Here is a 57,671-nt window from a genome sequence, read left to right on the forward strand (position 1 = left end):
GATGATGTCTTGTTAATGAAAAAAGGCCAGGTTCTGTTGACGTTTTGTTGCTGCCATAGTTGAAGAATTATTTCAACAATAACAAAGACAATTGCAGAAAAACAGCAAAGTTGAAGTTAAGAAAGTGATAGAAGAGCTGGCCATAAATTATGAAGCCAAGATCACGAGTTACATGCAAAGACAGGCATCAAAACTGCTGAAATCACAGGCTGGTCAGGACGCTTCACCACCTCTGCCTGCTCATGGTCGCAGGAAAATCAAAAGGCCAGCTGAAGACCTCATATCTTCTCATAAGCGAAGAGTTGAGATGGTCGTGGCCTTTGAAAAAGCCCGTTATCGGTTGAAAGAGGGTGACCCCGGCTACAAGGAGTTCATGTCGCTCAAACAAATAGTCGATAAAGTGCTTAAAAATGAGCAGCTAAAAAGAGTGTGTCACACAGCTGTGTGGCATAACACAAATTAGAGAGGCAGCTACCTTATCTAAACTGTACACAATGAAAAAAACCGAGAAAACAGGACGACAGCCCGAAAACGTTTAACCGGTATTACGATGAGCGGCAAGCTGTCTGTGTCGTTAATCGTTATCATCCATGCCTGATCATCCAGATCGAAGGTTGTGGTAGCAAGGAGGAAGCCCGATGCAGCAAACCTTTAGATTTTTACGCAGGCAAAAATAGCGTTGCCTGCGTTTGCTGAGAGCGGGATTATTTTTTCATAGTCATGCTCAAACGTGTAAACCTCAAAGAAAGGGCTCAATAAACTTTCAAGCTCGTTAAAGCGGATGGCGACCATAGGGTGCTCATCCTGCCAGAACTGCCGCTTTTCTACCGTATTCTTTTCAATACTCAATCTCAGTGACTGTTTATCTCCGGTGCCACAATAATTCCAGCCGGAACTGAAGACGAAATGGCTGTTGTCAGAATAAGCCGTGTGGCTCACCACTGAGCTGTTACTGATCATGGTCTTGTCAACGGCATTAAAGCAAAACAGGCCGCCCTTATTCAGTGCTGCATGGGCACTGGCAATACACGACCTTAGTCTTTCAATACCATCACTGTAATGAATGGAATAGAGAAAGCAGGTAATCAGATCCACAGGCTGCGGGGCCACAAAGTGACACATATCCTGCAAGACAAAATCGGCTTCCGGGCAACGAAGTTCGGCAATATCCAGCATGGGCTGATTGATATCCAGCCCGCAGCTCTGATAACCCATATCAATAAAGTGACGGACATGTGGGCCTGTGCCACAGGCAAGGTCCAGATGCTTTGTGCCTTTATTACCAAATAGCTGATGTAGCCGATGCAGATAGTCACTCTGGACCTGGTAGTTAATGTCGGCGCACATTAAGTCGTAATAGCAGGAAAGGTCTGTATACAAGGCATTTGAGGAGGCAGTAATCAAGCGCTGTTACCCGGAAAAAACTGGTGGCGCATACTACAACAAATCATTTTCCGATTACCACTCCTCCATCGGCTTCTGTTTCATCGGTAATCCGGTTTCCAGCGGTGATAAAGGACAACACATTACCGCTATTTGTGCAGTAAACTGTTTCAGTCATGGTCAAGATGGGGTGTTGCCAATGAAAGTAAAAATGATCTGTGCGCTGTATGCAGCAATCATGCTTATGGGATGTGAAGCACCGTATGACAAGCCGGTGGTCGATAATAAAACTGCTGAAGCCATCTGTCAGGCGAAAGGCAATCTGCCCGGTGGCTGGACAAAATCTGAAGTTACTCCAGAGGTTCTGAAGGCGGTAAAGCTGGTGGTCAAGGGAATGGAGAAGTCGGCTAAACTGAAAAAAATGCTGGCGGTGCACTCTCAGATTGTTAATGGGGTTAATTACGCCCTGGAGTTCCAGTTGGAAAATGGCACGATCTGGAGTGCCATTGTCTATCGTGATCTTGAAGGAAAATACAACATTACCCAGGCACCCATTCCCGGACTGTTCTGTGACCACTGACCGGTTTCATGTCTGATCGGCGGATCATGGGCTTTTGCGGCAGCAGCAGTTTTATGGAATGATTCACTCCGATAATAATAATTACCGGCTGCTGTTGAGGTTCCCATGTCTGATCAATCCCGTGTGCTCTTTGCAGTGAAAGATCACATTGCCTACGTCACCATGAACCGTCCTGAGAAGCATAACGGCCTGGATATGGCCATGTTTCGTGACATGATTGCTACCGCAAAAAAAATCCGGAAGGATCGCTCGATTCGCTGTGTGATTCTCTCCGGGAATGGCTCCTCTTTTTGCTCAGGACTGGATTTTCAGGCCGTCAACAAAGACCCGGGCATAGTGGCAAAAGTCTTTCTTAAATTGCCGTGGACCAAACAGAATATTGCCCAGGAGATAGCCCATTGCTGGCGAGACCTGCCGGTCCCGGTTATCTCCGTTATTCACGGTAACTGCTTTGGTGGTGGGATGCAGATTATCCTGGCCACGGATTATCGCATTGCCAGGGCGGATGCCAGCCTTGCCATTATGGAGATGAAGTGGGGCCTGATTCCCGATATGAGTGGTATGGTGACACTCTCCCGGCTGACCCGTATTGATATTGCCCAGGAGCTGACCATGACCGGGCGTAAATTCACTGCCCGGGAGGGGCACGAGTTCGGTTTGATCAGCCGGTTGGCTGATGACCCGATGGCGGCAGCGGAACAGCTTGCCCAAACGATTTGCAGGCAATCGCCGGATGCCGTTGCCGCAGCCAAATACCTGTTCAGAAAAACCTGGAAAGCCGACACCTGGAAAGCCCTGCGCTGGGAGCGTTGGGTTCAGGCACGCCTGCTGGGGCGTAAAAATCAGCGCATTGCCATGAAAAATGGTCTGAGTAAATCAGACGATCCTCTGCCGTTTATTGACCGGCGCTCATTTTGACAGGCAACCGGCCTATATAATCTTTGCTACAAATCCCCATGACCAGCTTTGCCGGTCATGGGGATTTTATTGCTAAAGCCTGCATCTGATAAAGAGGTCGTCGTCTACCAGGCATTCGTCCATCATCTTTTTCTGGCTTATAGAAATACAATTGACAAAAGTCTCTGGATTATCTTCCGGCTTCGGATGCTTGATGACGTTTTCAGCAATAAAAATGACATCACTGTGTATCACCCCACCCCTCCTGCCAAGGATTTCAAATAAAATAGATCCGGAGAATTGCTGAGTCTGAATCGGATCATAAAGCGATGGCATAAGCCCTATGGACAGACCGATATCCCGATCCTGATCTGCGCTATCACCAGTAAGATAAATTCGTGCATACAATGCATGTCCTTTAATTGAATGAAACAAGGGACTGATGAGTTGTTGACTATCACCACTCCTGATCTTATCCAGCTCATTTTTGAAACCGGGTATCTTCCAGAGTAAAAGGCCGTTGCCGGTGGTTGCTTTGTGGATTTGTAGTTCCAGCTCAAGCTTTTGTATTTGTGATTGCTGGCTAACAATGGCTCTGCACAGTTCATCGATGCTATCGGCCTGGTTTTGACAGGCACGCCTTAGCCCGGCAAAGCCATTGAGTACCTCCCCAAACTGTTTAACCATGGCTTCGTACTGGGCATAGGCTATGGTCGGAGTTGCCAGTACCCCTGCTGATGCTCCTACAGTCTCGCTGGTTGCAGTGGTTGGCTCAGGCAGTATCAGCGGGTTGACCCCGGGCTTATTGAAAACAGATGCCAACCTCCGGGCGGGATGTTCATCATCATTATGGTAATGGGCAGGCAGTTCATGCAGAGACAGCCATTGTCCGCATTCGATGCTCGGAGGAGAATCTTCAGCGCCCTGCAAATTATTCAGCATTACGCCTTTGGCACAAGCAACCTCCAGGCTTTTCGACAACTCAGTCAACACCTGGCACTGTGCAAACTGATTAATGTCAGGACAAAATTTTCTGGCACATCGAATGTCAGCGGGCAGGGGCAAGACATCACTGTCGTCTTGGTGAGGTGCCGTAGATGGCGACTGCCTGGCCAGGTCTATGACCCCGCAATGCTGATCACCCTGAGCGCTCTCCGGCGGGAAGGGTGCGCTTTCAATAACATGGGAAGGATCATAAATTTTAGTTGAGTCACGCGTCTTGAGTGACTTACTGGTTAAATTTGAACACGGGAAGCAATACAGCTGTGGCAACAGATCAGCGTCAGCTGGCCTGCACCTGAAGCAGGCACCACTGGTGGTTCGGAATAATATTGAAGTTTTTTCTTCGGATGACCGGTGAGCAGGGGCTTTATCTTTGCCCTCAGTATTGAGCGGCGGTGGCTCAACCTTGCCAGAGTCAACGGGAGTGGAATGGGCAGGATAAAAAAACATATACACCAACTCCTCTGGTCAGGCATTAAAAAAACCTTGAAAAGAATAAATCTGTAAAATGACCGTCAGGGCATACGCCCTCCGTCATTGGGACTTATTGACAACAAATCAGATATTTGGTTCACCGGGCAAAATGACCGGATGCTGCTGCGATCCTGATGCCTGACCAATTACAGTACTCTGGCATTATATTTTGGTGATTTGATGTACGTTATGTTATAACGATTTGCATTTTGAGATTGGGTGCTGATCCCTCCGGAACAGGGTGAGGGCAATACCGAAAGGAATCGCAGAAGATGACCATCAGCCTTTGCCGGACAGCCCGTGGAAAAGACAGCAAACAATTGCTGTCTGCTCTTATGGTGGTTGTCTATCTGCTGGTGGTGCACTACACACTGAGTCACGTTCATACGGCTTTGGAGGAAAATCAGCAATCTGAAATATTCTGGCAGCATCCAGTTATTTCGATGGTCGATGAGGCCAGTGATCTCCAGCACAATGAGCACCCACATTCATCGGCCTGTATGCTGTTGTCTCAAGCCGCTTCACCCGTTCATTGGTGCAAAGTAAAGGTGCGGTTTGGTGCGGTACTTAACGACCGTCCCTATCGCTTATCAATCCATTCTTCCACGCCAACCAAAAGACATACGCGCGCACCGCCTGCTTACCAGGTCTGAAGTTTAATGGTTCATCACTTATTTTTTCTTTCTTTCAGGAATTGTGTATGCGTTGTGTTGCAAAAGTGGCCGCTGTTGCCTGTGCCTTGATATCAGCAGGTGTTTCCGCTGATGGGCATCGTCATGCCGGTGCCCATGTACATGGAGCCGGTCATTTGAACTTTGCCATTGAAGGTCGTCAGGTTCATATTGAACTGGAAACGCCGGGGTTTGATATTCTTGGCTTTGAATCCATCCATTCGGACGCTCAGCGCAGGCAACTTAAAGATGCCCTGCAAGAACTGGAAAAAGACGATTTATGGTCTTTTACACCAGCGGCGTCCTGCAGGTTGAAAACGGCATCGGCTTCGGCCAATGGTGAGCATGGAGAAGACCATCATGGGGATGCAGATGGACACTATGATTCCCACCATGACAAGCATGGATATGATGACCACCATGCAGATGACCACCATCACAGTCATGGGCACGATGACCACCATGGCGATGGTCACCATGAGTCAGCGCATATGGATATTGCCGCTACTTATGTTTATGAGTGTGCCAATATCACCGGGCTCAACAGCATCTCTACCCGATTGTTTCAGCGGTTTGCAAACAGTGAACAGTTGAAGGTTCAGGGCTTTACCGATTCTGGCCAGATAGCCGGTCAGATGAGCCGTGAGCGACCAGAGGTGCGCTTCTGATATGAGTAGTCTCGGTCAACCGGTGATTCAGGTGATTTATCTAAAGGATGTCCAGTTTGGCTGGCAGCCGGGGACAATGGTTCTGGATATACCGGAGCTGTTGATCAATCAGGGTGAGAAGGTGTTTATCCGCGGGCCTTCAGGGTCGGGTAAAACGACGCTGTTGGGGCTTCTGGGTGGCGTGCTCACACCGGTTGCCGGTTCTGTCGCTGTGCTGAGAAACGACATTGGTCGTTTCTCCCCGGCACGCCGGGATCATTTCCGGGCAAATCATATCGGTTTTATCTTTCAGATGTTTAACCTGATCCCTTACCTTTCTGTAGTTGACAATGTCACACTGCCGCTGGGGTTTGCCAGCAAGCGCCGTGAAAACGTGCAATCCATGGGCGTTGATGCCAGACAGGAAGCGATTCGACTGCTAAACCATCTGGAGCTGACCGATACGCAGTTGCTGCAAAGGCCAGTGACGGAACTCAGTATTGGCCAGCAGCAGAGAGTGGCGGCAGCCAGAGCGTTGATTGGTCGTCCTGATCTGGTGATCGCAGATGAGCCCACCTCGGCGTTGGACAGCGATACCCGTGAGGCATTTATTCGCCTGTTGTTTGCAGAGTGTGAGGTTGCTGGCAGTACACTGGTTTTTGTCAGCCATGACTCTGCCCTGGAAGCCTTGTTTGATCGCTCTGTGGCCTTGAATGAAATTAACCGGGCCAGTCAACATCGGCCTTTAGACCCGCCGGAGGTGGTGTAATGTCAATACTTCATCTGGCGGTGAAAAGCCTGAGTAATCGCAAAACCACGGCATTGCTGACCATTTTCTCCATTGCCATCAGCGTGGCTTTGTTGCTGGGTGTGGAAAGAGTGCGGGTTGAGGCCCGGAACAGTTTTACCAGTACCGTGTCCGGTACCGATCTTGTGGTCGGTGCCCGCAGCAGTTCGCTTAATCTGCTGCTCTATTCGGTGTTTCATCTGGGTAATGCGACCAATAACATTACCTGGGAAACCTACCAGGAACTCTCCTCCAATAAGGCCGTCGCCTGGACTATTCCTATTGCCCTGGGGGACTCTCATCAAGGCTATCGTGTGGTGGGTACTGCTCAAACCCTGTTTGAACACTTCCGTTTTGGTGGTGATCAGCCCATCAGTTTCAAAAATGGTAAGCCATTTGATGATCTCTATGATGCGGTGATTGGTTCTGAAGTGGCAGCGGTTCTTGGCTATCAGGTTGATCAGGAAATAGTGCTCAGTCACGGTGTTGAAAGCCGGAGCCTGCAGACGCATCAGGATAAACCCTTCAGGATTTCTGGTGTGTTAAAGCCCACCGGCACCCCTATGGATAGAGTGGTAATGATCTCTCTGGAGGGGATTGAGGCGTTGCACATTGACTGGGTCAATGGGGCCGCACCTAATGCACTGTTCTCGGTTTCTGCCGACAGGGCACGGGCCATGGATTTGCAACCGTCCAGCATTACCGCCTATTTTGTTGGTTTGAAGTCCCGGGTGGCAGCTTTTCGGTATCAGCGGGCAGTGAATGAGTATCGCCAGGAAGCGCTGACGGCTATTTTACCGGGTGTTGCCCTCGGCGAGCTCTGGCAGTTGGTGGGTTCAGCGGAAAAGGCATTGCTGGCGGTTTCTGTGATGGTGGTGATTGCGGGATTGGTTGGCATGCTGACCACCATTCTGACGTCGCTTAATGAGCGGCGCAGAGAGATGGCCATTCTCCGTTCAGTAGGGGCCCGGCCCTGGCATATCTTTACCCTGATGATGACCGAGTCCCTGATCTATGCCATCACTGGTACACTGTTGGGCTTCCTGCTGATGTATGGAATGCTGTTCGCCATTCAACCGGTATTGCAAATGCAGCTGGGTTTGCACATTACCATTGCGTTACCGGGGATGTTTGAGTGGATTCTGGCGGTCGCCATTGTTATCTCGGCGACCATACTGGGTGTAGTGCCTGCCTGGCGGGCCTATAAAAATTCATTGGCGGATGGTCTGACGGTCAGGCTGTAGGAGACAAATAATGATAGCTGGAAGACAACACCCTGGCTGGATGGCCGTGGTGCTTATGCTGGCTTTTATGCCGGTGGATTTTGCCATGGCTGCAAGCCCTGAAAAGCCTGCGATCAAAGAGATCAACTGGGATGACCTGATGCCGCCGGTGGATGAGGAAATTGTCCGTAAATATGAGGCGGGTGAAATCAGTCAGGAAGAGGCTATTGAGTATATTGATGAGCTGGGCAAGATTCCGGTAGAAAGCATGAATCAGCAACGGGTTAAAATTCCCGGTTACCTGGTGCCGCTGAATATTGGCAAGGATCAATCAGCCACAGAGCTGTTGCTGGTGCCAACCCTGGGAGCCTGTATTCATGTACCGCCACCGCCACCCAACCAGACCATTTTTGTCCGCTATGACCAGGGCATAAAAGTCACAGAAGCGGGCTACACCCCTTACTGGCTGGAAGGAGTGATCAGGGTTGAAAACAATACCTCCGAGTACACTGACGTTGTCTATGCCATAACGGTGGAGAGTTTGAAGGAGTTTGAATAGAGAGAGAATGCTTTGCCCTGATGCTCCGGGGCAAAGCATGTTTCCCCGACAACAGTGCCGTGTAATGGGGCATTTAATGATAACTTGTGAAGACTTCCCCCAATCGTGTTATAACATCCTATCTCGATTGGCTCCTCTGATAACCGTACTGGCGAGTGACCATGGAACCCACACTGCATTCTGCTACGTCCCCCATTGTCAGTGAAATTGCTGAACTTCTGATGTCCAGGGGCTGGACCCTGTCTACCGCTGAATCGTGTACCGGTGGTGGTATAGGTCATGCCCTGACTGTGTTGCCGGGAAGCTCGGCCTGGTTTGAAGGTGGTGTCATCTGCTATGCCAATGGCGTAAAGGCCAATCTCCTGCATGTGCCGACATTATTGCTGAATAAATACGGTGCGGTCAGTGAGCAGGTGGCTATCGCCATGGCCCGGGGGGTCCGCAAGCTGTTGGCAACGGATATCTCCATAGCCGTGACCGGCGTTGCCGGACCGGGTGGCGCAACACCGGAAAAACCTGTGGGAACCGTCTGGATTGCCTGGAGTACCGGCCAGGAAACCGCTGCAAGGCACTTCCATCTTGAGGGTGATCGTGATCAGATCAGGGCGCAAACGGTTGTTCAGGCGTTGCTGGGTGTTCTGACCCTGTTGACCTGAGAAACGTTAGCCTGAAAAAAGATTCCTTCCTGTTGAAGCGATAAATATACTGGACAAATATCCAGTATCTGTTTAAATATACAGTACTACTTATTGAGCTGTTCCTGATGAAATCAGAATCGAACTGAGGGCGTGAAAAAATGGATGATAACAGAAAAAAAGCGTTGGCAGCAGCACTTGGCCAGATTGACCGACAGTTTGGTAAAGGTGCCATCATGCGGATGGGGGATCAGAAGCAGGAAGCAATTCCCGCAATTTCTACCGGTTCTCTGCAACTGGATATTGCCCTGGGCATTGGTGGCCTGCCGAAAGGCCGTGTTATTGAAATCTTCGGTCCTGAATCTTCCGGTAAAACCACGCTGACCCTGAGCGTTATTGCCCAGGCCCAGAAGCACGGTGCCACCTGTGCCTTTGTTGATGCAGAACATGCCCTGGACCCACAGTACGCCGGCAAGCTGGGTGTAAATGTGGATGACCTGTACGTCTCTCAGCCGGATACCGGTGAGCAGGCGCTGGAAATCACCGATATGCTGGTCCGTTCCGGTGCTGTCGATGTCATCGTTGTTGACTCCGTCGCAGCCCTGGTACCCAAGGCTGAAATTGAAGGTGATATGGGGGACTCCCATGTTGGTCTGCAGGCCCGTCTGATGTCCCAGGCACTGCGTAAGCTGACCGGTTCCATCAAACAGACCAACTGCATGGTCATCTTCATTAACCAGATTCGTATGAAGATCGGTGTTATGTTCGGCAACCCGGAAACCACTACCGGCGGTAACGCACTGAAATTCTACTCTTCTGTACGTCTTGATATTCGTCGTACCGGTTCGGTGAAGCAGGGCGACGAGGTGATCGGTAACGAAACTCGCGTTAAAGTGGTGAAGAACAAGGTATCGCCACCATTCCGTCAGGCTGAATTCCAGATTCTCTATGGCCAGGGCATCTACCATATGGGCGAAGTGATTGATCTGGGTGTCAAGCTGAAACTGGTGGACAAATCCGGTGCCTGGTATGCCTATAAGGGAACCAAGATTGGTCAGGGTAAAGCCAATGCTGCCCAGTATCTTTCTGATAACCCCGAAGTGGCGGCTGAAATCGAATCCCAGATCCGTGCTGAGTTAATGAGCACCCCGGAGAAGGACGCAGCAAAAAAAGCCGAAGCTGACGCCGGAAAAGGTGCTGACAAAAAAGGTGCTGACAAAAAAGGCGACGACGATGCAGCGGCAAGTGTACAGCAGGACGAGCTGCTGGCTGAGTAATTGAATGTCTGCTGATGTCATTCAATCGGTAAACGATGTCCGCCGGGCTGCCATGGATCTACTGGCCCGGCGGGAACATGGTTTTACCGAACTGGCCCGAAAACTCTCGGGCCGTTTTCCCCGGGAACTGGTATTTGATGCGCTTACCCGCTTGCGGGAAGAACGGTTGCAAAGTGATGACCGCTTTGTTGAAAGTTTTGTCTACAGTCGTCAACAGCGGGGCTACGGTCCGGTTCGTATTAAATCGGAACTGTTTCAGAAAGGGGTTGATAGCGAGTTGATCGGTCAATACCTGCTGGAGCAGGACGATCACTGGGATGAACTGGCAAAAACGGTAAAAGAGCGAAAGTTTGGTGCCTCTGCACCCCGGGACCATAAAGAAAAAGCCCGGCAGACCCGATTTCTGGCCCAGCGTGGCTTTTCCATGAGCCAGATATACTCCGCTTTCTCTTCTTCATAACCACCAATCTCACAAATGCCCATGGCGCGTGAAAATAGTTTGCGCCACCCCCAGGAATGAAAATGGTTACGCAAAATATTTTTCACGGCAAAGAAGGTGTCTTAACCTAATGCCTGCTGCGAAGGGTGATTGTCATCAGTGCCGTTTGCCGGAGTATGCCTGTATCTGCCAGTTAATCCCAAAGGCTGAGTCTGCTGCCTGCTTCTGGCTGATTACCCACGATAAAGAGTTTGATAAGCCAACCAATACGGGCAAATTGATTCAGGCGGCGATACCCGGAACCCGCATATTTAACTGGAGCCGGACCTCCCCGGATAAGGTGTTGTTGGAACTGCTGGACGATGCGGACTGGTTGCCAGTGCTGTTGTTTCCGAAGGAATATGCAGCCCAGAGTAATACAAGGCAATGGCATGATAATTCCGGGGGTGAACGTAAGGTTGCCTTCATTATAATTGATGCAACCTGGCAACAGGCCAGGAAAATGTATCGTCAAAGCCCCTGGCTGCATGGTTTGAATTTGCTGAGCTTGCAGCCTGAAGAGCCATCCATCTACCGTCTCCGACGTAATCGTCAGGAGCAGCACTTGTGTACCGCTGAAGTGGCAGCAAGAGCGCTTGGCGAGCTGGGCGAAAACACCAATCGCCAGCTGATGGAAGCCCTGGTTCAAGTCTATTGCGACCGCTATCTATGGGCACGCAAAGGCCAGCGAAGGGATGAGGATTCGCGCTCTCTGCGCATACTTGAACAGTACCGCTCTGGCGCTCAATAGACCGTCAGTGAAAAAAGCCCGGTAAAAAGCCTGTTAATGATGGGGCGAGGTGATCATTTTTTCCCGCCATTCCTATATAATCCCCGGTTTGCGTAAATTTACTATGAAAAGGCTGCTCATTGTGATTGTGCTGCCATTTTTGTGTTTGGGAGTGAGCGGCCTTTTCCGCTCATGGCTGTCAAGAGATAACTCCCCCGGTGGGAACTGTATATGAAGACTAACGAAATACGTTCTGCTTTTCTGGAATACTTCAGGGAAAACGGCCATGAAGTGGTTGCCAGTAGCTCTCTGGTACCCCATGACGACCCAACCCTGCTGTTTACCAATGCCGGGATGAACCAGTTCAAAGACACTTTCCTGGGTCGTGAGCAGCGTGACTACAACCGTGCCACCACTTCCCAGAAGTGTGTACGTGCCGGGGGCAAGCACAATGACCTGGATAACGTCGGTTATACCGCCCGTCACCACACCTTCTTTGAAATGCTGGGTAATTTCAGCTTTGGCGATTACTTCAAGAAAGAAGCGATCCACTTTGCCTGGAACTTTCTGACCGGCACGCTGAAACTGCCTAAAGAGCGTCTTTGCGTCACCATCTATGCCTCTGACGATGAAGCCTGCAATATCTGGTTAAACGACATTGGTATCGCAGCGAAGGATATTATCCGCATCGGTGACAACAAGGGAGCGCCTTACGCTTCCGATAACTTCTGGCAGATGGGCGATACGGGCCCCTGTGGTCCCTGCACTGAAATTTTCTATGATCACGGTGACCATATCTGGGGTGGCCGTCCGGGTACGCCAGAAGAAGACGGTGATCGCTTTATTGAAATCTGGAATATCGTATTTATGCAGTACAATCGTCAGGCCGACGGTGACATGCAACCACTGCCCAGGCCATCGGTTGATACCGGCATGGGCCTGGAGCGTATTGCCGCAGTGATGCAGCATGTCAACAGCAACTACGAGATTGATCTGTTCCAGTCTCTGCTGAACGATGCTTCCGGGATTATCGGTGGCGTTGCCACCACGGAAGCCTCCCTGCGGGTAATTGCTGACCATATCCGCTCCTGCAGTTTCCTGATCAGTGATGGCGTTATGCCCTCCAATGAAGGTCGGGGCTACACGCTGCGCCGGATTATCCGTCGTGCCTGCCGTCATGGCCACAAGCTGGGGGCCAAAGAATCCTTCTTTTATAAGCTGGTGGGTTCACTGGTGCAGTTGATGGGTGGCGCTTATCCGGATCTGGCGAAGAACCAGGCGCACATCGAGCGGGTTCTGCTGCAGGAAGAGGAACAGTTTACCCGTACCCTGGATAAAGGGATGAAACTGCTGGAAGAGAGCATTGCTGCTCTGAAGGCCAGTGGGCAGGGAGATGTGATCTCCGGTGAAACACTGTTCACGTTGTATGATACCTACGGTTTTCCGGTGGATCTGACGGAAGACATTGCCCGTGAGCGTAAGCTGAAAGTGGATATTGAGGGTTTTGAACAAGCGCTGGAGGCTCAGCGTGAGCGCGCTCGCGCGTCCAGCAAGTTTGGTGTTGATTACAACGACCAGCTGGTGATCGAAGGCTCAACCGCTTTTACCGGCTACGAGAACACGGCGGGTCAGGCTCGGGTTCACTCCCTGTTTGTTGGTGGTGAGCAGGTAGAGCAGATTGCTGAAGGCCTGCAGGCAACGGTTATTCTGGAACAGACGCCATTCTATGCAGAGTCTGGCGGCCAGGTGGGTGATACCGGCCTGCTGAATTTTGCCACCGGCTCTGTCCGTGTAGTGGATACCCGGAAGCAGGGTGATCACCACCTCCATATTGTCGAAGTGGTATCCGGTGAACTTAAGCCTGGCGATGAAGTATCCGCCGATGTTGATGCAGACAAGCGCCATGCTACCTCGCTGAATCACTCGGCAACGCATCTGCTGCACGCGGCCCTGAGACAGGTGCTGGGTGATCATGTAACCCAGAAAGGCTCCCTGGTTGATCCGGAGCGTCTGCGCTTTGACTTCTCTCACCTTGAAGCGGTGAAGCCGGAAGAGTTAAAAACCATTGAAACGCTGGTGAATGAACAGATTCGCGCCAATACTCCGGTGCAGACTGAACTGATGGATATGGACGCAGCCAGGGCAAAGGGAGCCATGGCATTGTTTGGTGAAAAGTACGCTGACGAAGTGCGAGTGCTGACCATGGGCACCGACAACTTCTCCATCGAACTGTGTGGCGGCATTCACGCCAGTCGCACTGGTGATATTGGTGCGTTCCGAATTGTTGCGGAAAGTGGTATTGCCGCCGGTGTGCGTCGTATCGAAGCGGTGACCGGTGCGGGTGCTGAAGCTTTTGTGCAGGCACGCTTTGCCGAGCTGAACAACGCTTGTCGTGTGCTAAAAGCTAAACCGGAAAGTCTCGACGCCAAATTGCAGGCGCTGGTTACCCAGAGCAAGAATCTGGAAAAAGAGCTGCAGCAGCTGAAGCAGAAGCTGGCCAGCGCTGGCAGTTCTGACCTGGTTTCTCAGGCGGTTGAGGTAAATGGCGTTAAGCTGCTGGCGACGGAGCTTGAGGGTGTTGACCCCAAATCATTGCGCGACATGGTTGACCAGCTGAAGAACAAGCTGGGCTCAGGTATCGTTTTCCTGGCCACCAAAGCGGATGGCAAGGTGCCTCTGGCTGCCGGTGTGACCAAAGATCTGACCGGACGTGTCAAGGCGGGTGATCTGCTGAAGATGGTGGCTGAGCAGCTGGGTGGCAAAGGCGGTGGTCGTCCTGATTTTGCCCAGGGTGGCGGTTCTCAGCCTGAGAATCTTGAAAAAGCGCTGTCGTCTATTAAAGGGTGGCTGGAAGCGCAGTGGTAAGCGGTGTTGTCAGGATGGTTAGCTATTCTGACATGTAAGCGTAAAAACGGGCTGTTCCCTATGGGCCAGCCCGTTTTTTATTGCTTTGAGGCATACACCCCGGGGGGGATTCATGGTACATTCTGCCATCCACTGAATGATAGAGATGGCAGCTTTTGCTGTCCGGCTTCTGAATGTCTGTATTCTGTAAATTGTGTTGGGCCGTTGCAGCAGGAAGCTGGTACAGGGAAGCTTGATCATCAGGAGGCTGTCCGGGAATAGTGTTCGCAGTAAGGCGCTCTATTCCCGGTCAGCCTCCGGGTCATGGCTGATTGAAGTAGAACGAATAAAATGGCGCTAATAGTACAGAAATTTGGCGGCACCTCAGTAGGCACCACTGAACGCATTCAGGGTGTTGCTGATAAGGTCAAAGGGTTCCGCGAACAGGGGCACGACGTGGTCGTTGTGGTTTCCGCCATGAGTGGTGAAACCAACCGACTGGTGGAGCTTGCCCGATCCATGCAGTCACAGCCGACGCCACGGGAGATGGATGTTATCCTCTCGACGGGCGAGCAGGTGACCATCGGTCTTTTGAGTATGGCCCTGAATGAGCGGGGCTGCCCTGCGACGTCCTATACCGGTAGTCAGGTAGCTATTGTTACTGACAGTGTCCATACCAAGGCCCGCATCCAGCGCATTGATACCGAGCGTATCGTCAGGGACCTGGAGTTGGGGCGTGTGGTTGTGGTGGCCGGTTTCCAGGGGCGTGACGAAGAAAATAATATCACCACCCTGGGGCGGGGAGGTTCGGATACCACGGCAGTAGCGCTGGCAGCGGCCCTGAAGGCTGATGAATGTCAGATATACACGGATGTCGATGGTGTTTATACCACTGACCCGCGAGTGGTTGAGGGAGCCCGTCGGCTGGACAAGATCACCTTTGAAGAAATGCTGGAAATGGCCAGTCTGGGTTCCAAGGTCCTGCAGATCAGGGCTGTCGAGTTTGCTGGCAAATACAATGTTAACCTGAGAGTTCTGCACACCTTCCAGGATGGCCCTGGAACACTGATTACACTGGATGAGGGTATCGCCATGGAATCACCGGTAGTTTCCGGCATCGCATTCAATCGAGATGAAGCCAAGCTGACCATTAAGGGCGTGCCCGATATTCCCGGTGTGGCATCCCGGATTCTGGGGCCGGTCAGCCGGGCCAATATTGAAGTGGATATGATTGTCCAGAATACGGCTGAGGACAAAACCACCGATTTCACCTTTACCGTTCATCGTAATGATTATGAGCGGGCAAAAGTGGTGGTTGAGCAGATTGTTAAAGAGCTCGAAGCCCGTGAATACCACGGTGATATGAAAATCGCCAAGGTTTCCATTGTCGGCGTTGGCATGCGCTCCCATGCGGGGGTAGCCACCAAGATGTTTGAAGCGCTGGCGGCTGAAGGGATTAACATCCAGATCATATCAACGTCCGAAATCAAGGTTTCCGTTATCATTGCAGAGAAATACCTGGAGCTCGCTGTTCGGGCGCTCCACTCGGCTTTTCAGCTGGACAGGGAACCAATGGAAGATAATGGGGTCTAAAACGTCAATATAAATAAAATCGTGAGCCTCGTAAGGGGGCTCTTCTGCTCCAAACCCACCTGAAATAGCAAGGGTGGAAAGAGCAACAGGTATTCAAAAGCAGTCAAAAGTAAAGAGCGTAGAGTTATCAAGCCCAAAAACCATTTCCGGCAGGTAGAAATACGAATGGAAATCTTGAACTTGGTGACTAGACTGGGTTTGCTGAATAATTCTTAAGCATGAACGGTTGAGCTGGCATATACTTCATTACTTTGAACTGAGTACTAAAGCAGTTTAAAGGTCAGGCAATTTTAAGGTGAAATAATGTCTGTACTGGGGTTGGTGTCGTGTAATCTCACGCGATCATTTTGGGTGATTTCATCAGCTTCTAACCAATGCACCAGCGTGCTCAGAATTGACGGTTGTTGACTTAACAGAGATGTAAATAAGGAGATTGAAATGCTGATTCTGACTCGCCGCGTAGGAGAGACACTGATGGTAGGGGACGAGGTCACTGTCACTGTTCTGGGTGTTAAAGGTAACCAGGTTCGTATCGGTGTTAACGCACCAAAAGAGGTTGCAGTTCACCGGGAAGAAATTTATCAGAGAATTCAAAAAGAAAAAGAGCACAAGAAAGGCGGAACTGGTCGCTCTTATGAAGAAGATGAAGGTTATGAGTCCGGATACGAGTCTGAATCTTACGAGTCTTACTGATAATTATTAAACTGTCGTTTATATCTCTGATTTGATTAAGGGTTCCCCTTTAATCCCCGCAGACAGTTTCAAAAAGCCTGACAGGTTGTCAGGCTTTTTTGTATCTGTATTTGTCCAAATGGTATCGACTGATTGTTCGCACCGCCATGTCTTAAGGAGCTATTCTGCTCAATCAAGGGGGTTAGACAGCATGATTATGACCCTGAACTAAAAAATCTCTTAAGGCAGGAACTTTTGTCAAATGCGCTGATCTACAGTTCAGAAGCTGAATGGTCAGACAGTCAATAAAGGGTGTTTCTGACTCATTGCATCTTTGATTAATCCCCTTTTTGTCAATATGACCGGAGTTATTTATCATGCAACCAACAGCAGCAAGCAATGCTCCTGCGGGCAGATTAGAAGACAGTGGGCAGCAGGTACTTGAGGGGCTGAAAAATCTGCATGGAGCAGCGGCGGCCTTTAACAAACTCATCGCGCAAGCCCCTGAAATGCATCAGGAAAGATCGCTGAAATGGTTGAAACAATATCTACCACCTGAATGTTTCCTAACTGCTGTCAATGAACGCAAGGTTGCCGGGCTGCATATTTCCATGAGGCAGCGGTCATCAGAAGATGGTTTGTCCGGTGTAATGCAACAGCATCAACAGTTACAGGATGTTGCGGTCAATAACAGGCAGCCGGACACAATTGACCCAATGGTGGAAGATATCTTCCACTGCCAGACAGATTACCTGCGATTAGAAGCTAAGTTGATCGTGGATTACAGTGTTTTTGATGCCAGTTTCAGCCCAGCGAATGAGTACCTGGTTATCCATGGCTGCTCCAGGGACGGTCATCGCCTTGGTATCTGGCGACCGGGAACGGATGGCAAATGGCTGGATGAACACAATTGGAAGTCCCTGGCTCCTGATGCTGTCATGCGTTACCAGCTCAACAATCCGGGACTCACAATCCTGAGTGACAACCACGATGGCAGTGTCCTGGTGAGTAAGAGTAAAGATATTGATCCTGGTCAGGAGGAGGTGGCGCTTGAGCACACCCCCGGAAATGAAGAAAGCCCTAAAGAGATGGCAGGCTTCCGCCCTTTGCAGGACAAGATCATAACCAGGGATGTTCAAACCGGTAAAATCAGTGTATGGGGGGAGGATATCAATGGCCGTTGGACCCCTCTGACCCAGAATAAAGAGATCCGTCACTGGCCGATGAAGGATTCTGTTCAAATGTGCTTCGGGGCCAGGAGCAACTGTTTACTGACGTGCGAGGGCAGAACAGCGACCTTTTGGAGCTGTAATGATGAGAGCAAGTGTCTGGAGGAAATAAAGACCATTGAGTGCAACAGCAAGATTTCAAGCGTCCAGTTCAGTGATGATGAGCGGCATGCCCTGATCTTGACCGAGTGTAACGAGGTAGTCTTTGTGGGATGCGATGCTGATGGCAATTGGTTGCAGATTGGGGAAATCAGTCATCATGAAGGTAGGTTAAATCACCTCAACGAACATGAGGGAAGCGTAGTTTATGCGTCCATTAATGCCACCGGCCAACACACGTTGACTCTTGATAAAGATCGTAAAGCCTTGATTTCTGGCTACGATGATGACGGTGCCTGGGTAGTAAAAACTGAGATGCAGGATTGTGCCTACGCTCGATTCAGTCCCTCCGGGCGTAAGTTACGGGCAAGTCTTTATAAACCAGAGGGCAGCAACAGCGAAACCATCTATAGTCCGACCAATGTCAACTATAAAGTCTTCGACTGCAGCAGGCTGAAAGCTCAAACCCTTGAGCACGCAGGCAGTAGCGATATCATCTTCAGCCCCTCAGAGAACCTGCTTTTGAGCTATGGCTTTAGTTCGAATTATGCCTGCATTTGGGGTGATGATGGGGCAGGTAATCTTGTTGAGAAAGCAAGGGCAGGTAATTATCAGACGGGGATTTCCCGTGCTGCCTTCAACGCTCAGGAGGACAGTGTACTGACCCTTGATTTTGGCAAGAACGTCAAAATTCAGGGCCTTGACAGTCAGGGAAAACTGCAGGAACAACTGCTGGTGGTTCAACATTCAGATTATATTTTTGATGCCCAGTTTTCCCATTCAGGGAGCCTTGCCTATAGCATTAGTTTGGGCACCGCCTGTATTCTGGGGCGTGAAATGAATGGTGAGTGGATCAAGCTGGCGCAGACGAACTCGACCCCTGGTGTCTACTGCATCGAAGGAGCCCATTTTAATGGTCCGGAAAACCATTTTCTGACCTATGGCAACAAACTAGACAGGGAGGACCAGCACCAGCCAGGCCTTGTGCAACTTTGGGGTATCGATGATGACGGCAATTGGGTAGAAAAAGACAAGGTAATACTGGATCATAACGTTGGAATGGTCAAGTTTAGCCCCGACGGTGATCATTTATTTATCTACTGCTTCAATGAGCAAAGGGATCCTGCCGATGATTCAAATTTCAGTACTGTTTTAGTCTGGAAGATTCCTGCAACTTCGGGTCAGGAAACAGCACATACCTGAGGCTTTGGAAGATGGTTAGAATATTTTCCCTGGTTAAAAAAAGACTTGCTTTTCAAAGTGCTCAGGGTAACATAGCCATCGTTCCCGGTGAGGTGGCCGAGCGGCTGAAGGCGCTCCCCTGCTAAGGGAGTATACGGTTTGTAGCCGTATCGAGGGTTCGAATCCCTCCCTCACCGCCATATCTACTTTGTTTTTTCTAAAAATTTTTCTATTGCTTCTTTGTTGTCATGGATATTTCCATATTGATTTATGGATTTACTCTAACTGTGACGTTTAAATGTTTCCTGTTGAATATAACATCTGGCATTGTCATCTTAATGTCGGAGTGGCTGAGGTCTTTCCTTTCTCATGAAGACGTAGCTCGGCATTTGAGTGCTTGCAGGTTCAAGATATGCCCAGGTATTTCAACCCGGGAAGGTGCTGATCAATTGGGCAATAGCTTTTTGGCAGTTCAGTTACTTTTCTCTTGACTCGTTACTTGCAGTTCTGCTTCCTTCTAAGTCACCTTGAATGTATTTCAAGGCAGTTTGGATGTATTCAGGCAGGAAGGCTCTGTCACGCTTTGGTGGTAAACAATCTCTACCCATTGCGTTTCTTTCAGACTGTAATATTTCATTAGCTATTTCAAGAACGCTGCTATAAGAAGTGCTTTTCTGCAATGTTGGTTCACCTTTCGTTCGTCTATATCTATTAATGGAATTCAGCAATTCAAAGTATTCAGATTCTATTTTGTCTTCTTCGCTTTGCTCATACCAGTCGTTGACTAGCCTGGCCATCTCCGGGTTGACATCCTCAAGTGGATTGTCTGGCTCATTTGGCTGGTCCATTAAAAGGCCTAATCGCAATATATGCATCGTGGCTTCGGTTATGTTGCCGTCAATGGCATCTGCGGCAATAATCAATGCTTGTGCGGTGGTAATCCAGGGCAAATCCAGTTTTTGTATACCCAATAGGTTTTCGGTCCCGTGGATTAATGACACAATCTCGTCAGACTCCCTGTCAAACTCAGGAGCTTTGCAATTAAAATCAACCTCATTGTCACTGTCATCAGATGCTTTACTTTCCGGTGACGGGGTGTGTGTTTCTTTACTGGTATTTTTGGTCTGGGTATCAGCGTAATCCGTGCTTTGTAGCAAAGTATTGGAATCTTGTGTTGCTGATTTGTTCGCGGGAGCATTCAGGGATGATGAGCCTGGTTGATCAGCGGAATGTGACGAAACCGGAACAGGATAACTGTTTGCCGAGTGCTCAGGCCTTGTTGACTGTCCGGGAGGTAAAGGTCTGGCGGCACGATTTTGTACATGTGGTGTTGGGAGGTTTTGCGTCATATAGCTTTTCCAGGCTGTGATCTGAGCCATTTGCTGCTGGAAATAATCACTACTGGCCGCTGAGTAAGCAAGCTGGGTATTCGGAAAACGTTGCAGTTCGTTTGAGTACATCCAATGGTTCATTTGGTTCGCAGTAAATGAGTTTTGGTAATTGGCACCATTTGAGTTTGTGGATGAATTGCTGTTGTCAGCCATGGTGTTGAGATAAGGTTTTGTGGGAGTAAACGCACCAAATTTTGCCTGATGACTCAAGTCCTGATTTAGCAGACGCTTTCTTGAGGGTGAAAGGAGAGGGTTTGGTATAAAGTTTTCTGATTGTGCGATTGTTGGTGTGAGGGGCTGCTGTCCGTAGCCCATGATACTGGCATTTGCGCCTGCTCCGAATCCAGGGTACGAAGTGTGAAAGGCTTGATTGCCCTGCGAAAAGTGCCAGAAGGCTGGCTCTTTCGTGTCTGAAAACCACGTGCCCGGATAAATAGAATGACTGGCATAAATGTTCGCAGGCTGGTAAGTCGTAAAGGATGAGCCGGTCTTGCCCATTTGATTTTGTGGTGGAACGGATGGTTTGTCACAAATCTCACTCAGGAGGTCAGTAATTTCGTTTTGTGTTTGTAGATCTGTTGTGGGTTTTGCCGGCACCTGGTTACATAGTGCCTTGTCCAGATGGCTGTCAGAGCGAGTAATCTGATGGGCTGCTATGGGCTGGTAGGACTGGCTGGGTGAGGTCAGGGAGGTGTTACTGTATCGGTTGGTTGCCGGATAGTTCAGGGGCTGCTGATTAAAATATGGCTGGTGTGCATAGTCAGCTTTAACTCTACCGGGCTGTAACGGGTTGCTTGAAGGTTGTTCTGAATGACAGCAATGCAGATCGGGCTTCAGGCCTTCTGTTCGAATGGTTCTGGTGATTTTAATCCGTTCATGTTGAACGGCTCCGTTTGGATCTGGGCCATTGGTAGCAGATTGACCATAAGCTGTTTGCTTTGGCGCGGAGCTTGTTGGGTAATAAATACTGCTTGTCTGGTGAGGGAAACCTGGATTCATAAAGTCAACCAACTTTTTAATTTAATTTAAATGGTCATAAAGAGACCCATTCATGACTCATAAGTTCAAAATGATAATCTCCCGGCGTTGGAAATAGGAAAGCCCGGTGCCGTACAACTACTGATCCATAACAAGATGAGCAGGGATGGCCACCTGTTTCGGTGGTCACGAAAGTGAGTATCCAAGACAGAAAAGTCTCGTCAGCTTCCCAATAAAGGTGGTGAGTAATCAGGCCATTTACGCAGAATTATTCCAAAGATATTCCTGGTGCCCGTCGTTATCGAGTGGATGGTCCTTGACTATATCGCTTTTATCTTTTCCATTTTCATACTCAATTCTGTAGGCTGTATGTCTCTTATAAAAACGACAAAGTACAGAGATCTCCTGAGTTTATGAATAATCAATTTGATGTGATTGTATTCGGAGCGACCAGCTTCGTTGGACAACTACTTTGCCAGTACCTGGTTGACAGGTTTAACGACAATGACCAGGAGCGCCTTAACTGGGCGATAGCAGGGCGCTCTCAAGCCAAACTGGCTAAGTTAAAGCAGAAATTACAACAGCCTGAGCTACCTGTGCTGCTGGCTGACGCTGCTGATGAGACTGCATTGAAAGCATTGTGCCAGCAAACCCGGGTCATTGTTTCGACAGTGGGGCCTTACGCACTTTACGGCGAATCACTGGTCAAGACTTGTGCAGAAAGTGGTACTGATTATTGCGACCTGACCGGAGAGGTGCAATGGATCCGACAGATGTTGGACCGGTATGAGGAAACGGCACGAAACAGTGGTGCACGCATTGTCCATTGCAGTGGTTTTGACTCAATACCTTCTGATATGGGCGTGTACTTTACCCAGAAAAAAGCCAGGGAAGTGTTGGGTTCATTCTGTTCAGATATCAGCATGCGGGTGAAAGCCGCCAGGGGTGGTATATCCGGTGGCACGCTGGCCAGTATGACTAACCTCACCCGTGAGGCGGCAAACAACCCGGCATTACGCCGACAGTTGGCCAACCCTTACCTGCTCTGCCCAGAAAATGAAGGCTTGAAGGCCAGGCAGGAAGTTGTCAAAACACCGACGTATGATTCCGGCTTTGGGGCCTGGTTGGCACCTTTCATTATGGCTGGCATTAATTCCCGGGTGGTCCTTCGTTCCAATGCATTGGCAGAATACCCTTATGGCAGGGATTTCAGGTACAGCGAAGCCATGCTTATGGGGGCTGGTTTCAAGGGTCGTCTGCGGTCCAATGTTGTGGTCGCCGGGCTGGGGCTGTTTATGCTTGCCATGATGATTAAGCCAACCCGCTGGTTTATGGAGCGATTTGTCTTGCCAAAACCGGGTGAGGGCCCTTCTCCCAAAGTCCAGAAAACCGGGTTTTATGATATTCGCTTTCTGGGCAAAACGGCAGATGGCCAGGAGATTCGCACCCGTGTTGTCGGCCAGGGCGATCCGGGCTATGGCTCTACCGCCAGAATGCTGGGACAGGTGGCAGCAGGATTGGCCCTGGACTTTCACGATAACCGGCAGAAAAGCAGTAAGGCGGGTGGTTTCTGGACAACGTCCACCCTGTTTGGTGACCGGCTTATTGAGCGTCTGGAAAAAGATGCTGAGGTCAAGTTTGAAGTTGTTGATTAGAATCAGGAGGCTTTTAGCAACGTTGGTGTGATGCCTGTCCATCGGATGAAGGCCCTGCGAAAGTTACTCGTGTCACTGAAATTTAACCATTCAGCTACCTGCTCATTGCTGTAGCCCCGGTAGTTGAACAGATAGACAGCCACCTGTTTGCGCACAATATCCTGTAATGCCTGGAAATGGGTGCGGTGTTTCTTCAGTTTCCTTTTCAACGTGGCCGGACTCATACAGAAGGCTGATGCTGTTTGCTCAAGTGAGGGAGAGTGTCTGACTCCCCGGAACAGGAAATCAACGACGGCAGCAATGAACAGGCTGCCATTTTGTTCAGATCCAGCCTCACATCGCTGTTTTGCCACTTCATAAGCGGTTGCCTTGCCATTGGGCCAGGCCTGAAAAAGGCAGTCTTTTGGGATGACAATCGAATCTGCCTGGGCATTAAAGTTTATGTTTTCGCCAAGATGAACATGGAACTGCTCGATATATTCAGGCGGTGACTGGCTGATGTTGTATTTCCAGACCGGTTTATTACCTGACAGCCAGCGGCTCAATTGGCTGATGGCTGCCATCATGGTTTCCAGTACAAACCGGTCGTTCTCCTGCAGACCACAGGTGTCAAAGAAACGGATGTGGCAAAACTGGTCATCCATTTGCATATGCATGGCCAGTAACGGAAAGGTGGTCAGGGAATCGCAACAAAGCATCTTCAGCGCTTGATAAAGATTGCCTGAGCAGAGCAGGGCTTCGGTCAAGTTGCCGTAATTTCCGGGAAACAGCCGGTGGCCAAATAGAAAACTGATATCATCACCTTTGAGCAGCTTTCTGGTATTGCTGATAAGCTGAAGAAACTGCTCAGGACTGATTATCACATTGCCGGTAATAATATCCTCGTAAAATAGCCCGGTATGCCGCAGTAACCGATGCTTTTCGACACCCCGACTGCTTGCCAGATCAATCAATACCGCCGGTTGCTGGTGCGCTTTTATAAATCGACTGTCGTTTTCCAGCCACTGCTTTTGTCGTTGTATCTCCATATTACTGTTGGCTACATCCATTTTTTACCCGGTCAGGAAAACTGATTGATCTGGGCTGTGCCCGGCTCGCAGGTTAGTCCGGTTAAGAGGAGTGATACCTGGTTTTCTGTTCACGGGTTTTTATTGTTATTAAAAGCTGATGACAGCAATTACACAGGGCAATTATTAATAATTTGTTACAGATTGATGAAGGTTTGATTGCTCAGGCTTGATATGGATTGCCAGTCAAATCAGCTCAGTAAGATAAAGCGAAATAGTGAGAAAAATATTGCAAGAGGATGATGGAATCATTCATCGACCTGTCAGAGCTCAATAAAACTGTCATGGCTCTCTATATTGCCAGTAGGGTGTGCCAGTCATATCGGCCCAAAAATGGCATTGAACCGTTATCGGAATAGCCTTTATCAAGGGTGTGAAAAACCTCTGTAATAAAACTGTCAATTGATCGTCCTAGGGTAAGCCTCCATAAGACTTACAAAAAAACAAATGGAATTTACCGGGGCGATTCATGAAATCATGTTCAATGAATAACAACCTGTTCAGGCCTGCTGTACTGGCTCTGGCGATCAGCTCGTCAATATACCCAATGGTTGCTGAAGCGGCTGGCAAGGTTGCAGGGCGGTTAATGACTGAAGGGCGTCAGGTGGCATTGCAGGGAGCTTCAGTCCGTCTGGAAGAATTAAACCTGGAGACATCAACCAATCGTGAAGGAACGTTTACGTTCCCTGTTGTTAAAGCGGGTCAGTACACCTTAACGGTTCAATACCTGGGAGCAGAAACCCTGGCCAGGACCGTGACGGTGAAAGATGATCAGACATCAAGCGAGATATTTGAGCTGGCCATGGCCGGTGCAACCGAGGAAGTGCTGGTTGTAGGTCATGCCGCTAACCTGAACCGGGCCCTGAACCAGCAGAGAGTTGCCGATGGGATTATCAGTGCCGTTAATGCCGATGCTATCGGACAGCTTCCCGATGCCAATGTGGCAGAAGCCTTGCGTCGGGTGTCCGGTGTCTCGGTTGAAATGGATCAGGGTGAAGGACGTAAGGTCAGTATTCGAGGATTGTCACCTGACCTTAACTCGGTTTCTATCAATGGGGTGATGGTGCCCTCACCAGACAGCGGTGACCGTGCCGTTAATCTCGATGTTGTGTCGTCGGAGTTGCTGGAGTCTCTTCAGGTCATCAAAACCCTGACTCCGGATATGGACGCTGACGCCATTGGTGGCACTGTGAATATCAAAAGCCTGTCTGCTTTTGACCGGGATGGCTTTTTTTACAAAGTCAGTGGTGATGGATCCCACCATGGGGACACCGGGCAGAATAGCCCGGGGCTGGCGGCCACTGTCAGTGATATTTTCAGTGTGGGAGAGGGTCAGGATAATTTTGGCGTGGCAGGAGCCTTCAGCTGGAATAAGCGTCAATTCGGTTCTGAAAATATAGAGACCGGTGGGGCATGGAATTTTGATAACACGCCGCCGTTACTCGATGAAGTTGAGCTGAGGAACTACGACATTGAACGTGAACGGCTGGGAGCCACGCTGAATGTTGATTACCGGCCGGATAACGATAATGACCTCTACCTGAGAACCCTGTACAGCGAGTTTAAAGACACTGAACTGAGGGATCGGGTGACAATGGCGTTTGCTGGCGGTCTGGCAGAAGGGGTTACAGGCGCTCTTGATGGTGGTGAAGCGCAACGGGAGCTGAAAGATCGGGAAGAGATCCAGAAGATTGTCTCTGCTGTGGTTGGGGGCAGCTCCCGTCACCGGGAGTGGACCATGGAATACAGTGCCAGCTTCAGCCATGCCGAAGAGAAAAAGCCAGACAGTGTCGAGTCTGTTTTTGAAGCAACAGGCGTTACCGGCAACTTCAGTTATACCGATGGAAGCCAACCGGTTGTCGTCGGGCCCGATGACTTTTACCGGGCATCCGGTTACACATTTACGGAAGCTGAAAAATCCACCGCCGAGACCGATGACCAGATTGTCAGTGTGAAGCTGGATCTTTCCAAAGACTTCCACTGGCAGAATCATCCGGCCATGGTGAAGTTTGGTGGCAAGGTCAGTCGTCGTGACAAAAAAGCTTCGGAAGATGTCTGGCTGGTGGAAAATATTAATCAGCCGATGACCGGTTTCGTCAATGGTGGTGTGGATTATTCATTGAGTAATTTTGGTCCGTCGGTTAATCCCGATGCCGTAAGGGATGTCATCAGTGGTCTTCCTGCAGTATTGGATGAGGAAAAATCCGCCATCGGAGACTACCAGATTACGGAAGACATTGATGCCGCGTATATCATGGGGAAAGTGGCTATTGACCGGTGGCGTTTCCTGACCGGCATTCGCTATGAAGGAACAGAGTTTACCTCCCGTGGTTTTGGCTATGACAAAGACAACAGTGTGGCCATAGCCAAAACCAGCGATAAAAGCTATCGACATTGGCTGCCTGCCTTCCACGCCCGTTATCGTATAAACGACCATCAGCTGATAAGGGCAGCCTGGACCAACTCGGTAGTCCGGCCAACCTTTGAACAGGCCAGGCCAGGGTATGTGGTGGAGCTGGGAGATAAGGCTGAGTTTGGTAACCCGGCGCTCAATCCCACGGAGTCCAGTAACCTGGATCTCGGCATAGAGACTTACCTGGGACGGGCCGGAGTATTTTCAGCGTTTGTGTTCTATAAGGATCTCAGGAATTTCATCTATACCACGGATCTGGGCGGGACGGGCGAATACGCGGCCTATTCCGAGGCCAGGGTCGCGGTCAACGGTGATTCGGGTAAGGTGTATGGACTTGAGCTGGCTTACTCTAAACAGTTTTCCGAGTTGCCTTCGCCCTGGAATGGATTGCTGCTGAATACCAACGCCACGTTTACTGATTCCAGTGCTGATGTCGCAGGCGTCGATGGTGGCTATCTGGTTACCCGCAATGTGAAATTACCCGGTCAGTCAGATATTACGGCCAATGTGGAGCTGGGTTATGACATGGACCGCTTCAGTTTGCGTCTGGCAGCCAATTACAAGTCCCGCTACCTGGATGAAATAACCCGGGTATCTGATTCACGCTATGACCTTTATGTGGATGACCATACGCAGATTGATTTAACCAGCCGTTACCAGATAGACGATCAGGTACAGGTTTTCTTCCAGGTGACTAACCTGAATGACGCCGCCTTTTATAAATACACCGGCAGCTCTGCCTATAACGCCCAGTATGAAGCGTATGGTCGCACCTACAAACTGGGTCTGACCCTGAGCAATTTTTGATAGGTGGAATAACAATGGAAAACTGTATTGTTATCAACGGTGTTATCAGAGCTGTTGGTGGGGCTGTCATGATCAGCCTGCTTGCTGGTTGTGCGGCTTTGACCGGGTCGGATGATGTCATTCTTGCCAGAGCCATGAGTAATACGTCAAACCTGTCGGGGGAAACCATTATCCCCTTAAAGGTTGGTGATCAGGGGCCCGAAATGTGGCTGGCGACCAGTGAACAACAGGGAACGCTGCTGCTGGACCGTCAGGGCGTCCATCTGGATGACCTCCCGGGTGAGACGGAGCATCTTGATGTCCGGCACGGCGTGAAACTGGCAGGAGCCTCTGTATCCCTTGCCGCCACGGTGGACACGGCGGCTAATCGACCAATGATAGTGTCGGTGAATGGCCAGCAGGCCCGCCTGAAAAGGGAAGCGTTACTGCCCGCTCCAGACTTTGAAATAGAAGATATCTGTCTGTTTCGGGATCGACAGCAATTAATCCATCTGTTTCTGGTGGATGGCGCGGGGCGTGGCCAGCAGTGGCTGGTGCTGGATAGTGCCAGCCAGACAGTTGTGCCGCGAAAAATCAGGGAGTTCAGTCTGCCACCTGGCAGCTCATCCTGCACGGTGGATGATGCCAATTCCAGATTATTTGTGCTGGAAGAAGAGCGCGGCATATGGATTTATCCAGCGGATCCAGAGGCCGGGGCAACCAGGAAGCCGCTATCACTGTCGCATACTATGGTCACGGGGCTTGCTGCCATCCCGAATGGATTGCTGGCCATAGATCCGGAACAAAAAACAGTTTACCGCTTTCTGTTGGATGCTGATGCCAATGTGGTGGAAAACTCCCAACGCTCCCTGTCTGGTATTGCAACCCCGGAGCAGCTGTCGGTTTATCAACCCGCAAGCGATCCACAAACTGCGTCGGTTTTTTATCTTGGTTTATACGACGATGAAACGGATCAGTACTTTCACTCTGCTATAAAGTGGCCTGAGGCCATTATTGAAAACCTTCCTCAAGCTGCGCCACCTGTTATGGTCACAGTTGAGCCTGTCGTTCAGACCAGGCCCGTGGGGGTGCATGGTGATGTTGCGGATGATCCTGCGATCTGGGTAAATCGCGCAGACCCGGCAAACAGCCGTGTCATTGGCACCAATAAGAAACAGGGGCTGCATATCTATGATCTGAGTGGCAAGGAATTGCAGTTCTTTGCCAGTGGCCGGTTGAACAATGTGGATGTCCGATACAGTTTCTCCACTGCTGTGGGGCTGGTTGATCTTGCCGCAGCCAGTAACCGCTCCAGTAACAGCATTGCCCTGTTCAGTATTCAACCGGACAGTGGCGAAGTGTCCGAGGCTGGTCTTGTAGCAACTGACTTGTCTGAAATCTATGGACTTTGCATGTATCAGCCAGAGCCCGGTGCGATGCATGTTTTTGTCAATGATAAGGACGGTCGTTATCAGCAATACGAACTCTATCAGCAGGGACAGAAAATTAACGGACGGAAGGTTCGCAGCTTCCGCGTCGCCTCTCAACCGGAAGGCTGTGTGGCGTTTGACCGACAGAGGGTGTTGTTTGTTGGTGAGGAGAGTGAGGGGGTCTGGACTATCGGGGCCGATGCCTCGGCAGGAACATTTCTCTCTCCGGTGGTTAAGACAGGAAGTCTGCTGCAAGACGACGTGGAGGGCATTGCCGTCTATGAGCAACCGGGCAACGCCTATCTGATTGTCTCCAGTCAGGGAAACGACAGTTATCTGGTCCTCGATGCCAATGCACCCTATCAGGTCAGGGGATCATTCCGCGTTGGGATTAACGCCCGGGCAGGCATTGATGGTGCTTCAGAGACCGATGGACTGGACGTAACCAGTGCCGGGCTGGGTATGCATTTTTCCCGGGGAATGCTGGTGGTTCAGGATGGCCGTAACCGAATGCCGGAGGCGACACAGAACTTCAAATATATCCCGTGGCAGTCCATTCAAACCGCATTAAACCTGGAGTAAGCCGTGAGAGACCTTCTTGCAGGAAAGCGCAGAAAAAGGAAGTCCGCTGTTGCTGGCATCAGCAGGATACAGCCAACCCGTTACCTGCCCGCCATGCTGTTGGCCCTGGGCGTCTGGGGCAACACGCTGGCCAGTTCATCAGTGAATGATCTGACCACATTGGGGCAGCAGCGGATTGAAGCCAATCAACAGGCACAGAAGACCATTGAGGCTATCGATGATGAGACGGACAGGATGGAAACCCGGTGGTTTCAACAGATGAAACAGCTGGAGGGGCTTAAGGTTTATAACCGGATTCTGCTGAATCAGGTGGATGAACAACAGCGGGAAATGGCCGAAATCAATGCGTCGATTGAACGGGCCGTGGATATTGAGCGACAGGTCATCCCCCTGATTGATCGTATGATCACAGGTTTGGAGCAGTTTATCCGATTGGATGTCCCTTTTCTGCAGTTAGAAAGGCGTCAGCGACTGGATAACCTGAAATCCATGTTGAATGACCCGGATGTCGCTACCGCTGATAAACTGGCGAATGTCTTTGCGGCCTACCGGGAAGAGAATAAATACGGCAGGACCATCGAGGCCTATCGGGGGGAAATGGTGCTGGATAATCAAACACTCCCGGTGGAGTTTCTGAGAATCGGGCGAGTTGCGCTGCTTTATCAGACGCCCGCAAAGGACCGGATGGGAGCCTGGAATCCCGGGCTGCGCCAATGGGTCTCCCTGAACCCTTCTGAATACCGCCGACAGATGCACAAGGGGATACAGATTGCCCGCAAACAGATCGCTCCAGACTTGCTGGAAGTACCGGTTTTTCAGATTGAGTCTGTCAAAGCCTCTGCTGGAGGTCAATCATGATCCGTAGATTGCTAACCATTACATTAATAGTGCTGGCACCGTTGCTGCTATCAAAGGCGGCTATCGCCGAAACCACTGCCAATCATAATGGACAGCCTGTTCAGACTCAGCCATTAACCATGGAGGCGTTGTTACAGCAATTACAACAGGGTATGCAAAATGATCGTCAGCTTAACCAGCAGCGTTTGTTGCAATTCAGAAATGACAGAGCACTGCAGCAGGAAAAACTTCGGCTGCTGCAACAGGAGGTCACTGCGGTTGAGAAACAGGGGCGAACCCTGGAAGCAGAGTTTGACCAGAACAGTCAACAACTGGCGACGCTTAATGACACACTGTCGTTGAAGCTGGGAGCAATGAAGGCATTGTTTGGCTCGCTTCAGCAGGTAGCCAATGAAACCCGTGCAGACTTTGCTGACTCTCTGACCCAGGCCCAGTTTCCTGAACGGGATGGTTTTCTCAAAGCATTTTCTGAAAAGATGGGCAGTGCTACCCGCCTGCCAGACTTGCATGAGCTTGAGCGGCTCTGGTTTGAGTTGCAAAGGGAGATGGTCGAGTCGGGTAAAGTGGTGCGTTTTGATACTACCGTGAATCTGCCGGATAGTGGTCAATCCGTCGAGTCAGTGACCCGTATCGGATTGTTCAATCTGGTTCATAACGGCAGCTACCTCGCCTATGCCCCGGAAACAGGCCAGTTGATGACTTTGCCCCGCCAGCCCGATGACCGCTATCTGGACAAGCTGTCCAGTCTGGACGGTGCTCAACCATTGCCGCTCAATATTGCCATTGATCCCACCCGTGGGCAGCTGCTGACGATGCTGGTTGATGTGCCGGGGCTGGTGGATCGCATCGGGCAGGGGGGGGCTATTGGTTATGGCATTCTTGCCCTTGGGCTGCTGGCGCTGATCATCAGCCTTGAACGGTTTGTGTCGTTTTTCTGGCTGGGGAGAAAAGTCAACTGGCAACTGCGCCACAGGGAAACCCCGGTGGCTGACAATCCCCTTGGACGCCTGCTGCTGGGCTTCAGTCGCTATGGTCAACACTCTGCCGAGGCGCTGGAGCTGGGGCTCAGTGAGATTCTGACCCATGAGATACCGGCACTGAATCGTCGGCTGGTTCTGCTGAAAACCATTGCGGTCATTACCCCATTGATGGGCCTGCTTGGTACAGTCACCGGCATGATCATTACCTTTCAGGCCATTACCCTGTTTGGGACCGGGGATCCCAGGCTGATGGCCGGCGGCATTTCCCAGGCGTTGGTTACCACGGTACTGGGCTTGACCGTTGCCATTCCCACCATGCTACTGCACGCCCTGGTCAGTGGCAGGGCAAAAGCACTGGCCCAGATTATGGAAGAGCAGGCGGCCAGCCTGATTACCGGGGTTTCTGACCGTCCGGTGTCGGCGACTGGTGAGTCTTTGGTCAAACGTGCCGGTAATGAACAGCCCAGCCGTCGTTATTCTGAAGAATTTGCCTGAGGAGGTCACGGATGTTCGATATGCCATGGTCGATGCTTCAGGATTTTCTTGACCAGGGTGGCCCGGTGCTGATGGTGATTGGCACGGTCACTGTCTTTCTTTGGAGCCTGATTCTGGACCGGGTGCTCTATCTGAAAAAATATCACCGTGCCATGGTACAGCAGGTGATTGCTGGCTGGCATGAGCACACACGGGGTTTGCCGAAAAGCGAGCAGCCGCTTCGCAGTCGCCTGACCCGGTGCACTATGGGCCGGGTTGACAGAAATATGCCATTGATAAAAACGATCATTGCCGTTTGCCCCCTGCTGGGTCTGCTGGGGACAGTCACCGGTATGGTGGCAGTGTTTGAAGTCATGTCAGTAGCAGGTACCGGCAATGCAAGAGCGATGGCTGCCGGTGTTTCCAGGGCCACCATTCCCACCATGGCCGGTATGGTGGTGGCGCTGTCGGGGCTGCTGGCGATGCTCTGGTTAAAGCAGCGTTGCAATAAAGAGCGGGACTACCTTAACCGGCAGCTGAGTCTGTCGCAGAACCAGGGCTCTGTACCAGCGATGGGCACAGGCTTGCGTGTGACTGACCAAGGGAGAGAAACGAGATGAGAAAGTTTGCCTGGCAGCAGGAGGAGGATCAGGAACTCAATATCGACATGACCCCCATGCTGGATGTTGTGTTTATCCTGCTGATATTTTTTATAGTGACAGCCAGTTTTATCAGGGAAACCGGTATCGAGGTGAATCGCCCACAGGCCTCAACCGGGAAGCAACAGGAAAGTGCCGCCATACTGGTGGCACTTGGGGCAGACGACACTTTCTGGATTGATGGGCGTCAGGTCGAGAGCCATAGTATCCGGGCCAATATCGAGCGATTGCACAGTGAGAATCCCCAGGGCACCCTGGTGATTCAAGCCGACAGAATGTCCCGTAATGAGGCATTGATTACGGTTATGGATGCGGCACGTGCTGCCGGGGTTGAGAACCTGGCCATTGCTACGCGGGAGGCCGGTTCCTGATGTTTCACCAGCAGGTTACCCTGCGAGGCAGCGGGTTATTGAATCTATCGACCCGTTTTTTTGCCCTGGTTCTGGCAGCACTTATTGCCTTATTACTTTTTTTGGGGATGAAAGCACTGATTTCCCCTTCGGAAAGTCATCTTGATCGACCGCCGGCCAGGGATATGCTGGATTTTGTGCGCGTTAAAACCGTTGAAAAAACAGTGGAAAAAAAACAGAAGGCAGCACCACCCGAAGCGCCGGTCATCCCTCCATCACCACCCATGCCTGCCTTTACCAGTGAGTTGCCAGCGCTTGAGCACATCCCCCTGCCATCGCCCACAGTAGCGCCCGGTATCGCCATGAATGATCTTGGGTTTAATCTGGGTGCTATGGAAGAAGCGGACTACCTGCCCATTGTTAAAGTGGCACCGGTCTACCCCGAGCGTGCCCTGAACCGTGGCGTCGAAGGGCAGTGTACCGTTGAATATACCGTGAACCGGGATGGCTCGGTTCGTGATGTCGCCGTGATTGAGTCTCTGTGTGACAGCTGGTTGTTTCACAGGCCTTCTGTTCAGGCTGCCATTCGTTTTCGCTATCAACCCAGAATGGTTGATGGTCAGGCGGTGGAGGTCTTTGGGCTTCGTAATCAGTTTACCTACCGGATACAGTGATGACCATAAAATGGGATTTACCACCGCATGTAAAACACACAACAGCCATGTTCTGGCTCAGGCTTTGCTGTTTTGTCGGGCTGTTGTCTGCAGTTTTTCCGATTGAGGCCAGCCCCGAAAATACTCACGCACTTTCTCAGCCAGTGTATAAAACTCTGGAAGTGGCCCGGGCCCATACGCTCAATGGTGCCTATGCTGAGGCGGGCCAGCTGATCGCCAGCCTGCAAAAAGACGACTCGCTGTCAGCCTATGAAAAAGCACAGGTGTGGAATCTGGCAGGCTATGTGGATTACCTCCGTGGATTCATTCCCCGGGCGATCAGCGCCTATGAGGTGGTGTTGCAACAGGCAGATATTCCTGAGTCTTTGCTGATCAGCACCCATCGGACACTGGCACAACTCTGGTTTATGGAAGCCGGGTACCGTAAGGCACTGTCGTATGCTGAGCAAATCCGGTCTGCTGATGCTGCAGCGGATAGCCGTCATGTTGATAGCAGCCTTCAGGTCCTGATGGCTCACTGTCATTATCAGTTGTCTGACTATCGCAGGTCTGCTGCCTTGATTTCATCAGTTATTGAGCAAGCCGGTCAACCCGAAGAAAGCTGGCTGCAACTATTAAGAGCCAGCTATCAGGCTCAGAATGATTATGAAAAAACCGCCCGGGTGCTTGAGACTATGGTAGAACTTTTTGGCAAACCGGACTATTTCCTGGCACTGTCGGCAACCTACAGTCAGCTTGGGCAACAGGCCAGGCAGATCAGCCTGCTGGAAAGTCTCTATGAAAAACAACAGCTGACCAGTGCTTCTCATCTGAAAGCCCTGGGCATTCTCTATGTTCAGCAGGGTATGCCAGCAAAAGCTGCTGCGGTGCTGGGTTACGGCATCGACAGCAACCACCTTGAAGCGTCCGCAGAGAATCTGCGTCTTCTGGCACAGGCCTGGCTCCGGGCCCGGAACAATGACAATGCCATTAAGGTTCTGGTCAGGGCATCGTCGCTCCATAACGATAAAAAAATCGATCTTTTGCTGGCCAGGACGTTTCTGTCCATGCGTGATTGGGGCAGTGCGGCAACCCGTTTACAACGGGTGCTTGATAACCAGGGCAACAAAGACTCCGAAGTATGGCTACTGCTGGGCATGGCAAGGTTTCACCAAGGGGACTATGCCAGCGCTGAGTCGGCCTTTATCAATGCCCGTGACCGGGGAAAGGTATGGGTGCAGAACTCAGCCCGGCAATGGCTCAGCCATGTGCAGGCTGAGCAGAAAAAGTCGATGACTGCAACGGCAGGTCTGGCAATGTAATTGACCACGTAACCGGATATTGAGCTGATTTAACCGGATTGCGCAATAAAACTGTAACAGCGATCACCTAATCTCTGTTTGCCAATAACGTTTTAATAACAATGCGTTTACCTGACGATGAGGGATAATCATGGAAGCCGGATCTTCAAAGTTACAGAACCATCGTGATTTTCATGAACAGCTGGAGTCGCTGGATGATCAGCCAGATAATTTCTCTGGCAACAGTACCCTGGATGACGTGGTAGAAAAAAGTCGGCGGAACTTTATGAAAGGCGGCCTGGGTTTGGCCATGGCAGGCTTTCTTGGCGGCTGTATAGGTACCACAGGGCAGAGCCATCATAGTCTCCGTGGCAGTTCTGCGGGTAACCTGCAGCAGCCAGACATCGGCTTCAAGCCAATTCCCGTTGAACAGGACCCCATGTTTGATGCCATCAATGTGCCTGAAGGCTATACGGCCAGCGTCTTTTTTTCATGGGGTGACCCGGTAGAGAAAGGTGCCAGACCCTGGCGGCCAGATGGCAGCAACAGCTGGCGGGAGCAGATGAAGCAGGCAGGCCAGAATCACGATGGGATCTGGTTCTTCCCATTTGCGGACCAGCCGGACGACCATGGCCTGTTGGTCATGAATCATGAATACATTAATCCCACGCTTCATCCCAATGGTCTCACCATCACTGAAAACCAGCAGGGGTTTAAACAGCGCCCGGCGCATGAAGTGAAAAAGGAGATGGCGGCCCACGGTGTCAGTATTATCGAAGTTCGCAAGCAGTCGGATGGTCACTGGCAAAAAGTCAAAGATTCCCGCTATAACCGCAGGATCACCGGGTTTACCCCCATGGATCTGACCGGTGAAGTGGCCGGTACTGATTTTTTGAAAACCGTGGCAGACCCTGCTGGCCTTGAAGTGCTCGGAACTTTGAATAACTGCGCCATGGGCGTAACCCCCTGGGGGACTTATCTCACCTGTGAAGAGAACTGGAAGAACTACTTTGTTAACCGTGATGCTGAAGATTATCAGCAACGCCCAGCTCACCAGCGTTATGGTGTGGCCCAGGGCAAGAACAGTAAATACTATGCCTGGGAGTCAGTAGAACCCCGTTTTAATGCGACGCCTGACCACCATGCCGCTCATGGCGGTTATGTTAACGAACCCAACCGTTTCGGCTGGGTGGTGGAAATTGACCCTTTTTCGCCGGACAGTACCCCGAAAAAGCGTACCTCCATGGGGCGACTGGTCAGAGAGTGTTCAACACTTTCGTTGGGTGATGATGGTCGTATGGCCTTCTATTTTGGCGATGATACCCGTGGCGAATACGTGTATAAGTTTGTGCCGGATCAGGCCTATAAACCCGGTAATTCAGCGGCCAACCGGGATATTCTGGACCATGGCACTCTTTATGTGGCGGTGTTCCATGATGATGGCCGTGGTGAGTGGCGGCCACTGGTGTTTGGCCACAATGGCCTGACCCGTCGCAATGGCTTTACCAGTCAGGCCGATGTGCTGGTACACGCCCGTCGGGCTGCGGATATTCTGGGGGCCACAACCATGGACCGCCCGGAATGGGTTGCTGTGCATCCGCAGACCCGGGAAGTCTATGTCACGCTGACCAATAATAAGCACCGGGGCCAAAAAGAGGATCAGCAAACCAATACCGCCAATCCCCGGGAAGATAACCGCCATGGTCAGATTGTTCGTTTTACCGAGGCAAACGCAGATCCCACGGCCACCCATTTCAACTGGGAGATGTTTCTGCTGGCCGGTGACCGTCCTGGCGCGACACTGGCGGATGGCAGCCCGGTACCTGAACACTTCGTGGGAGATATCAAGGGCGATATTTTCTCTTCGCCGGATGGCATCTGGTTTGACTATCAGGGCCGCCTTTGGATTCAGACCGATTACGGTGACGATGAGGAACGCAACAGCAATATGGGCACCAATCAGATGCTCTGCTGCGATCCGGTCACCGCAGAAGTGAAACGCTTTCTGACAGGCCCGAGAGGGTGTGAAATCACTGGTGTGACCACCACGCCCGATGGCAAAGCCATGTGGGTTAATATCCAGCATCCGGCCATCAGCTTTCCGGCCAGTGATGGAATTACACGACCACGGTCTAGTACTGTGCTGATTACCAGGGATGACGGTGGGGTGATTGGAACTTAATTGAACCGCGTTGCGTAATAAAAAGGGCGAATTCACTGATTCGCCTCCTTGTCTTCGACCGGCGGTGCTGAAAAAGGCCTTTATTACCAGCCAGCAGGAACTTTTTGCTGGCTTGGGCATCTACAGGGTTACCTCACGTAAAACGTCAGATTTTTCCATCCGATAGCGGCTTAACTATGAATATCAACTCAGGTGCAGGTTCGACGACCAATGTTGTTATTTCTTCCTCTGTAGCGAAGGATGCCCTGACCTTGGCAGGTACCCTGTCAGGGCTTGCTTTCGGCTTTCTTGTAACCCGCTTCCCGGACGACGACAGTTTTCGGAATCGCGCCTTATTTATGGGCGCTTGCAGCGTTGCGGGGCACCTCATCGCCAAAACTGCCTATCACAGTTGTGCCGCCTTCTGGCAACGAGCTGTGGAAATTCCTGATACAGTATCCACACATATCAATAACCCTGATGTTACCCCCACCAGTCAGGATTCTCATATTGCCCGGGATAGCGGCTCAACTGTAAATACCAATTCAGGTGCAGGTTCGACAACCGACTTTGTTATTTCTACCTCTGTAATCAAGGATACTTTGTCTGTGGCAGGTACCCTGTCAGGGCTTGCTTTTGGCTCTTTTGTATCTATGTTCTCGGACGACGACAATGTGCTGACTCATCGCGCATATTTGGGCGGTTGTGGCACTGCTGGATACCTCATTGCACAAAATGCCTATCACGGTTGTGCCGCCTTCTGGAAAGGCTCTGAGGTTATTCGTGCTACCGTATCCACGTGTATGAATAACCTTGGTATTACCCCCTTCAGTCAGGATTCTCATATTGTCCAGGCATTTACCTGCGCCGGAGCGTGGTATGGCCTGTGTTGCAGTAGTGCCCTCGAAGCTCCATTACTGATCCTATCAGAAGAGGCAATAGAAATAGAAAGACGTGGGCACTGGGGACGCAATTATGAGCCTCCTCCTTGCCTGGTTCCTCCTGATGCCATGAAGCGAATCAAGTCTGGCTCAGGCTCGGTCATGCTCGGTGCCGGTGTCGGATATCTGGTGGGAAAAACGCTGGACTATACGGCAAAAGCCGCCTTTTCCGGTGCCAGAATGGCGGCTGAATGCCTTAGATCGATAGCCACTGGTCGCTGAACAGGTAGACAGCCACCTGTTTGTGCACAAACCCACTGGTACATGGTTTCAATGAGTTTGATGGGTTGTCGTTCCTCCGCACTCCGTTCGTCCTGAGGCTTGTCGAAGGACCCATAGGGCCTAAAGGCGGAAACTCCGGATTCTGATAGATCGTGCCAAGCACCCTTCGACTCCGCTCAGGGTGAACGGAGATTGTACACGTCAAACTCATTGAAACCATGTGTACCAGGCACGGGTGTGGCTGTGGTCGCGTTAAAAATACTTTCATTACCTGCCAGCAGGAACTTTTTCCTGGCTTGAGCATCTACATGGTCGCCTTACGTAAAACGTCACGTTCTTATATCTGAGAGGGACTTAACAATGGATATCAACTCTGGTACGGGCTCAACGAACAACATTATTGTTCCTGCCTCAGTAATGAAGGATTCTCTGGCTTTGGCTGGTACCATGACAGGGCTGGCTTTTGGCTTTCATACAGCCCGCTTCGCGGTCGATGACAATTTTCTGAATCGCGCCTTATATACGGGCGCTTATGGCTTTGCGGGAAACCTCATCGGGAAAGGGGTCTATCACGGTTGTACCGCCTTCTGGCATGCTTCTGTGAAAATTCGTGATACCGTATCCACGTATATGAATCACCTTGGTATCACTCCCTTCATTCAGCAGGATTCTTATATTGTCCAGGCGTGTACCTACGCAGGAGCGCTCTGTGGTCTGGGTTGCAGTAGTGCCATCACAAGTCCATTAATGCTACTGGGGCCACCAGAAAAACATGCGGCCATACGTGCGAATCATCCTGGTGCTTTGAACCGAATCCTGTCTGGCACAGGCTCCGTTGTGGTTGGTGGAGGTGTCGGGTACCTGGTGGGAAAAGCGCTGGACTATACAGCAAAAGCAGCCTTTTCCGGTGCCGGAATGGCTGCAGAACGTCTTGGTTTGACAACCACTGTGGGCGGGAGCCGTGACGAACAGACCCGGAATAAATCCACCTGAGTTAACTGGTGCAACTCCAAGGGGATGATATAGCAAAGATCACCAGTCGGAACCAAAGGATAAGAGTGCTTCAGCAGCGGGTGATGAATCTGTTACGATTCAATCCTGTAGAACCGTTTTTGCGACAACCTCGGTACCGTGGAAATGAGTCCGGAGAGGTTTTGGCAACGAGGTGTCTATTTATGTATTTCATAGCCTGGCTGTACTAACCAGGGTGTATCTCCTGGTGGTAATCTACCCGCGCACTCCTGCTTAAATTCTGCCTTTGGCTTTCTTCTATAGGTGTTTTTCTTTCATGCCCCGTTATGCTGCCAGTGTTCAATAAGATGGCTCCCGTTTTTTTGGTTGGCAGGTTCTCAAGACCGGTTTGCCCACTGTGCAGGCTGCTGTAGAAGCTGCGCTGTCCAAAGTGGCTAACCATCCTGTGGCTGTTGTCTGTGCAGGAAGAACCGATGCCCGGGTTCATGGCTGTAACCAGATTATTCATTTTGATACGGATGCCGTTCGTACAGAACGGGGCTGGGCTTATGGCGCTAATGCCAATTTGCCCGATGGCAAAGCCATGTGGGTTAATATCCAGCATCCGGCCACCAGCTTTCCGGCCAGTGATGGAAAAACACGGCCGCGGTCGAGTACTGTTACCAGAGATGATGGTGAGGTGATTGGGGCTTAATTTAAGCGGGCTTTCGTTTTTAACATGGGCGAATCGAATGATTCGCCCTTTGTCTGTAATAGTCAAAAGATAAGACCTGCAACTAACCCGGATATTTCATAGACTGTCCGTATACTGAGTTAATATCTACAACGGTCAGTTAATATCTATAATGGAACAGAACAGTGGTTAGCAACCTCGGAGAAATTTGGTGGGAACAGCGTTATCGCAACGTTTTGATCGGTGGATCAGAAATGAGTTCAAAGCCTTAAATACTGAACTTGAGCATCTTTATTTTGCCCGGGAACACAGGGAAATTGTGCAGGGTGTTGGTTGTCACTTGAAAAGCGAGCTTGTTCAGCAGGGTAATGATTTTATCCGCCAGTTACTGCGTGAAGGCAATACCGATGAAGGTTTTGACAATGGTTTCGATCTGCTGGGAAGTGTCGGTTTCTTCCTTGCTGCCTGCCGCCGACATGAACTGCCCGGTATTATGGATACCTCAGACACCTCCCTGAAGGATGCATCAGCACTGGCAATGCAACTGGGGGCATCCCTGGGCGTGCACCCCCGATTTGCCTCCGCCCATCTCGAAACCCACAACAAAGCCATTGACGGGGTTTACAGAACCTTCACGTCACTGGAGGATGAACGGTGTTTTCTGGATTACAATACCCGGGGCGTGTTTGCCTATATCAGGGCCTCGGAAGCCCTGTTGCACAGCCTGCCGCTGGGCATCTCCCACCCAGTCACCCGGGATCTTTTCGTGGCTGCCCGCCAGGCACTGGATGACGTTCTTGACAACAACACTGCCCTGTTTAATGTGTTAGACGTCGATCGTTTCTTTTATTGTGTGCGCCCCTATTACAAAACTCACCGGGTCGGCAGAAACGAATACCGTGGGGCCAATGCGGGGGATTTTGCCGGAATTAATGTGATCGATCTGCTACTGGGTGTCTGTCGGGCGGATGACCCATATTATTCGCAACTGTTGGTGGACAAGTTTCTGTTTATGCGCCCGGAAGATCAGTTATTGTTGCGGGACTGCATGCGCCGCAGGAGTCTGATGGATGAATTCCTGGCGACCCCGCAATCCAGCCATCACGAACAGTGGTATCAGGATAACCTCGGTGAGTTTCTCGCCGTTTGCGAAGCCCATGGAAAAACGGCCATTCAGCACCATGAACAATTGGTAAAACACTTCGTCGTCAAGCCCGCCAACGACAACGCCCTGAGTGAAAAACAGGATATAACCGCCAGCGGGCCGCCACTGCAGGTATTGATCGCGGCGCTGAAAAAACTCCACGACCTGCGCACTGCGGCCAACAGGGACGATATTGCAACCCGTTACCAGGACGTACAAACCCTGCTCTCCTCGTTAACTACTGTTGCCGGAGGGAGCCATGCATAACCAGCGGTTTGCTCCGGCACAGGGTATCTATCTGTTAAACCACTCTGTCGGGCGTTTGCCGGTTACAACCCGAAGTGCGGTTGAACGTCACTTTTTTGCAGCGTGGGAACAGGGTGAACCGGATGCCTGGGGTGACTGGATAACGGTGTTTGATCAATTCCGTGGCGAGTTGGCCACCCTGTTGAATGGCAGGGAGGATCAGTTCTGTCCCCAGGTAAATCTGTCCAGCGGATTGTCCAAGTTACTGATGAGCCTGCCTGAACCGGGCCCGCGAAACACCCTGTTGCTGACAGAAAATGACTTTCCATCCATGGGGTTTGTGATGCAGCAGGCTGAGCGTGCCGGGTACCGGGTGCGCTTTATGCCTAAGTCGGTGAATCCGCTGGACATTGATCAATGGTCCGATTTCATGACCGGCGATGTGTGCGCCGTCCTGGTGACTCATGCCCACTATAATACTGGCCGACTGACGCCCGTGGCCGCAATCACGGCACTGGCCAGAGAACGGGAAATCCTTGCCATTGTGGACATTTCCCAGTCCGCCGGGGTGGTACCGATAGACCTGGCCATATGGCAGACCGATGTGGTTCTGGGTTCCTGCGTGAAGTGGCTGTGCGGTGGCCCTGGTGCCGGGTTTCTGTGGATTAATGATGAGATTCTTGATCACCTGAACCCCATGGATGTGGGTTGGTTTTCCCATCAGAACCCTTTTGAATTTAACATTAAACACTTTCAATATGCCGACAATGCCTCGCGATTCTGGGGCGGGACGCCCTCGGTTCTGCCCTATATTGTCGCTACCAGCGGCATTCGCACACTGAATGAAATCGGAGTGGGGCAGATCCGGACACATAACCTGGCGCTGACCCGGAGCATCATGGAAAGTGTTCCTGAGAGCAGTGTCGTCACTCCCCCGGAGGCAGAGAACAGGGGGGGGACCTTGGTGCTTGACTTTGCTAACCAGGCGCAGGTGTCGGAAGCGCTGAAGTCAGCCCGGGTGCAGTTTGATGTCCGGTCCATGGGCATGCGACTTTCGCCCCATATCTACAATACAGCCGACGAGATCAACGAGGTTATAGCCACAATTCGACATACCATTTAAAACCTCAGAAAAGTAAAGTGAGTAAGAGTTCACCTGCCAACAAAACGCTGATTGATTCGGGACGGCCTGATTCGCTGCCAACCGACAACAGAGACCCGTCCCTGTTTGGTGGTGCCTGTATCATTGCCAGTGTCTGTGTCGGGGCCGGAATGCTGGGGCTGCCAATTGCCGGGGCTGGTGCCTGGACGTTCTGGTCGATTCTGACCATTATTATTACCATGCTGGTCATGACCGTCTCTGGCTGGATGTTACTGGAGGCATTCAAACACTATGACCTGAAAGTCTCCTTTAACAGCGTTACCCGGGACCTGTTGGGGAGAAAAGTTAACGTTATCAACAATATTACCGTTTACTTCGTTGCCGGTATCCTTCTCTATGCCTACATCACGTCTTCAGGACTTGTTTTTCATAAGCTGCTGGGCCTGAACAGCAAAATCGCTGCCATTATATTTGTACTTCTTTTTTCTGCCCTGGTCTGGCACTCCACACGGGCCGTTGACCGTATCTCTGTGTTCCTGGTCACACTGATGGTATTGAGTTTTACCTATGGGGTTTCCGGCTTGGCTGCCAGTGTGGATATGGCCGTTCTTTTTGACTCACTCGGTACAGATGACCGTTATGCCCCTTACGCCATGGCCCTGCTGCCTGTGGCCCTCACTTCCTTTGGTTATCATCACTCGGTGTCGTCCATACGGGCCTATTATGGTGATGAGAGCAAGGCCGGATATGCCATTCTCGGTGGTACCTCCATCGCCCTTGCGCTCTATGTGTTTTGGCTGATCAGCATTTTTGGCAACTTGCTTCGCTCTGATTTCGGTGCTGTGATTGCACAGGGCGGGAATGTGGATGTGCTGTTAAACGCCCTGGGCTCAGCGACTGTCTCCCAAAACGTGACCAGTGCCCTCAATGTTTTCTCAATGGCGGCCATTATCTCTTCATTTGTTGGCGTGGGCCTTGGTTTATTTGATTTTCTGGCAGACCTTTTCGGGTTTGAGGATACCAGCACAGGGCGCGCGAAAAGCTGGCTGGTGACCTTTATCCCCCCCCTGCTGCTGTCGCTGTTGTTTCCCTTTGGCTTTGTGATTGCCATTGGCTACGCTGGCGCTGCTGCAACGGTATGGACTTGCATTATTCCGGCATTGCTGGTGCATAAATCCCGGAAAAGACTTGAGCAGGGCACAGGCTATAAAGCACCGGGAGGCTCAGTGATGATTTATTTGACCGTGGCGTTCGGGGTGTTAACCGCTGCGTTTCATTTTCTCTCCATGTTGGGGAGAGTGCCGGTGTTCAATGGCTGACAGGAGTGGTTAAGGAATTGTCCTGAAATAATTTCCACATTTCCAATGTTGCCCGGTAAAGAGAAAAACCTTGCCACGGAGACACGGAGGCACGGAGAAAAGAAAAAATCTTTTCCTCTGTGACTCCGTGTCTCCGTGGCAAAAAGAGGAAGTTATTTCGCAACAAATCCTTAGAAGACTGAATTTGTATAACAGTCTTGGGGACGAGGTGTCTGTGTATCTATACCAGAGCATGTCTGTACTAACCCGGTAGCATCTCTTGGTGGTAATCTACCTGCTTAAAACCTGTGTCTGACTTTTTTCTATAGGTGTTTTTCTTTCATGCCCCGTTATGCTGCCAGTGTTCAATACGATGGCTCCCGTTTTTTTGGTTGGCAAATTCTTAAAACCGGTTTGCCCACTGTGCAGGCTGCTGTAGAAGCTGCACTGTCAAAAGTGGCTAACCATCCTGTTGCCGTTGTCTGTGCAGGAAGAACCGATGCCCGGGTTCATGGCTGTAACCAGATTATTCATTTTGATACGGATGCCGTTCGTACAGAGCGGGGCTGGGCTTATGGTGCTAATGCCAATTTGCCGGATGACGTGGCCGTAAACTGGGTGAAGCCGGTTTCTGATGACTTTCATGCCCGCTTTTCTGCCCTGTGGCGACGTTATCGTTACGTTATTTATAACCATCCCATTCGGCCAGCACATCTCTCCAAAGGGGTGACCTGGAACTATCGGCCGCTGGATGTAGAGCGCATGAAGGCGGCGGCAGAGTGCCTGGTGGGCGAACATGATTTTACCTCTTATCGTGCGATTCAGTGTCAGGCAAAGAACCCGGTCAGGCATGTGACCCGGCTGGATATCTCTCGGCACGGACCGCTGATTGTTATTGATGTGCAGGCCAATGCGTTTTTGCATCATATGATTCGTAATTTTGCCGGGGTGTTAATGGCGGTGGGTTGCGGCAAACGTGAGCCCGGCTGGGCAAAAGAGGTGCTGGATGCCCGGGATCGTGCCCAGGGTGGGGTAACCGCTTCGCCCTGTGGGCTTTATTTTGTCGATGCCGGATATGATAAGGTGTTTGGGTTGCCGGCCAGTGAATCGAACCCGCACTTTATTGCGCCATTAATTCCGTTGTGAATTGGCACCTTTTCCGGAATCAAGTGCAGTAATCACCGAAATGTTCTGATAAGATCAACGATCGCTCAGGGGTTGCTTATCCTTTCGCATTGATCTTCGGCAGTACAGTGTGAAAGCACCTTCAAGCCCTTACCCTGTGGTTGGCTCTGTGTTCGTTTCCAGACGCAGGGCGTGGGAAAGAGAACACCGGGAAATGGAAGTATCTCCTCGTATAAAAATCTGCGGAATTACCCGTGTTGACGATGGTCTGATCGCTGCCGACAGCGGGGCGGATGCCATCGGTCTGGTGTTTTACCGGAAAAGCCGTCGTTGCGTCACGGTTGAGCAGGCCGTGGAGATTGTCCGGGCTCTGCCGCCGTTTGTCTCAGTGGTTGGGCTGTTTGTCGACGCCTCTGATGAGCTGATTCAATCGGTTCTGGACGCGGTTCCTCTTTCTCTTCTGCAATTTCATGGCAATGAACCGGAAATCCAGTGCGCCCGCTGGGGGGTACGTTATATGAAGGCATTCCGTGTTCGTCCGGATATTGCCGTGGCCGACATGGTGGCCCCCTATACCAGTGCCTGTGGCTACCTGCTGGACAGTTATAAGCCCGGGGAGGTGGGTGGTACCGGTGAGTCTTTTGACTGGGATTTGATACCCCATGAGCTGAATAAACCGATGGTGCTGGCCGGAGGTCTGAGTCCTGACAATATTGCTCAGGCAGTGAACAGGGTTCGACCCTATGGAGTTGATGTCAGCAGTGGCGTAGAGAGTCAGCCTGGCATTAAGGATCACGATAAAATCAAAGCCTTTATCAAGGCGGCAGGAAGATGATGGTCGATCAAGAAATTTCTGAGTCCCCCGTTCTTTCTTCTGAAGAACACAAGTACGATCAACCGGATTTAATGGGGCATTTTGGCCGTTACGGTGGACGTTTCGTGGCTGAAACCCTGATGGGTGCGCTGGAAGACCTTGACCGCACCTGGCGTGAGCTCTGGCAGGACAAGACCTTTCAGGAAGATTTTGATCGTGACCTGGCTGACTTTGTTGGCCGTCCTTCACCGCTCTATTTTGCTGAGCGATGGACTCAGGCGCTGGGTGGCGCAAAGATCTACCTGAAGCGTGAAGATCTCAATCATACCGGTGCCCACAAAATCAACCACGCGGTTGGTCAGGCGCTGCTGGCCAAACATATGGGTAAAACCCGGATTATTGCCGAAACCGGTGCCGGTCAGCACGGTGTTGCCTCGGCGACGGTGGCCGCCCGTCTTGGGTTGGAGTGTGTGGTTTATATGGGGGCCAAGGATGTAAAACGTCAGGCATTGAACGTCTATCGCATGAAACTTTTGGGAGCTACCGTGGTGCCGGTAGAAACCGGGTCCCAGACGCTGAAAGACGCGATTAATGAAGCGCTCAGGGATTGGGTAGCACGTCCTGAAGATACCTTCTATCTGTTGGGCACAGTTTGTGGCCCTTCACCCTATCCTGAAATGGTGCGTAATCTGCAGAGTATTATTGGCCGGGAAGCCCGTCGGCAGATTCTGGAAAAAGAAGGACGCCTGCCGGATGCCCTGGTTGCCTGTGTGGGTGGTGGTTCCAATGCCATGGGGCTGTTCCACGAATTTATCCAAGATGCAGACGTTAAGCTGTACGGTGTTGAAGCGGCAGGGCACGGTGTGGATACCGATAAGCATGCGGCCCGAATGAGTTCCGGCCGCCCGGGCGTGCTGCAGGGCGCAAGAACCTATCTGATGACCAATGAACATGGCCAGATTATTGAGAGCCACTCTGTGTCGGCCGGATTGGACTATCCGGGGGTTGGGCCAGAACATAGTTACCTGAAAGATATCGGCCGTGCGCAATACCCGGCGGCAACGGATGAAGAGGCCCTGGCGGCCTTTCGCAAGCTGACCCGCCTGGAAGGCATTATGCCAGCGCTGGAAAGTGCCCATGCCCTGGCCTGGATTGATAAACTGGCACCCACGATGGACAAAGACCAGATCATTATCTGTAACCTGTCTGGTCGTGGTGATAAGGATATTCATACGGTTGCTGCCCTTGACGGGATAGAAAGTGGCCTCGAAGTATAAGGTGGGCACAGCATGAGTCGTGAAATAAACAGAATCAAAGCCCGCTTTGAAACCTTGCAGGGGCGTGAACGTAAAGCACTGATACCCTACATTCTTGCCGGTGACCCTCCGGGCAAGACCGTCGAGGTCATGCACCAGCTGGTGGACCATGGGGCGGATATGATTGAGCTGGGCTTTCCCTTCTCGGACCCGGTGGCGGATGGTCCGGTGATTGCCCAGGCCCATGAGCGGGCGGTATCACACGGTGTTACATTGCATGACGTTTTTGCAATGGTTTCTGAATTCCGGGAAAGGGATAATGACACACCGATTATCCTGATGGGCTATCTCAATCCGGTAGAGATTATGGGCTACCAGCGGTTTGTTGAGTTGGCCAGTCAGGCGGGTGTTGACGGTGTGCTGATGGTGGATCTGCCACCGGAAGCTGCAGGTGATTTACTGGATATGCTGCATGACCGTGGTATTGACATGATCAACCTGATTACCCCGACCACATCCGATGAACGAATTGCCAAGATCTGCCGGGTTGCCAGTGGTTATCTCTATTATGTATCCCTGAAAGGGGTAACCGGTGCGGCAACCTTGAATACGGCAGAAGTTGAAGAGCGGGTCAACCACATCCGGCGTTTTGCTGACGTTCCGGTGTGTGTTGGCTTTGGTATCCGTGATGGTGCCTCGGCTGCCGCCATTGGGCGAATGGCAGACGGCGTTATTGCGGGCAGTGTGCTGGTCTCTGAGCTGGCTCAGTATGGCAATGAGGGACAGGCCTCCATTGACCGCGTTGCCAGCCGAATTGCCGAAATGCGCTCAGCTATGGACGATGACAGGACGAATGAATGAGCAACTGGTTAGTCGATAAACTGATTCCATCGTTATCACGCGCTACTATTGCGCAGAAAAGCAGCAGTGTGCCAGAAGGGCTTTGGCGCAAGTGTGTGAAGTGTGAGGCCTTTCTCTATCGCCCCGAGTTGGATAGAAACCTGGGTGTTTGTCCCAAATGCCAGCATCATATGCGAATCAGTGCCCGCACGCGACTGGATTACTTTCTTGACAAGGAAGGAAAGGCAGAGCTGTTTGCTGACCTTGAGCCCAATGACCGCTTGAAGTTTCGCGACACTAAAAAGTACCGTGATCGACTGGCAACGGCGCAAAAGCAGACCGGCGAAAAAGATGCCCTGGTTGCCATGCGTGGTACCGTCGAGGAGATTCCGGTTGCTGCCGTTGCCTTCGAGTTTTCTTTTATGGGTGGCTCTATGGGGTCGGTGGTCGGGGAAAAGTTTGCCCGTGCTGCCGAGTTGTGCCTGGCAGAGAAGATGCCGCTGATCTGTTTTTCAGCCAGTGGCGGTGCCCGAATGCAGGAAGCCCTGTTTTCCCTGATGCAGATGGCGAAAACCAGTGCGGCCCTGGAAAGAATGCGCCAGGCGGGTATTCCTTATATCTCTGTGATGACTGATCCGGTGTACGGTGGTGTTTCTGCCAGTCTGGCCATGCTCGGTGATATCAATATGGCTGAGCCCGGTGCCCTGATAGGTTTTGCCGGTCCCAGGGTGATTGAACAGACCGTCCGGGAAAAGCTGCCGGAAGGCTTCCAGCGCAGTGAATTCCTGCTGGATCACGGTGCTATTGATATGATCGTTTCCCGTTCTGATTTGCGATCCACTATCGCCAGGCTTTGCCGGAAAATGCAGGGCAGGCCGGATGCTGATGTGGAACTTGCTGATACAATAGAAGTTGCCTAAGCCAACCTAAGGCCGGGTTTTCTCTCCTGCCTTTTCTCTATATTTTGTTCCCGCGCTCTGAGGATGTTGCAAAAGTTATAAAAGCCTTGAACCACAAAGGCACAAAGACACAAAGTTTTTTCTGAGCTTGCCTGAGCTACGCTCAGCAAACAAAATGGCTTTCTTTGTGCCTTCGTGTCTTTGTGGTTCACATCTTTTTAAGGTCTTTCGCAACACCTTTGCTCTGCGTGGGAATGCATACGTCTGGAGATGTGACGTTGTCCTCTGTTGAAAAGAAAGAAAAAAGCCTTGCACAGTGGTTAACCTGGATGGAAGAAACTCGTCCGGAGCATGAAATCGACTTTGGGCTGGACCGGATTCGGCTGGTGGGTGACCGATTGGATTTGCTCAAACCCGCGCCGTTCGTTATTACCGTGGGCGGCACCAATGGCAAAGGCTCGACGCTGGCTGTTCTTGAAGCTGTTCTGCTAGCTGCTGGTTACAAGGTAGGTCTATTTACATCACCTCATTTTCTCAAGTTTAACGAAAGAATTCGCATTAATGGCGAACAAGTCAGTGATGACTGGCTATGTGATGCTTTTGAGAAGATAAATGAAGGTCGAAAAACGACATGGCTAACCTATTTTGAATTTGCCACCCTGGCTGCCGTGGACTGCTTTAAAAGGGCGGAGGTGAATGTGGCACTGATGGAAGTTGGCCTGGGTGGGCGACTGGATGCTACCAATGTGATTGACCCGGATGTGTCGGTAATTACCACGGTGGCGCTCGATCATCAGGAATACCTTGGTTTTAGTATTGAAGCGATTGCCAAAGAGAAGTCAGGAATATTTCGTGCCGGTAAACCTGCAATTTTTGGGGATTGGCCAGTGCCGCAGGCAATCACTGACATGGCTGAGCGTCTTGGTAGTGCCCTGTATTGCAGGGGAGAGGCGTTTAACCTGGCAAGGTCGGGTAATACATGGCATTGGTCAGGTAGTGAAAATCAAAAGCTGGAAAATCTGCCTGTTCCCAATGTGGTGATTGATAATGCAGCGACGGCATTGCAGGCGCTGCAATTTATGCCAGAACCTATTGCCATTGAGGCTATTCGAAAAGGCTTGTCACAGGTATCGGTTACCGGACGGTTCCAGAAGCTGATGATGGAAAATGCGTCAGGTGAGTCAATCGATGTGGTGCTGGATGTTGCTCACAATCCTCAGGCTGCAGAAATGCTTGGGCAGCGTCTGGACGAGTCTCCGGCAGAAGGTAAGACACGAGCAGTGTTTGCCATGTGTAAAGATAAGGATTATATGGCGGTTGTTGACTGCGTGAGTGACAATATCGATGAGTGGTACGTTGCTCAGTTTGAGTCTCCAAGGGCGTTGTCTGAACAAGAGCTGGCGCAGAAGTTGGTTGATCGAGGGTATTCAGTTAATCGCTATCAGAATGTTGCTGAAGCACTGCATCATGCTTTAGCAAGCTCAACTTCTGGAGACAGGGTGCTGGTTACGGGATCGTTTATGACGGTATCTGCTGCCTTGACCAGCAGCCACTGAGTACAAGGTTTCAGTGTAATTGCTCAAATATCAGGCCAGAATTGTTCATTCATAATTTGTTCGTAGGTCCATGGGCATGAGTCTGGAAAATGTTCCTTGCTGATGCCGGTTTCCTTAAAGGCAGAAATCCGTGCCGCCGGATAGGCATCGTCCATCGCATCATTAATCTTGGGCTTTAGCCCAGGGTTTTCTTTAATCAATTTCCGAATGCGAAATCGCTGCTCTTCAATAGATCCCTGCCAGCTACTGCTACGGTGTTCAGGTTGATAGACCCACTTAAGCAGATGCATCAGCAGAATATCCAGCCGGTGACTCAATTGCCGGTATTCGCTTCTGCCCATGCTTTCAATTTCCTCAAGGATATTGTCCAAATCCAGTTCTCCCAGTCTGCCCTGACGAATAAGTTCTGCCTGCTGCTGTGTCCAACTGTAAAAATCCGCTTCGTATAATGGTTCAGTCATACTGATAAGTCCCTTCGGTATTGCGCGCTTAATTGTTGTAGGTTTAGTTGGAATTCGCTTAAGATGCAATGAGTTTCAGGAATTAACCTTTAATTGACTTCCCGCCATCTGTGCAGGGATGAACACTGTTTATCTATCGTTATGGAGCGTATCTTGGGCGAGGGACTTAAGCAAAGACTAATAGGTGCTGTGGTATTGCTGGCCTTATTGATCATTCTCGCGCCCGCGCTTTTCAGGGGAGGGGAGACTCATCCGCTGGTCACCTCCAGACCTTCCCCGGAAGCCCCTAAGCTTGAATCCCCCCCAGTGCCTGCATTTGTCGACCAGCTGGATATTCCCCCGGATGTTGTTGAAGTGGTGCCTTCTTCCACTGAAACTGTGCTAGAGCCAGAAAGTGATCGTAATGAAAAAGCCACAGGTGTGGACGAATCAGGGCACCTGAAGGCCTGGTCTCTCCAGTTGGCAACCTTTGCGGATAAAAACAATGCCCGCAACCTGGAAAAACAGCTAAAGACTAAAGGGTATAGTGCTTTTCAGAAGAAAATTTCTACAGAGACAGGCAAGGTTTTTTATCGGGTCTACATAGGGCCGGAAGTAAGGCCGGATGAACTTCAGCAGCTAAAGGTTACCATCATGAAAGAGTTAGGGCTTGAGGGTATACTGGTTCGCTATGTTCCATAATAGGTCTCGGGCTTATGGTGATGCTTGAGGCTTTCTGTAGAGACAAATTCAGGAAAACTTATGACAATAGATACAACGTTCTTCAGTCGCTGTATCAAGACTCTTGATATGGCCTATGAAAAAGTTGTCCAGGCTGAAGATGGCAGTATCGATTATGAGATGTACCGATCTGCCTGTGTGAAAGAGTTTGAGATCATCCTTGAACAGGCTGGCAAGTTGTTGCGTAAATGTTTAAAGGATTATATGCATAGCCCCAAAGCGGTTGACCGAATGGTATTCAAAGAGGTCTTTCGGCAAGCTGCTCAGCATGATTTGCTGTCACTGGAACAGGCAGAGCGCTGGTTGTCTTACCGCGATAATCGCAACAATACCGCCCATGACTATGGGAAAAAATTTGCAGAATACACCTTGAAATTATTGCCGGACTTCATGGCGGATGCACAGACCCTGGAAAAATCCATAAAACAGCATTCAGAGCAAGCGGACAATGATTGATCTCAGGGATAAGGACCGCAAGGCAATCTGTGCTATTGCTGAACAGATATTTGCCCCGGGCACTGAAATCTGGGCATACGGTAGCCGGGTCAAGGGGACTAATCATGACACCAGTGATCTGGATTTGGTTGTGCACTTTCCCCTGGATCAGGACAAGATGACAGACTATGAGCAGTTGAGTCTGTTTCTCGAAACTTTGCGAGACTCCAATATCCCCATTATTGTGCAGGCACTTGCCTGGCACAGTATTCCCGATAGTTTTCGTGAGGGCATAGGTGCAAGCCACCAGGTGCTCTGGCGGTGCCAGTGAGGCTGCAATCACAGCGGGGTTTGCCGGCAGGTTGGTGATCCTCGGATATTTGGTGCTTTGATCATGCCCCTCATAAAAAATTACGAATAAGTGCTTTTCCGGTCGTGATTACTTCGTGGCTGTCGTGTAGAATCCCCGTTCTTGTAAAGCTACTAAAACAATAAGGCCTTAAACAGGCCTTATTACGTTAGGGAGTCACACAAAAAATTTTTACGCTGATGCAACTTTTGCTCGAGTAGATTGGTTGTTTTCCGCGCAGCTGTTTCGGCATATGCTTAAGTCGATGGGCGGTAGCGTACTTTTCGGTTGGCTTGTATCGCTGAGCAACTTATAAAACTGCTGTTTACCTTTCTTTTTACTGCCTCTCTTATAAAATTCCTCAATATAGTCGGATATTTAGAGCGACGTTTCTGCCAGGTCTTCAAATCTGAAGCATTGAGCGTTGTAACCAGCAAAAGATAGATTAGTCCTGAAAGGTGATTTAACAGGCAGAGCCTGAGGTCAAATGAATAACACAAACCGATTTGACAAGATTGATGCACTTAAGCAACAGCTTGATACCTTAAGGCCTCTGCCGAAAGAAACGGTCCGGTCACTCCATGAGGCTCTGGTACTGGAATGGACCTACCACTCAAATGCGATTGAGGGCAATACCCTGAGCCTGAAAGAAACGAAGGTAGTGCTTGAGGGTATTACTGTTGGCGGTAAATCCCTTCGGGAGCATTTTGAGGCCATTAATCATCGTGAGGCTATTGAATGGGTGGAGTCGGTAGTAGAAAGGGATGAGCCATTCAGCGAAAGACTGGTAAAAAGTATTCACCAGTTAGTATTGAAAAATATAGATGATGGCAATGCAGGTCGCTACCGGCAGGAGAATGTTGTTATTGCTGGTGCCGAGCACACACCTCCCGAGCATTACCACTTGCCGCAGCTGATGAATGATTTGGTTGAATGGTACCAGCAGCAGAGCTGTCACCCCCTGGAGCGGTCTGCCCGGCTGCATGTGGATTTTGTGGGTATTCATCCCTTTGTTGATGGCAATGGCCGAACCGCCCGGCTGTTAATGAACTTTGATTTGATGGGCAGTGGTTACTTGCCGGTCATTATCCGCAAGGAAAACCGTCTGGCCTATTATGAGGCTCTGGATAAAGCGCATACCCAAAAGGACTACGGGCGATTTATTGACATGGTGACCAGCGCCCAGGAAGAGGCTTTGAAGAGTTATATCAGTATTATAGAGTAATGTGAATTGAAAGTGGATGTTCTGATTCATGATACCCGGCATGAAGCGCTGGCCATTCATGAGATTGCCAGACAAGGGGTCAGGCCTGGTTAGTGATTAAACGACATTGCTTATGAAAAATAAAACACATGCACTGTCTCTTCACAGCGTTTCTAAATTAGGTTAAACAACATTGAGACTCACGACCGAAGAGCAAAACGCCATTAGAAAGGTGATATATCAGGCAGACCCTGAGGCGCAAATATGGTTATTTGGTTCAAGGGCGAATGACCAGGCAAAAAGCGCTATTTGAAAATCAGCCTGGGCTGGGTTTATGAGGGGCTAAGGCGTCTCGCCAACCGGAATGAACTGCATGAACTTGATTATCAATAAAGAAGCGCTTGAAAAGTCGGGCAAGTTTTCAAACCCTGACTGGACAGAAAAAGGCGAGCCCCGTGCCAAAGTCGGCCTGAAGCACTTGTCGACCTTATGGTTCAATACCGGAACCCTATGCAATCTGGCATGCAAGAATTGCTATATTGAATCCACGCCCAGGAATGACCGGCTGGTTTACATCTCCCATGCGGAAGTGGTCACCTATCTCAACGAGATCAGGGATCAGGATTTAGACACGACCGAAATTGGCATCACCGGCGGCGAGCCTTTCATGAACCCGGACATCATTCCGATCATGGAGAGTGTGCTGGAGCGAGGCTTTGCGTTGCTGGTACTGACCAATGCCATGAGGCCGATGATGAAATGCGCAGATGATCTGCTACGGCTTAATCATAAATTCGGAGCGAAGATGACACTGCGGGTATCGGTCGATCATTTCCAACCGGAACTGCATGAGGATGAGCGCGGCAAAAACAGCTGGAAGCCAATGATGCTGGGGCTTAAATGGCTGTCTGACAACGAGTTTACCATCGATATTGGCGGACGCACCCGCTGGGGCGAGGAAGAAGAGAAACTAAGGTCTGGATTTGCCAGGTTCTTTGCCAACAACAACATCAAGATCAATGCGTTCGATCGCAAGCATCTGGTCCTGTTTCCTGAAATGGAACCTGCTGAGGATGTTCCCGAGATCACCACCGATTGCTGGGGCATTTTGAATGTCGATCCGTCCGACATGATGTGCTCATCCTCCCGCATGGTAGTGAAGCACAAGGGCGATGATCGCCCAACGGTTCAGTCGTGTACACTACTTGCCTATGACCGGCAGTTTGATCTGGGACCAACGCTTGTAGAAGCGTCGAAACCGGTTTCGCTCAATCATGTGTTCTGCGCAAAGTTCTGCGTGCTCGGCGGCGGCGCTTGCAGCGTAAAAGAATAGAAATTCTCGGGTAACTGACAAATGCTGGCAATCATTGGGGGAACAGGTCTTTACGACGTTGAAGGTCTGGAACTGGTTTCAGAAGAAGAAGTCGATACACCGTTCGGCACGCCATCTGCTCCGCTTTGCACACTGAAAACAGGCGACCGGGAAATTCTGTTCTTACCTCGCCATGGTAAGGGACATTCCTTCCTGCCCCACGAGATCAATTACCGGGCAAATATGTATGCGCTAAAGCAGGCCGGTGCGCGAATGGTATTGGGGTTCTCAGCGGTTGGCAGTCTGCGCGAAGAAATTGCGCCTGGTGATTTTTCCATTCCCTCTCAATATCTCGACCTTACCAAAGGTAAGCGCGAGGCTACCTTCTTCGGTAATGGCATTGCTGCGCACGTTTCCACTGCGGTACCAACGTGCCCTGAGCTGTCCGGCTGGGTGAAGCAGGTAGCACAGGAAAAAGCCGTCAAGTTGCATATGGATAAGACTTACGCCTGCGTTGAGGGGCCGCGCCTTGGTACAAAGGCCGAGAGCTTTTTCATGCGGCGAGCTGGATGCGATCTTGTCGGCATGACCAATGTTCCGGAAGTGTTCCTCGCCCGTGAGGCGCAGCTCTCTTACGCAACCATCTGCATCGCCACCGATTATGATTGCTGGCTTGATGATCCTGATCAACATGTGACGGTTCAGGCGGTGATAGAACGGTTTAACGCAAGCCTTGCGAAGGCCAGGGAACTGCTGATGGCGCTGTTGGCTTTGCCCTTGCCGACCATTGATGAAGACTACCGTAAAGCACTTGAAATGGCGGTGCTCACCCCTGACAGCGCATTAAATGAAGAGCAGCTGGCAATGCTGGAAGTCCTGCGAGCTTAGTTTCAGATATGCCCGTTTCGGTCATCATCCCAGTTGCTCCCAGTGATGATGCCTGGGCCGACCTCATTCCGCAGCTTCAATTGCCGGAAAATAGCGAGATTGTTATTTGTCCTGGCAAACAGAATTTTAACCCGGATGTACCTGGTATTTCCGAAAACGTCAGGCTCACTGTTTGCCGCGAAGGGCAAGGACGGGCGGGGCAGATGAATGCGGGCGCTCATATGGCAACACACGACATGATCTGGTTTTTGCATGGGGATTCGCGGATTAATCAGGAAACACTTAAGCAACTTGGTCATGGGATAGCCAGGAAAGCCGAAGCCCTCTACTTCTTTGATCTTAAGTTCCTGGATGATGGACCGAAAGCAATGGGCTGGAATGAAAGGGCGGTTCGCTGGAGAGCAGGGTGGATGAAGATTCCGTTTGGTGATCAGGGGTTCTTAATACCGAAGGTACTCTTTTCCAGGTTAGGCGGATATCGTGAAGACCTGGCTTATGGCGAAGACCACGTCTTTGTCTGGAAGGTCAGGCAGGAGGGATACCCGGTTATTCGGCTTCCTGCACCGGTTTACACATCAGCTCGCAAGTACCAGAAGGGTGGCTGGTTATCTGTTACGGTGAAGCACGTCTGGCTGACCATTGTGCAGGCTGTGCCCAATTGGCTGGAGCTGAAACGGCGGCAGCTGATGCGAGTATTCCGATGAAAATAGCCGTTGCTATTTTTGCCAAGACGATTGGTCTGTCGCCGGTTAAGTCGCGGCTTGCCTCGACTGTCGGCGTGGAGTTGGCTGAAGCATTCTACTCGCTGAGCATTGCCTGTACTCACGACATGATGTTGTCTGTTGTAGCGACCAGCAAAGTCGAGGTGTTTCCGCACTGGGCGCTCGCTGAAGAAGATGGACCAGTGCAGTTTGATGGACGGGGGTATCCCGCATTGTGGACGGGGGAGGGTGATCTTGGAGCAAGGCTCGCGACGATCTCTGAGAGACTGTTCGATGACTATGATGGCGTTGTGATGATTGGATCGGACAGCCCTCAACTTTGCAGCGGGCACCTGGTCAGTGCCATAGCACAGATAAGGCATGATCCAGATTTATGCGTAGTGGGACCAGCGGAGGATGGAGGTTTTTACTTCTTCGGCACGGGACGCCCCGTACTCAGGAAAGTCTGGGAAAGCGTAACCTACAGCAAGGACACAACATTTAACGAACTGGTCTCTCATTTGGAAGGCAGGGATATTCACTACTTGCCAAAGGAACAGGATGTGGACGCGGCGGAAGATCTCAAGACACTTGAAAACAATCTCTCAGGCAAGGTCGGGCGGTTAAGTGAGAGTCAGAGAGAGTTATTGCAATGGCTGCGCTCTAATCAAGGGTGCTCTGCCTGATTAATGTGTGAATAAAAAGTATTTATGATCTAAATGGCGCTAGCTTAAGAGATCACTTCTGACACATTGTAAGTGATAAGTAGTTAATCTTTCTTTAGGGAAAAATCATGAAAGCCCCCGAACCCATTGGGCTCAATGGCTATAAGGACATCCCCTTATAGAGCAAAATACACATCCGGTGTCTTATATAAAAAAGATTTGGATGTTCTGAAAATGAATGCATTTTATTTAATGAATAGCTATCTGTTATTTATGACGCACGTCAGCAATGGAAAATAGATCATAAACTTGCTGATATTCTGCTCTTAGTCATTTGTGCAGTCATTGCAGGTTGCGAAGGCTGGGAAGAAATTGAAGACTTCGGAAATGAGCGACTGGATTGGTTAAAAAAATATGGTGAATTTGAATACGACATTCCTTTCCATCATACAATTTCCAGGGTAGTTGCTGCTATTAACCCAAAGCAATTCCAGAAATGCTTTATTGAGTGGATGCAAGCCTGCCACCAGACAACTAATGGTGAGATCATTGCAATTGATGGAAAAACAGCAAGAGGATCATACGACAAAGGCAAGGATAAAGGTGCTGATTATTTGCTAGCGGTAAAAGGTAACCAGGGAAAGCTTCATGAAGCATTTGAGAATCATTTTTCTGTTAAAAAAATGAATCAATGGAAGGGTGACACTTTCAGAACTGAAGAAAAAAGCCATGGTAAAATGGAAACACGTCTTCACATAGTTAGTGATATCTTTGATGAGTTTGTTAATCTTTCTTTTGATTGGAAAGGAATGAAAACTCTCGGAATTATTTTGTCTGCAAGAATGGAAGATGGTGTATTTAATGCTGACGACATCAGTGTGCGTTATTACATTTCCTCTGTGCAATTAACTGCAGAAAAGTTTGCACATGCTGCAAGAGAGCATTGGGCAATCGAGAATAAACTCCATTGGAAAATGGATGTTGCAATGAGAGAAGATGATTGTCGAATCAGAAGGGGCAATGCAGCTGAAATGCTCACTGGTTTTCGACATATGGCAGTTAATATGTTGAACAATACCAAAACCTTTAAAGCTGGTCTGAAGCGGAAGCAGAAAAAGGCCGCCATGAGCACTCGATATCTGCCTGAA

50 protein-coding genes, 1 tRNA gene and 2 pseudogenes (1 of these 53 cut by a window edge) are annotated in these 57,671 nt (G+C 50.6%); 48 read left to right on the plus strand and 5 right to left on the minus strand.

Annotated features, from left to right (window positions below):
- Positions 1–91: 91 nt before the first annotated feature.
- Positions 92–463: a hypothetical protein gene (locus J7439_RS02395; protein ID WP_209200088.1), complete on the plus strand. Its 372-nt coding sequence runs from the start codon at positions 92–94 to the stop codon at positions 461–463.
- A 188-nt stretch (positions 464–651) separates the two neighbouring features.
- Here J7439_RS02395 and J7439_RS02400 read toward each other — a convergent pair whose 3' ends face one another.
- Entirely contained in the window at positions 652–1,347 is a 696-nt protein-coding gene (locus J7439_RS02400) for a class I SAM-dependent DNA methyltransferase (protein ID WP_209200089.1), read from the minus strand.
- Positions 1,348–1,582: 235 nt separating this feature from the next.
- Here J7439_RS02400 and J7439_RS02405 point away from each other — a divergent pair, with 235 nt between their 5' ends.
- Both J7439_RS02405 and J7439_RS02410 read left to right on the plus strand, forming a co-directional pair.
- A complete protein-coding gene (locus J7439_RS02405) occupies positions 1,583–1,963 on the plus strand; it encodes a cystatin domain-containing protein (RefSeq protein WP_209200090.1) in 381 nt (126 codons plus the stop codon).
- A gap of 105 nt (positions 1,964–2,068) precedes the next feature.
- Positions 2,069–2,881, plus strand: coding sequence for a crotonase/enoyl-CoA hydratase family protein (locus tag J7439_RS02410; RefSeq protein ID WP_209200091.1), 813 nt, complete (start codon positions 2,069–2,071; stop codon positions 2,879–2,881).
- Between the two features lie 72 nt (positions 2,882–2,953).
- On the opposite strand, the gene J7439_RS02415 is transcribed toward J7439_RS02410, so the two are convergent.
- The gene (locus J7439_RS02415; RefSeq protein WP_209200092.1) at positions 2,954–4,312 is read right to left on the minus strand and encodes an MATH domain-containing protein; all 1,359 of its coding nucleotides are present in this window, start codon (positions 4,310–4,312) and stop codon (positions 2,954–2,956) included.
- Positions 4,313–4,608: 296 nt separating this feature from the next.
- On the opposite strand from J7439_RS02415, the gene J7439_RS02420 reads away from it, so the two are divergent.
- The 14 genes and pseudogenes from J7439_RS02420 to J7439_RS02485 all read left to right on the plus strand — a co-directional run bounded on the left by J7439_RS02420 (position 4,609) and on the right by J7439_RS02485 (position 19,162).
- Positions 4,609–4,989 (plus strand): hypothetical protein, encoded by a 381-nt coding sequence (locus J7439_RS02420; RefSeq protein ID WP_209200093.1) that lies wholly within the window; start codon positions 4,609–4,611, stop codon positions 4,987–4,989.
- 47 nt (positions 4,990–5,036) lie between these two features.
- The gene (locus J7439_RS02425; RefSeq protein ID WP_209200094.1) at positions 5,037–5,675 is read left to right on the plus strand and encodes a ZrgA family zinc uptake protein; all 639 of its coding nucleotides are present in this window, start codon (positions 5,037–5,039) and stop codon (positions 5,673–5,675) included.
- A 1-nt stretch (position 5,676) separates the two neighbouring features.
- Positions 5,677–6,423 carry an ATP-binding cassette domain-containing protein gene (locus tag J7439_RS02430; protein ID WP_209200095.1) on the plus strand — a complete coding sequence of 249 codons (747 nt, stop codon included), beginning with the start codon at positions 5,677–5,679 and terminating at the stop codon, positions 6,421–6,423.
- Positions 6,423–7,685, plus strand: coding sequence for an ABC transporter permease (locus J7439_RS02435; RefSeq protein WP_209200096.1), 1,263 nt, complete (start codon positions 6,423–6,425; stop codon positions 7,683–7,685). Before J7439_RS02430 ends, J7439_RS02435 begins: the two co-directional genes overlap by 1 nt.
- Positions 7,686–7,695: 10 nt before the next feature.
- Complete coding sequence (locus tag J7439_RS02440) at positions 7,696–8,223, plus strand: DUF3299 domain-containing protein (RefSeq protein ID WP_209200097.1); 528 nt, start codon at positions 7,696–7,698, stop codon at positions 8,221–8,223.
- Positions 8,224–8,384: 161 nt separating this feature from the next.
- Positions 8,385–8,879, plus strand: coding sequence for a CinA family protein (locus tag J7439_RS02445; RefSeq protein WP_209200098.1), 495 nt, complete (start codon positions 8,385–8,387; stop codon positions 8,877–8,879).
- Between the two features lie 140 nt (positions 8,880–9,019).
- Complete coding sequence (recA, locus tag J7439_RS02450) at positions 9,020–10,135, plus strand: recombinase RecA (protein ID WP_209200099.1); 1,116 nt, start codon at positions 9,020–9,022, stop codon at positions 10,133–10,135.
- A gap of 4 nt (positions 10,136–10,139) precedes the next feature.
- Positions 10,140–10,595 (plus strand): regulatory protein RecX, encoded by a 456-nt coding sequence (locus J7439_RS02455; protein WP_209200100.1) that lies wholly within the window; start codon positions 10,140–10,142, stop codon positions 10,593–10,595.
- 109 nt (positions 10,596–10,704) lie between these two features.
- A complete protein-coding gene (locus J7439_RS02460) occupies positions 10,705–11,364 on the plus strand; it encodes a tRNA-uridine aminocarboxypropyltransferase (RefSeq protein WP_209200101.1) in 660 nt (219 codons plus the stop codon).
- A gap of 210 nt (positions 11,365–11,574) precedes the next feature.
- Entirely contained in the window at positions 11,575–14,208 is a 2,634-nt protein-coding gene (gene alaS, locus J7439_RS02465; RefSeq protein ID WP_353622982.1) for an alanine--tRNA ligase, read from the plus strand.
- Between the two features lie 330 nt (positions 14,209–14,538).
- The gene (locus J7439_RS02470; RefSeq protein ID WP_209200102.1) at positions 14,539–15,780 is read left to right on the plus strand and encodes an aspartate kinase; all 1,242 of its coding nucleotides are present in this window, start codon (positions 14,539–14,541) and stop codon (positions 15,778–15,780) included.
- A 438-nt stretch (positions 15,781–16,218) separates the two neighbouring features.
- Positions 16,219–16,392: pseudogene (gene csrA, locus J7439_RS02475) on the plus strand (carbon storage regulator CsrA); the annotation flags it as partial.
- Positions 16,393–16,829: 437 nt separating this feature from the next.
- Positions 16,830–18,983 (plus strand): WD40 repeat domain-containing protein, encoded by a 2,154-nt coding sequence (locus J7439_RS02480; RefSeq protein WP_209200103.1) that lies wholly within the window; start codon positions 16,830–16,832, stop codon positions 18,981–18,983.
- Between the two features lie 86 nt (positions 18,984–19,069).
- Positions 19,070–19,162, plus strand: a tRNA-Ser gene (locus tag J7439_RS02485).
- Positions 19,163–19,438: 276 nt separating this feature from the next.
- Here J7439_RS02485 and J7439_RS02490 read toward each other — a convergent pair.
- A complete protein-coding gene (locus tag J7439_RS02490; protein WP_209200104.1) occupies positions 19,439–21,352 on the minus strand; it encodes a hypothetical protein in 1,914 nt (637 codons plus the stop codon).
- 392 nt (positions 21,353–21,744) lie between these two features.
- On the opposite strand from J7439_RS02490, the gene J7439_RS02495 reads away from it, so the two are divergent.
- Entirely contained in the window at positions 21,745–22,986 is a 1,242-nt protein-coding gene (locus J7439_RS02495; protein WP_209200105.1) for a saccharopine dehydrogenase family protein, read from the plus strand.
- Positions 22,987–22,988: 2 nt separating this feature from the next.
- Here the strand turns inward: J7439_RS02495 and J7439_RS02500 are convergent, their stop codons facing one another.
- Positions 22,989–24,035, minus strand: a complete 1,047-nt coding sequence (locus J7439_RS02500; RefSeq protein WP_209200106.1) for an AraC family transcriptional regulator — start codon at positions 24,033–24,035, stop codon at positions 22,989–22,991.
- Positions 24,036–24,537: 502 nt separating this feature from the next.
- Between J7439_RS02500 and J7439_RS02505 the strand changes: the two genes are divergently transcribed.
- The 21 genes and pseudogenes from J7439_RS02505 (at position 24,538) to folC (ending at position 49,788) form a co-directional block, all read left to right on the plus strand.
- Positions 24,538–27,273: a TonB-dependent receptor gene (locus J7439_RS02505; RefSeq protein WP_209200107.1), complete on the plus strand. Its 2,736-nt coding sequence runs from the start codon at positions 24,538–24,540 to the stop codon at positions 27,271–27,273.
- 14 nt (positions 27,274–27,287) lie between these two features.
- Positions 27,288–29,264, plus strand: a complete 1,977-nt coding sequence (locus J7439_RS02510; protein WP_209200108.1) for a phytase — start codon at positions 27,288–27,290, stop codon at positions 29,262–29,264.
- Between the two features lie 3 nt (positions 29,265–29,267).
- Positions 29,268–30,122, plus strand: coding sequence for a DUF3450 domain-containing protein (locus tag J7439_RS02515; RefSeq protein WP_209200109.1), 855 nt, complete (start codon positions 29,268–29,270; stop codon positions 30,120–30,122).
- Complete coding sequence (locus J7439_RS26255; protein WP_286198147.1) at positions 30,119–31,597, plus strand: MotA/TolQ/ExbB proton channel family protein; 1,479 nt, start codon at positions 30,119–30,121, stop codon at positions 31,595–31,597. The genes J7439_RS02515 and J7439_RS26255 overlap by 4 nt, the downstream gene beginning before the upstream one ends.
- An 11-nt stretch (positions 31,598–31,608) precedes the next feature.
- Positions 31,609–32,196 (plus strand): MotA/TolQ/ExbB proton channel family protein, encoded by a 588-nt coding sequence (locus tag J7439_RS02525; protein WP_209200110.1) that lies wholly within the window; start codon positions 31,609–31,611, stop codon positions 32,194–32,196.
- Entirely contained in the window at positions 32,193–32,606 is a 414-nt protein-coding gene (locus J7439_RS02530; RefSeq protein WP_209200111.1) for an ExbD/TolR family protein, read from the plus strand. The genes J7439_RS02525 and J7439_RS02530 overlap by 4 nt, the downstream gene beginning before the upstream one ends.
- Entirely contained in the window at positions 32,606–33,259 is a 654-nt protein-coding gene (locus tag J7439_RS02535; RefSeq protein WP_209200112.1) for an energy transducer TonB, read from the plus strand. Before J7439_RS02530 ends, J7439_RS02535 begins: the two co-directional genes overlap by 1 nt.
- A complete protein-coding gene (locus J7439_RS02540; protein ID WP_209200113.1) occupies positions 33,259–34,560 on the plus strand; it encodes a tetratricopeptide repeat protein in 1,302 nt (433 codons plus the stop codon). Before J7439_RS02535 ends, J7439_RS02540 begins: the two co-directional genes overlap by 1 nt.
- 130 nt (positions 34,561–34,690) lie before the next feature.
- A complete protein-coding gene (locus tag J7439_RS02545) occupies positions 34,691–36,721 on the plus strand; it encodes a PhoX family protein (RefSeq protein ID WP_209200114.1) in 2,031 nt (676 codons plus the stop codon).
- A gap of 176 nt (positions 36,722–36,897) precedes the next feature.
- Positions 36,898–37,863 carry a hypothetical protein gene (locus J7439_RS02550; RefSeq protein ID WP_209200115.1) on the plus strand — a complete coding sequence of 322 codons (966 nt, stop codon included), beginning with the start codon at positions 36,898–36,900 and terminating at the stop codon, positions 37,861–37,863.
- 360 nt (positions 37,864–38,223) lie between these two features.
- Entirely contained in the window at positions 38,224–38,856 is a 633-nt protein-coding gene (locus tag J7439_RS02555) for a hypothetical protein (protein WP_209200116.1), read from the plus strand.
- 328 nt (positions 38,857–39,184) lie between these two features.
- A pseudogene (locus tag J7439_RS26855) lies at positions 39,185–39,424 on the plus strand (tRNA pseudouridine(38-40) synthase TruA); the annotation flags it as partial.
- A 295-nt stretch (positions 39,425–39,719) separates the two neighbouring features.
- Complete coding sequence (locus tag J7439_RS02565; RefSeq protein ID WP_209200118.1) at positions 39,720–40,919, plus strand: PrnB family protein; 1,200 nt, start codon at positions 39,720–39,722, stop codon at positions 40,917–40,919.
- Positions 40,912–42,021 carry an aminotransferase class V-fold PLP-dependent enzyme gene (locus tag J7439_RS02570; RefSeq protein WP_209200119.1) on the plus strand — a complete coding sequence of 370 codons (1,110 nt, stop codon included), beginning with the start codon at positions 40,912–40,914 and terminating at the stop codon, positions 42,019–42,021. The genes J7439_RS02565 and J7439_RS02570 overlap by 8 nt, the downstream gene beginning before the upstream one ends.
- 74 nt (positions 42,022–42,095) lie before the next feature.
- On the plus strand, positions 42,096–43,319 hold the full coding sequence (locus J7439_RS02575) for an aromatic amino acid transporter (protein ID WP_353622984.1): 1,224 nt from the start codon (positions 42,096–42,098) through the stop codon (positions 43,317–43,319).
- Between the two features lie 321 nt (positions 43,320–43,640).
- The gene (gene truA / locus J7439_RS02580; protein WP_209200121.1) at positions 43,641–44,444 is read left to right on the plus strand and encodes a tRNA pseudouridine(38-40) synthase TruA; all 804 of its coding nucleotides are present in this window, start codon (positions 43,641–43,643) and stop codon (positions 44,442–44,444) included.
- Positions 44,445–44,637: 193 nt separating this feature from the next.
- Positions 44,638–45,258: a phosphoribosylanthranilate isomerase gene (locus J7439_RS02585; protein ID WP_286198157.1), complete on the plus strand. Its 621-nt coding sequence runs from the start codon at positions 44,638–44,640 to the stop codon at positions 45,256–45,258.
- A 71-nt stretch (positions 45,259–45,329) separates the two neighbouring features.
- The gene (gene trpB / locus J7439_RS02590; RefSeq protein ID WP_353622985.1) at positions 45,330–46,514 is read left to right on the plus strand and encodes a tryptophan synthase subunit beta; all 1,185 of its coding nucleotides are present in this window, start codon (positions 45,330–45,332) and stop codon (positions 46,512–46,514) included.
- 24 nt (positions 46,515–46,538) lie between these two features.
- The gene (gene trpA / locus J7439_RS02595) at positions 46,539–47,354 is read left to right on the plus strand and encodes a tryptophan synthase subunit alpha (RefSeq protein WP_209200218.1); all 816 of its coding nucleotides are present in this window, start codon (positions 46,539–46,541) and stop codon (positions 47,352–47,354) included.
- Positions 47,351–48,253, plus strand: a complete 903-nt coding sequence (accD, locus tag J7439_RS02600; RefSeq protein ID WP_209200123.1) for an acetyl-CoA carboxylase, carboxyltransferase subunit beta — start codon at positions 47,351–47,353, stop codon at positions 48,251–48,253. The genes trpA and accD overlap by 4 nt, the downstream gene beginning before the upstream one ends.
- Positions 48,254–48,504: 251 nt before the next feature.
- Complete coding sequence (gene folC, locus J7439_RS02605; protein ID WP_209200124.1) at positions 48,505–49,788, plus strand: bifunctional tetrahydrofolate synthase/dihydrofolate synthase; 1,284 nt, start codon at positions 48,505–48,507, stop codon at positions 49,786–49,788.
- A 23-nt stretch (positions 49,789–49,811) separates the two neighbouring features.
- Here folC and J7439_RS02610 read toward each other — a convergent pair whose 3' ends face one another.
- On the minus strand, positions 49,812–50,249 hold the full coding sequence (locus J7439_RS02610) for a DUF29 domain-containing protein (RefSeq protein WP_209200125.1): 438 nt from the start codon (positions 50,247–50,249) through the stop codon (positions 49,812–49,814).
- A 93-nt stretch (positions 50,250–50,342) separates the two neighbouring features.
- Here J7439_RS02610 and J7439_RS02615 point away from each other — a divergent pair, with 93 nt between their 5' ends.
- The 9 genes from J7439_RS02615 to J7439_RS02655 all read left to right on the plus strand — a co-directional run.
- Positions 50,343–50,930 carry an SPOR domain-containing protein gene (locus J7439_RS02615; protein WP_209200126.1) on the plus strand — a complete coding sequence of 196 codons (588 nt, stop codon included), beginning with the start codon at positions 50,343–50,345 and terminating at the stop codon, positions 50,928–50,930.
- Between the two features lie 60 nt (positions 50,931–50,990).
- Positions 50,991–51,425: a nucleotidyltransferase substrate binding protein gene (locus J7439_RS02620; protein WP_209200127.1), complete on the plus strand. Its 435-nt coding sequence runs from the start codon at positions 50,991–50,993 to the stop codon at positions 51,423–51,425.
- Positions 51,418–51,735 (plus strand): nucleotidyltransferase family protein, encoded by a 318-nt coding sequence (locus J7439_RS02625; protein ID WP_209200128.1) that lies wholly within the window; start codon positions 51,418–51,420, stop codon positions 51,733–51,735. The genes J7439_RS02620 and J7439_RS02625 overlap by 8 nt, the downstream gene beginning before the upstream one ends.
- Before the next feature lie 505 nt (positions 51,736–52,240).
- On the plus strand, positions 52,241–52,978 hold the full coding sequence (locus J7439_RS02630; RefSeq protein ID WP_209200129.1) for a Fic family protein: 738 nt from the start codon (positions 52,241–52,243) through the stop codon (positions 52,976–52,978).
- A gap of 352 nt (positions 52,979–53,330) precedes the next feature.
- On the plus strand, positions 53,331–54,290 hold the full coding sequence (locus J7439_RS02635; RefSeq protein ID WP_209200130.1) for a radical SAM protein: 960 nt from the start codon (positions 53,331–53,333) through the stop codon (positions 54,288–54,290).
- Positions 54,291–54,311: 21 nt separating this feature from the next.
- Positions 54,312–55,157 carry an S-methyl-5'-thioadenosine phosphorylase gene (gene mtnP, locus J7439_RS02640; RefSeq protein ID WP_209200131.1) on the plus strand — a complete coding sequence of 282 codons (846 nt, stop codon included), beginning with the start codon at positions 54,312–54,314 and terminating at the stop codon, positions 55,155–55,157.
- Positions 55,158–55,165: 8 nt separating this feature from the next.
- Positions 55,166–55,861: a TIGR04283 family arsenosugar biosynthesis glycosyltransferase gene (locus J7439_RS02645; protein WP_209200132.1), complete on the plus strand. Its 696-nt coding sequence runs from the start codon at positions 55,166–55,168 to the stop codon at positions 55,859–55,861.
- Positions 55,816–56,544 carry a TIGR04282 family arsenosugar biosynthesis glycosyltransferase gene (locus J7439_RS02650; RefSeq protein ID WP_209200133.1) on the plus strand — a complete coding sequence of 243 codons (729 nt, stop codon included), beginning with the start codon at positions 55,816–55,818 and terminating at the stop codon, positions 56,542–56,544. Before J7439_RS02645 ends, J7439_RS02650 begins: the two co-directional genes overlap by 46 nt.
- A gap of 248 nt (positions 56,545–56,792) precedes the next feature.
- On the plus strand, positions 56,793–57,671 hold the 5' portion of the coding sequence (locus J7439_RS02655; protein ID WP_209200220.1) for an ISAs1 family transposase. The gene runs 27 nt beyond the window's last position; 879 of the gene's 906 nt are visible here — the first part of the coding sequence; the start codon lies at positions 56,793–56,795; the stop codon falls past the right edge of the window.

Source organism: Salinisphaera sp. G21_0 (assembly GCF_017744115.1).
Lineage (GTDB): Bacteria > Pseudomonadota > Gammaproteobacteria > Pseudomonadales > Endozoicomonadaceae > Endozoicomonas.

Excerpts from the sequence above, each read along its gene's own strand:
- J7439_RS02525 (WP_209200110.1), top strand. The coding sequence starts at position 31,609 with ATGTTCGATATGCCATGGTCGATGCTTCAGGATTTTCTTGACCAGGGT.
- mtnP (WP_209200131.1), top strand. The coding sequence starts at position 54,312 with ATGCTGGCAATCATTGGGGGAACAGGTCTTTACGACGTTGAAGGTCTG.
- J7439_RS02570 (WP_209200119.1), top strand. The coding sequence starts at position 40,912 with ATGCATAACCAGCGGTTTGCTCCGGCACAGGGTATCTATCTGTTAAAC.
- J7439_RS02635 (WP_209200130.1), top strand. The coding sequence starts at position 53,331 with ATGAACTTGATTATCAATAAAGAAGCGCTTGAAAAGTCGGGCAAGTTT.
- J7439_RS02510 (WP_209200108.1), top strand. The coding sequence starts at position 27,288 with ATGGAAAACTGTATTGTTATCAACGGTGTTATCAGAGCTGTTGGTGGG.
- J7439_RS02420 (WP_209200093.1), top strand. The coding sequence starts at position 4,609 with ATGACCATCAGCCTTTGCCGGACAGCCCGTGGAAAAGACAGCAAACAA.
- J7439_RS02430 (WP_209200095.1), top strand. The coding sequence starts at position 5,677 with ATGAGTAGTCTCGGTCAACCGGTGATTCAGGTGATTTATCTAAAGGAT.
- J7439_RS02535 (WP_209200112.1), top strand. The coding sequence starts at position 32,606 with ATGTTTCACCAGCAGGTTACCCTGCGAGGCAGCGGGTTATTGAATCTA.
- J7439_RS02445 (WP_209200098.1), top strand. The coding sequence starts at position 8,385 with ATGGAACCCACACTGCATTCTGCTACGTCCCCCATTGTCAGTGAAATT.
- J7439_RS02505 (WP_209200107.1), top strand. The coding sequence starts at position 24,538 with ATGAATAACAACCTGTTCAGGCCTGCTGTACTGGCTCTGGCGATCAGC.
- J7439_RS02400 (WP_209200089.1), bottom strand. The coding sequence starts at position 1,347 with ATGTGCGCCGACATTAACTACCAGGTCCAGAGTGACTATCTGCATCGG.
- accD (WP_209200123.1), top strand. The coding sequence starts at position 47,351 with ATGAGCAACTGGTTAGTCGATAAACTGATTCCATCGTTATCACGCGCT.
- J7439_RS02625 (WP_209200128.1), top strand. The coding sequence starts at position 51,418 with ATGATTGATCTCAGGGATAAGGACCGCAAGGCAATCTGTGCTATTGCT.
- J7439_RS02460 (WP_209200101.1), top strand. The coding sequence starts at position 10,705 with ATGCCTGCTGCGAAGGGTGATTGTCATCAGTGCCGTTTGCCGGAGTAT.
- J7439_RS02410 (WP_209200091.1), top strand. The coding sequence starts at position 2,069 with ATGTCTGATCAATCCCGTGTGCTCTTTGCAGTGAAAGATCACATTGCC.
- trpB (WP_353622985.1), top strand. The coding sequence starts at position 45,330 with ATGGGGCATTTTGGCCGTTACGGTGGACGTTTCGTGGCTGAAACCCTG.
- J7439_RS02470 (WP_209200102.1), top strand. The coding sequence starts at position 14,539 with ATGGCGCTAATAGTACAGAAATTTGGCGGCACCTCAGTAGGCACCACT.
- J7439_RS02585 (WP_286198157.1), top strand. The coding sequence starts at position 44,638 with ATGGAAGTATCTCCTCGTATAAAAATCTGCGGAATTACCCGTGTTGAC.
- J7439_RS26255 (WP_286198147.1), top strand. The coding sequence starts at position 30,119 with ATGATCCGTAGATTGCTAACCATTACATTAATAGTGCTGGCACCGTTG.
- J7439_RS02425 (WP_209200094.1), top strand. The coding sequence starts at position 5,037 with ATGCGTTGTGTTGCAAAAGTGGCCGCTGTTGCCTGTGCCTTGATATCA.
- J7439_RS02610 (WP_209200125.1), bottom strand. The coding sequence starts at position 50,249 with ATGACTGAACCATTATACGAAGCGGATTTTTACAGTTGGACACAGCAG.
- J7439_RS02405 (WP_209200090.1), top strand. The coding sequence starts at position 1,583 with ATGAAAGTAAAAATGATCTGTGCGCTGTATGCAGCAATCATGCTTATG.
- J7439_RS02495 (WP_209200105.1), top strand. The coding sequence starts at position 21,745 with ATGAATAATCAATTTGATGTGATTGTATTCGGAGCGACCAGCTTCGTT.
- J7439_RS02435 (WP_209200096.1), top strand. The coding sequence starts at position 6,423 with ATGTCAATACTTCATCTGGCGGTGAAAAGCCTGAGTAATCGCAAAACC.
- J7439_RS02415 (WP_209200092.1), bottom strand. The coding sequence starts at position 4,312 with ATGTTTTTTTATCCTGCCCATTCCACTCCCGTTGACTCTGGCAAGGTT.
- J7439_RS02630 (WP_209200129.1), top strand. The coding sequence starts at position 52,241 with ATGAATAACACAAACCGATTTGACAAGATTGATGCACTTAAGCAACAG.
- recA (WP_209200099.1), top strand. The coding sequence starts at position 9,020 with ATGGATGATAACAGAAAAAAAGCGTTGGCAGCAGCACTTGGCCAGATT.
- J7439_RS02480 (WP_209200103.1), top strand. The coding sequence starts at position 16,830 with ATGCAACCAACAGCAGCAAGCAATGCTCCTGCGGGCAGATTAGAAGAC.
- J7439_RS02455 (WP_209200100.1), top strand. The coding sequence starts at position 10,140 with ATGTCTGCTGATGTCATTCAATCGGTAAACGATGTCCGCCGGGCTGCC.
- J7439_RS02545 (WP_209200114.1), top strand. The coding sequence starts at position 34,691 with ATGGAAGCCGGATCTTCAAAGTTACAGAACCATCGTGATTTTCATGAA.
- alaS (WP_353622982.1), top strand. The coding sequence starts at position 11,575 with ATGAAGACTAACGAAATACGTTCTGCTTTTCTGGAATACTTCAGGGAA.
- J7439_RS02555 (WP_209200116.1), top strand. The coding sequence starts at position 38,224 with ATGGATATCAACTCTGGTACGGGCTCAACGAACAACATTATTGTTCCT.
- J7439_RS02530 (WP_209200111.1), top strand. The coding sequence starts at position 32,193 with ATGAGAAAGTTTGCCTGGCAGCAGGAGGAGGATCAGGAACTCAATATC.
- J7439_RS02620 (WP_209200127.1), top strand. The coding sequence starts at position 50,991 with ATGACAATAGATACAACGTTCTTCAGTCGCTGTATCAAGACTCTTGAT.
- truA (WP_209200121.1), top strand. The coding sequence starts at position 43,641 with ATGCCCCGTTATGCTGCCAGTGTTCAATACGATGGCTCCCGTTTTTTT.
- J7439_RS02500 (WP_209200106.1), bottom strand. The coding sequence starts at position 24,035 with ATGGATGTAGCCAACAGTAATATGGAGATACAACGACAAAAGCAGTGG.
- J7439_RS02490 (WP_209200104.1), bottom strand. The coding sequence starts at position 21,352 with ATGAATCCAGGTTTCCCTCACCAGACAAGCAGTATTTATTACCCAACA.
- J7439_RS02645 (WP_209200132.1), top strand. The coding sequence starts at position 55,166 with ATGCCCGTTTCGGTCATCATCCCAGTTGCTCCCAGTGATGATGCCTGG.
- J7439_RS02550 (WP_209200115.1), top strand. The coding sequence starts at position 36,898 with ATGAATATCAACTCAGGTGCAGGTTCGACGACCAATGTTGTTATTTCT.
- J7439_RS02440 (WP_209200097.1), top strand. The coding sequence starts at position 7,696 with ATGATAGCTGGAAGACAACACCCTGGCTGGATGGCCGTGGTGCTTATG.
- J7439_RS02540 (WP_209200113.1), top strand. The coding sequence starts at position 33,259 with ATGACCATAAAATGGGATTTACCACCGCATGTAAAACACACAACAGCC.